Here is a 52,488-nt window from a genome sequence, read left to right on the forward strand (position 1 = left end):
CTCCGCCCCCTCCATCCGCACACGCAGTGACATCCGTACGAGAGGACCCGAATCCCATGGCCGATGCCCCCGCCGGCAAGGTGACCTTCGTCGGTGCCGGCCCCGGCGCCGCCGACCTGCTGACGTTCCGCGCCGCGCGCGCCATCGCCGACGCCGACGTGGTGATCTGGGCGGCCAGCCTGGTCCAGGCGGAGGTCCTGCAGCACGCCCGCCCGGACGCGGAGATCCTCGACTCGGCGACGATGCCGCTGGAGGACGTGGTGGCCGTGTACGAGCGGGCGCACCGGGAGGGCCTGAAGGTGGCCCGCATCCACTCGGGCGACCCGGCGCTGTGGGGCGGCACGCAGGAGCAGCTCGACCGGTGCCACGCGATCGGCATCGCCACCGAGGTCGTGCCGGGCGTCTCCTCCTTCTCCGCGGTCGCCGCCCTGGCCCAGCGGGAGCTGACCGTCCCCGAGGTCGCGCAGTCCGTGGTGCTGACCCGGCTCGGCGGCGGCAAGACGCCGATGCCGCCCGGGGAGGAGGTCCGCGAGTTCGCCCGGCACGGCACCACGATGGCGGTCTTCCTGTCGGCGGCCCGCAGCGGGCAGCTGGTGCGGGAGCTGCTGGAGGGCGGCTACCCCACGACCACCCCGGTCGTCGTCGCCCACCAGGCGACCTGGCCGGAGGAGCTGATCGTCAGGTGCACGATCGGCACGCTGGAGGAGACCGTCAAGGAGCACAAGCTGTGGAAGCACACGCTGTTCCTGGTCGGTCCGGCCCTCGACGCGCACGGCACCCGCTCGCACCTGTACCACCCCGGCCACTTCCACGGCTACCGCAAGGCCGACCCCGAGGCCCGCAGGGCGCTGCGCGAACGGGGTGCGAGCACATGATCACCGTCGTCGGCACGGGCACCGGCGCGCCCCTGGACGAGAGGGTCCTCGCCGGGGCGGAGCTGGTCGTCGGCGGGCGGCGCCACCTGGACGCCGTCCGGCTGCCCGCCGGGGCGCAGCGGGTCGTCCTCGGGGCGCTGGCGCCCGCCCTGGACACCGTCGCGGAGTACGTCGCGAGGGAGCGGCCGGTGGTCGTGCTGGCCTCCGGCGACCCCGGGTTCTTCGGGATCGTGCGGGCGCTGGCCGAGCGGTTCGGCACGGACCGGCTCGACGTCCGCCCGGGTGTCTCCTCCGTCGCCGCCGCCTTCGCCCGCGCCGGGCTGCCCTGGGACGACGCCGTGGTGGTCAGCGCGCACGGGCGGGAGCTGCGCACCGCGGTGAACGTGTGCCGGGCCCATCCGAAGGTCGCCGTGCTGACCGGGCCGGGGGCGGGCCCGGCGGAGCTCGGGGCCGCGCTCACCGGCCACGCCCGCGTCCTGGTCGTCGCCGCCGCGCTCGGCTCCGGGCAGGAGCGCCTGGAGCGGGTGACGCCCGCCGAGGCCGCCGCCCGCGACTGGGGCGCGGCGGTGAGCGTGGTGCTGTGCCTGGACGAGGCGCGGGCGCTCGGCCCGGCGCGCACGGTCGCCGGGCCGGCCGCGCACCCCGCCGGGTGGGCGCTGGCGGAGGACGCGTTCGCGCACCGCGACTCGATGATCACCAAGTTCGAGGTGCGGGCCCTGGCGCTGGCCCGGCTCGGGCCCCGCCCCGGCGACCTGGTCTGGGACGTCGGCGCGGGCTCCGGCTCCGTGGCCGTGGAGTGCGCGCGGCTGGGCGCCGCCGTCACCGCGGTGGAGAAGGCTCCGGACGGCGTCGGGCGGATCCGCTCCAACGCCGCCGCGCACGGCGTCGACGTGCACGTGGTGCACGGGACGGCGCCCGCGGCGCTGGCCGGCCTGGACGATCCCGACGCCGTGTTCGTCGGCGGCGGGGGCGCGGAGCTGCCCGCCGTCGTCGCGGCGTGCGCGCGGCGCGCCCGGCGGACCGTGGTGGTCGCCCTGGCCGCGCTGGACCGGGTGCCCGCGGCCCGCGCGGCCCTGGCCGGCGCCGGGTTCGACTGCGACGGGGTGCTGCTGCAGTCGTCCCGGCTGGCGCCGCTGCCGGGGGACGTGACCCGGCTCGCGGCCGCCAATCCCGTTTTCCTGCTGTGGGGCACCAGGCCCCGCACCCGTACCGAAGGAGTCGTCCAGTGATCGGTCTCGTTTCCGCCACCGCGGCGGGAGCGGCCGCGCGGGACCGGCTGGCCGCCGCCTGGCCGGACCGCACGCGCGTGTACGAGGGTCCCGCCGGGGACGCCGTGCGGGCCGCGTTCGCCGAGTGCGAGCAGCTCGTGTGCTTCCTGGCCACCGGGGCGGTGGTCCGGCTGATCGCCCCGCTGCTCGGGGACAAGCGGACCGATCCGGGGGTGGTGTGCGTCGACGAGGGCGGGCGGTTCGCCGTGTCGCTGGTGGGCGGGCACGGCGGCGGGGCCAACGCGCTCGCCGTCGAGGTCGGCGAGGTGCTGGGCGCCGAACCGGTGGTGACGACGGCGACGGACGCGGCGGGCCTGCCGGGCCTGGACACGCTGGGCCTGCCGGTGGAGGGCGACGTGGCCGGGGTGTCGCGGGCGCTGCTCGACGGCGAGCCGGTCGCCCTGGCGGCCGAGGTGGCCTGGCCGCTGCCGCCGCTGCCGGTCGCCGCCGAGGGGCGCCACGTGATCCGGGTGACGGACCGGCTGGTGGAGCCCGGCGAGCGGGAGGTGCTGCTGCGGCCGCCGACCCTGGTCGTGGGCGTCGGCGCCTCCCGGGGCGCGCCCGTGGCGGAGGTGCTCGGGCTGGTCGAGGACGCGCTGCGGGACGCCGGGCTGTCGGCGCGGTCGGTCGCCGAACTCGCCACCGTCGACGCCAAGGCCGACGAGCCGGGCATCGTCGGGGCCGCCGAACGGCTCGGGGTGCCCCTGGTGACGTACTCCGCCGAGGAGCTGGCGGGCGTGGCGGTGCCCAACCCGTCCGACGCGCCGCTGGCCGCCGTCGGCACCCCGTCCGTCGCGGAGGCGGCGGCCCTGCTGCGCGGCGGCGAACTCCTCGTCCCCAAGCGGAAGTCGGCCGCCTCCCCCGCCATGGCGACCTGCGCGGTCGTACGGCGGCCCGGGCGCGGGCGGCTCGCGGTGGTCGGGCTCGGCCCCGGCGCGCGGGACCTGCTCACGCCCCGCGCGAAGGCCGAACTGCGGCGCGCCTCCGTGCTCGTCGGGCTCGACCAGTACGTCGACCAGATCCGCGACCTGCTGCGGCCCGGCACCCGCGTGCTGGAGTCGGGGCTCGGCGCCGAGGAGGAGCGGGCCCGCACGGCCGTCGCGGAGGCCCGCAAGGGGCAGGCCGTCGCCCTGATCGGCAGCGGGGACGCCGGGGTGTACGCCATGGCCTCGCCCGCCCTCGCCGAGGCGTCCGACGACATCGACGTGGTCGGCGTGCCGGGGGTGACGGCCGCGCTCGCCGCCGCCGCGCTGCTCGGCGCGCCGCTCGGCCACGACCACGTGTCGATCAGCCTGTCCGACCTGCACACGCCGTGGGAGGTCATCGAGCGGCGGGTGCGGGCGGCGGCCGAGGCGGACCTGGTCGTGACGTTCTACAACCCGCGCAGCCGCGGCCGGGACTGGCAGCTGCCCGAGGCCCTGGCGATCCTCGCGGAGCACCGCGGGCCGGCGACGCCGGTCGGCGTGGTGCGCAACGCGTCGCGGCCGGACGAGTCCGCCCGGGTCACGACGCTGGCCGCGCTGGACGCGGCGACGGTCGACATGATGACGGTCGTGACGGTGGGCAACACCGCGACCCGCGAGATCGCGGGCCGCATGGTGACGCCGCGCGGCTACCGCTGGCAGGAGGAGACCCGGTGAGTCAGGCGAAGCAGGTGGATCCGGCGGCCCGCGTCGTGCACCCGATCGAGCAGGAGTCCTTCCGGCGGCTGCGCGCCCGCCTGGACACCTCGCGCTTCCCGCCGCTGACCCGGGCGGTGGTGGAGCGGGTCGTCCACTCCTCCGCCGACCTGGAGTACGCGGACGACCTCGTCATGGACGAGGGCGAGCTGACCGCGGCGCACGCGGCGCTGCACGCCGGGGCGCCGGTCGTCGTGGACGTGGAGATGGTGGCCGCCGGGATCACCCGGCGCGAGACCGTCTGCCGGCTGAGGGACGCGCGGTCCGGCCCCGGGCTGACGCGTTCGGCGCACGCCGTGCGGCTGGCGTACGAGCAGGTCGGCCCGGGCGCGCTGTGGGTGATCGGCTGCGCGCCGACCGCCCTGGAGGAGCTGCTGGCCCTGGACGCCTCCCCCGCGCTCGTCATCGGGCTGCCCGTCGGTTTCGTCGGCGCGGCCGAGTCCAAGGCGGCGCTGCGCGCCAGCGGGCTGCCCGCCGTGAGCAACGTGTCCGAGAAGGGCGGCTCGGCGGTCGCCGCCGCCGCGCTCAACGCCCTGCTGTACCACCCCCTTCCCGAGGAGACATCGTGACCACCCCGCCCGCCCTGCTGATCGCCGGCCACGGCACCCGCGACGACGCCGGAGCCGAGGCGTTCCGCGCCTTCGTGCGGGAGCTGGGGCGCCGCCACCCGGAGCTGCCCGTCGCGGGCGGCTTCATCGAGCTGTCCCCGCCGCCGCTGGGCGAGGCGGTCGCCGAGCTGGTGGAGCGGGGCGTACGCCGGTTCGCCGCCGTGCCGCTGATGCTGGTGTCCGCCGGGCACGCCAAGGGCGACATCCCGGCGGCGCTGGCCCGCGAGAAGGAACGCCACCCCGGCATCTCCTACACCTACGGCCGCCCGCTGGGCCCGCACCCGGCGCTGCTGTCCGTGCTGGAGCGGCGGCTGGACGAGGCGCTCGGCTCGACGGCGCGGATCCCGGAGGACCGGGCCGACGTGACCGTGCTGCTGGTCGGGCGCGGCTCGACCGACCCGGACGCCAACGCGGAGGTGTTCAAGGCGGCGCGGCTGCTGTGGGAGGGGCGCGGTTACGCGGCCGTGGAGACGGCGTTCGTGTCGCTGGCGGCGCCGGACGTGCCCAGCGGCCTGGACCGGTGCGCGAAGCTCGGCGCGCGGCGCATCGTCGTGCTCCCCTACTTCCTGTTCACCGGCGTCCTGCCGGACCGGGTGCGGCAGCAGGCCGAGGAGTGGGCCGCCGCGCACCCGGAGACCGAGGTGCGGTCGGCGGACGTGATCGGGCCGGAGCCGGAGCTGCTGGACCTGGTGATGGAGCGGTACCGGGAGGCCCTCGAGGGCGATCTGCGGATGAACTGCGACTCGTGCGTGTACCGCATCGCGCTGCCCGGCTTCGAGGACAAGGTGGGAGCGCCGCAGCAGCCGCACTTCCACCCCGACGACGACGGTCACCACCACCACGGGCACGGGCATCACCACCACGGCGCGCACACCCATGCGCACTGAGCACGGCACCGCGCACGGCACGGCGGGCGCCGCCACGGACGGGCACGATCTGCGGCACCACGGGGACGCCGAGGTCCGCGACGACGGCTCCGCGCTGGTCGACCTGGCCGTGAACGTGCGCGCGGACACCCCGCCCGCGTGGCTGCGGAAGGTCGTCGCCGGATCGCTGGACTCCCTCGCGGCCTATCCGGACGGCCGGGCCGCGCGGGCGGCGGTGGCGGCGCGGCACGGGCTGTCGGCGGACCGGGTGCTGCTGACGGCGGGCGCCGCGGAGGCGTTCGTGCTGCTGGCGCGCGCCCTGCGGCCCCGCCGGCCGGTGGTCGTGCACCCGCAGTTCACGGAGCCGGAGGCGGCGCTGCGGGACGCGGGGCACACCGTCGGCCGGGTGCTGCTGCGGGAGGAGGACGGCTTCCGGCTGGACGCGGCGGCCGTCCCCGAGGAGGCCGACCTGGTCGTGATCGGCAACCCGACGAACCCGACGTCGGTGCTGCACCCGGCCGCCGCGGTCGCCTCGCTCGCCCGCCCGGGGCGGACGCTGGTGGTGGACGAGGCCTTCATGGACGCGGTGCCGGGCGAGCGCGAGGCCCTGGCCGGGCGGACGGACGTGCCCGGCCTCGTCGTGCTGCGCAGCCTGACCAAGACGTGGGGGCTGGCGGGCCTGCGGATCGGCTACGTCCTGGCCGCCCCGGAGACCATCGCGGAACTGGAGCGGGCGCAGCCGCTGTGGCCGGTGTCCACGCCCGCGCTCGCGGCGGCCGAGGCGTGCGTGTCCCCGCGCGCGCTGGCGGAGGCGGCCCGCGCCGCCGACCGCATCGCCGCGGACCGGGCCCATCTCGTCGCCGGGCTGGCCCGGTTCGCCCCGCACGGTCTGCGGGTCGTCCGGCCCGCCGAGGGTCCGTTCGTGCTGGTGCGTCTCCCCGGGGCCGCCGCCGTCCGGCACCGCCTGCGCGGCCTCGGCTTCGCCGTCCGCCGCGGGGACACCTTCCCCGGCCTGGACGAACGGTGGCTGCGCCTGGCGGTACGGGACCGGCGGACGGTGGACGGGTTCCTCACGGCGCTGGAGCGGGCGGTGTCACCGGCGGCGCGATGAGCCCCGGGGCCGGCCCCGCCCCGGGGCGGGGCCGGCGGGACGCGCGCCGGGCGGCCGGGCCGGCTCAGCCCACCACCCGGCCGTTCAGCACCACCCGCAGCGGCGCCGCCAGCACCCGCACGTCGGCGCGCGGGTCCTGCTCGTACACCACGAGGTCCGCGGCCGCCCCCTCGTCCAGGCCGGGGCGGCCGAGCCAGTCGCGGGCCGCCCAGGCCGCCGCCGACAGCGCCTGGACCGGCGGGATCCCGGCCGTGACCAGTTCGGCGACCTCGGCCGCCACCAGGCCGTGCGGGAGGGAGCCGCCGGCGTCGGTGCCGACGTAGACCGGGACGCCGGCGTCGTAGGCGTTGCGCACCGTGTCGTAGCGGCGCTCGTGGAGCCGGCGCATGTGGGCCGCCCAGCGGGGGAACCTGGCCTCGCCGCCGTCGGCCAGCCGGGGGAAGGTCGCGATGTTGACGAGGGTGGGGACGATGGCGACGCCGCGCGCGGCGAAGAGCGGGATCAGCTCCTCCGTCAGGCCCGTGGCGTGCTCGACGCAGTCGATGCCCGCCTCCACCAGGTCCTGGAGGGAGTCCTCCGAGAAGCAGTGGGCGGTGACGCGTGCTCCCAGGCGGTGCGCCTCGCCGATCGCCGCCTCGGCCGCCTCGCGCGGCCAGCAGGCCGCCAGGTCGCCGAGGCCGCGGTCGATCCAGTCGCCGACCAGCTTGACCCAGCCGTCGCCGCGCCGGGCCTCCCGGGCGACGTACGCGACGAGTTCGTCCGGTTCGATCTCCCAGGCGTAGTTGCGGATGTAGCGGCGGGTGCGGGCGATGTGCCGGCCGGCCCGGATGACCTTCGGGAGGTCCCGGCGGTCGTCGATCCAGCGGGTGTCCGAGGGCGATCCGGCGTCGCGGAGCAGCAGCGCGCCCGCGTCACGCTCGGTCAGCGCCTGCTTCTCGGCCACGTCCTCGGGCACCGCGCCGTGCTGGTCCAGGCCGACGTGGCAGTGCGCGTCGACGAGGCCGGGCAGCGCCCAGCCCTCGACGGTGCGGACGTCCCGGGCCCCGGCGGGGCGGTCGTGGGAGATCCGGCCGTCGATGACCCACAGCTCGTCGCAGACGTCGTCGGGGCCGACGAGCACCCGCCCCTTCACGTGCAGCACCTCGCTCATGCACGGCACCCTAGCCGGGGACCGGCCCGCCTCCGCCCACCTGGTCCGAGGTCTCCTCCTCCACCTCGGCCATGGCGGGGTCGAGGAGGCGGGAGAGGAAGTGCCGGGTGCGTTCGTGCCGGGGGTCGCCGATGACCCGCTCGGGGGCGCCGTCCTCGACGATCACGCCGCCGTCCATGAAGACGACCCGGTCGGCGACCTCGCGGGCGAAGGTCATCTCGTGGGTGACGACCATCATCGTCATGCCCTCGTCCGCCAGCTTGCGCATCACGGCCAGCACGTCCCCGACGAGTTCGGGGTCGAGCGCCGAGGTCGGCTCGTCGAACAGCATCACCTCGGGGCCCATGGCGAGGGCGCGGGCGATGGCGACGCGCTGCTGCTGACCGCCGGAGAGGGAGGCGGGGTAGGCGTCCGCCTTCTCGGCCAGGCCCACCCGCCGCAGGTTCTCGGCGGCCACCTGCGCGGCCGTCGTCTTGTTCCGCCCGAGCACCCGGCGCTGCGGCAGCGTGAGGTTCTCGGTCACCGTCAGGTGCGGGAACAGGTTGAACTGCTGGAAGACCATGCCGATCCGGCGGCGCACGGCGTCGATGTCGACGTCCGGGTCGGTCAGTTCGGTGCCGCCGACGAAGACCCGGCCCGCGGTGGGCTCCTCCAGCAGGTTCACGCAGCGCAGCAGGGTCGACTTGCCGGAGCCGGACGGTCCGATGACGCAGACGACCTCGCCCCGGCCGATCTCCAGGTCGATGCCGCGCAGCACCTCGTTGGCGCCGAACGACTTGCGCAGGCCGCGCACCGCGATCTCCGGGGTCCCCGGGGGCTGGGGTCGGCTCATTTCACGGCCTCCTGGGCCTTCGCCTCCATGCGGCGTACGACGAAGCCGAGCGGGATGGTGACCAGCAGGTAGCACAGGCCGGCGACCAGGATCGGCGTGGAGTTGGCGGTCTGGCTGGCGAGGTCGCGGCCGTACTTGGACAGCTCGCGCTCCTCCAGGGTGACGCCGAGGAACAGCACCAGCGAGGAGTCCTTGAAGAGCAGGACCAGTTCGTTGGTGAGCGGCGGCAGGATGATCCGGAACGCCTGCGGGATGATGATCGAGACCATCGCCCGCGCGGGCGAGAAGCCCAGCGAACGGGCCGCCTCCATCTGCCCCTTGGGCACCGCCTGGATGCCCGCGCGGATCGTTTCCGCCATGTACGCGGCGGCCACCAGGCCGAGCGCGAGGGCGACCTTGCCGTAGGTGCCGCCGACGATCTCGGTGCCGGGGAAGGCCAGCGGCACGGCCACGCCGATGAAGATGAAGATCAGCAGGGCGGGCAGGCCGCGGAAGATCTCGATGTAGATCCCGGCGAGCCAGCGGTAGGGGCCCACGGACGACAGCCGCATCAGCGCGATCACCATGCCGAGGGCCAGCCCGACGGCGAAGCCGGTCACGGTGTAGAGCACGGTGTTCTTCAGCGCCAGCGTGATGACGTCCGGGAACATCCGCCCGGCGATGTCCTCCTGCGCGAACTGGTTGCGCAGCCGTCCCCAGTCGGCCGTGACCGCGAGGGCGGCCACGGCGGCGACGAAGACGGCGTACTGGATGCCGCGCGAGACGCCGCGCTTCTGGCGCCGCGTCAGGCCCTTGCGTTTCGGCTGGAGCGCGCTCTTCGGGTCGGTCATGAGGCGGCGGGCGACGCGGCGGACTCGTCGTACGGCCCGATCCACTGCTCGTACAGCTTCTTGTACGTGCCGTCGGCCTTGGCGTCCGCGAGCGCCTTGTCGATGGCCTCGCGCAGTTCGGTGTTGCCCTTCTTCACCGTGAAGCCGTACTGCTCGCCGGTGTCGACGTTGTCGGCGACCCGGAAGGCGTCGGCGTTGGCCTTGTCCTTCAGCCAGCCCTGGACGACCGGGTAGTCGATGACGACGGCCTCCACCTGGCCGGTGCGCAGGCCGTTGAGGACCGCGTCGGAGGACTCGAAGGAGACCGGGTCGAGGCCCTTGCTCTTGGCGTAGTCCTCGCCGGTGGTCTGCGCCTGCGCGCCGACCTTGCGGCCCTCGAGGTCGGTGAACGAGCCGACGCCGCTCTTCTTGCCGACCAGCACGGCCTGGGTGGCGTTGAAGTAGGGGTCGGAGAAGTCGACGTTCTTCTTCCGCTCCTCGGTGATGGTCATGCCGGCCGCGGCCAGGTCGCACTCGCCGGAGTTGAGGAACGCGCCGGTCTTGAAGTTCTCGAACGGCGTGTCGAGGATCTCCTGCCGGACGCCCAGGTCCTCGGCGACCAGGTCGATCAGGGCCACGTCGAAGCCCTGCACCTTGCCGTCGATCTCCGACTGGAAGGGCGGGTACGGCAGGTGGGTGCAGGTGGTGAGCCGACCGTCCTTGACCAGCTCGACGCCGCCGGCGGCGGTCTTCGTGCCGCCGCCGTCGCCGCTGGAGGTGCAGGCGGCCACGAGCACCAGCCCGGCCGTCGCGGTGATGGCGGCCAGGATGCGGGTCCGGCGCCCGGGGTGCGTCTTCACGTGGGCCTCCTGTGGGAAAACTGTGGCTTCGATTATAAGGAGAGCTTTGAGGCTCTCAAATCAAAGTGATGACTGTGGGGCGGTCCGGCCTGAGAATGTCGCCGGCCGGGCCGCGGGAGCACCGGCCGGAGAGGACCGCGGAAGTCCGGTTACCCTCGTTTTCGTCCGTGAGCCTTCATCTGCCGGCCGCCCCGCGAGCGAGGAGAGCACCGCCGTGACCCACCCCCTCCTGGACCTGCCCCCGCTGAGCGCCGAGCGTTTCGCGTCGATCGAGGAGCGCGTGGCACGCCTGCTCGGCACCAAGCAGGACGTCGTGATCATGCAGGGTGAGGCGCTGCTGCCGCTGGAGGGCGCGATCCGCGGGACGGCGGGCCCCGGGACGACCGCGCTGAACGTCGTCACCGGCCCCTACGGGCAGACCTTCGGCGACTGGCTGCGGGACTGCGGGGCGACGGTGCACGACCTCGCCGTCCCCTTCCACACGGCCGTGACCGCCGAGCAGGTCCGGCAGGCCTTCGTCGAGCACCCGGAGATCGACTTCGTGTCCCTGGTGCACGCGGAGGCGGCCACCGGGAACACCAACCCGGTCGCGGAGATCGGCGAGGTGGTGCGCGAGCGGGGCGCGCTGTTCTACCTGGACGCGGTCGCCTCCGTCGCCGCCGAGCCGGTGCTGCCGGACGCGTGGGGCGTGGACCTGTGCGTGATCGGGGCGCAGAAGGCGATGGGCGGGCCCGCCGGGGTGTCGGCGGTGTCGGTGAGCGAGCGGGCGTGGGCGCGGATGGCGGCCAACCCGCGGGCGCCGCGACGGTCGTACCTCTCCCTGCTGGACTGGAAGGAGCGGTGGATCGACGGCGGGCGCACGACGCTGCTGCACGCGCCGGCGCAGCTGGAGATGCTGGCGCTGGAGGCGTGCCTGGAGCGGATCGAGGCCGACGGGCTGGACGCGGTGATGGCCCGGCACGCCCGTGCCGCCGCGGCGACCCGGGCGGGCGCGTCGGCGCTGGGCGGGGGGCTGGAGCCGTACGTGCACGAGGCGCGGGAGGCGGCGCCGGTCGCCACCACGCTGCGGGCGCCGTCGGGGGTCGCGGCGTCGGACCTGGTGGCCCGGGCCCTGGCGGCCGGTCCGGCGCTGCCGCTGGCCGCCGGCGGGGGCGCGCTGGCCAAGGAGATGATCCGGGTCAACCACTACGGGCCGGACGCCACGCCGGACGTGGTGCGCGGCTGCCTGGCGGCGCTGGGCGCGGCACTCGCCGAGCAGGGGCGGGAGGTGGACGTGGACGGGGCGCTGCGGGCCGCCGAGGAAGCCTGGCGGTAAGCGCCGGGCGGACGGGCGGGGCCCCGTCCCGCGGCCTTCGGGCGGCCCGGAACACCCCGCGGCCGGCGGCGCGGAGCGGCCCCGTCGTGGGATGCTTCCCGCATGACCGATGACAGCGCCCCGGCGCTCCCCGACGGCCGCCCCGTCCCCCTCCTCATCGGCGACGAGCGCCCGACGCTGGAGGGCTGGCTCGACTTCCACCGCGCCACCCTGGAGTTGAAGTGCGCCGGGCTGGACGACGCGCAGGTGCGGCTCGCGCCCGTCACGCCGTCGTCGCTGACCCTGCTCGGGCTGGTGCAGCATCTCGCCGAGATCGAGCGGAACTGGTTCCAGCGGGTGGTCGGCGGGCTCGACGTGCCGCCGGTCTTCGAGGAGGAGACCGGGTACGTCCTGGATCCCGCGCGGGGACTCGACGAGGTGCTGGCGGTCTGGCGGCGGGAGATCGCGCGGGGGCGGCAGCTGTGCGCCGGGCGGTCGCCGGACGACGCCGTGCGGATCGTCGGCGGGCCGATGGCCGGGGTGGAGGTCAGCGTGCGCTGGGTGCTCATCCACGTGATCGAGGAGTACGCGCGGCACAACGGTCACGCCGACCTCCTGCGGGAGTCCATCGACGGAACGACCGGGGCCTGAATTCGGCGCGCTTTCCGGGAATTCCGGGGGTGTGAATTCAGGAATTTTTCCAGGGCAGCTCCCCGTTTTCTCCTGCCCGCCCCCTCCGGAAGTCAAACGCGAAGATTCCGCGAACACCGCCGGGGGCGTTCCGCGCAGATCCCGTGAGGGCCGTGCGCGTGTGATCCATTACACAGGACTGACGTTTTGTCCGGTATCTGCCGGACAAATCAGGGCATAAAGCCGCCCCTTCACGCGGGACCCCGCACCCGCGCGATAACACAGAAAACCCCTGCGCGTAACCCCGCACGGCGATGCGATCTCGCATTTCCCTGGGTAAGTTCAATTCGCATGACTGCCGCGCAAGCAGAACCGCAAGCAGCCCTGCGAATCGACCGTCCGACGGTGGCGGACGGACCCGCGTTGTGGCGGATGGCCCGGGACTCGAAGGTCCTCGACCTGAACTCGTCCTACAGCTATCTGCTGTGGTGCCGGGACTTCGCCGCCACGTCGGCCGTGGTGCGCGACGAACGCGGGGAACCGGTCGGCTTCCTGACCGGCTACCTGCGGCCGGACCGCCCCGGCACCCTGCTCGTCTGGCAGGTGGCGGTGGACGAGGCCCACCGCGGGCGCGGGCTCGCCGCCGCGCTGCTCGACGGGGTGGCCGCCCGCACCGCCGCGCAGCACGGGCCGATCGCCGTGGAGACCACCGTCACGCCGGGCAACACCGCCTCCGAGCGCCTGTTCACGTCGTTCGCCGAGCGCCACGGCGCCCGGCTGGAGCGCGAGGTGCTGTTCGGCACGGGCCTGTTCCCGGACGGGCCGCACGCCCCCGAGGTCCTCTACCGCATCGGCCCCCTCTCCCCGTGACCCCGCCCCTCCCGCCTTCCTGCCGGAACGATTCGCCGGTCCGGCCCCCGTCCGACCCCCTTGCTCTCCCACGCACCGAGGAGCGATCCGCCGTGACCCTCACCCGGCCCGACCTGAGCGTCTTCGAGACCCTGGAGTCCGAGGTGCGCAGCTACTGCCGCGGCTGGCCCACCGTCTTCGACCGCGCGCACGGCAGCCGTATGTACGACGAGGACGGCCACGAGTACCTGGACTTCTTCGCCGGCGCGGGATCGCTCAACTACGGGCACAACAACCCGGTCCTGAAACGGGCGTTGCTCGACTACCTGGAGCGGGACGGCGTCACGCACGGGCTCGACATGTCGACCACGGCCAAGCGCGCCTTCCTGGAGGCGTTCCGGGACCTGGTCCTGCGCCCGCGCGACCTGCCGTACAAGGTCATGTTCCCGGGCCCGACCGGCACCAACGCCGTGGAGTCCGCGCTGAAGCTGGCGCGGAAGGTGAAGGGGCGCGAGGCCGTCGTGTCCTTCACCAACGCCTTCCACGGCATGTCGCTGGGCTCGCTCGCCGTGACCGGCAACGCCTTCAAGCGGGCCGGCGCCGGCATCCCGCTGGTGCACGGCACGCCCATGCCGTTCGACCGCTACCTGGACGGCCGGGTGCCCGACTTCCTGTGGTTCGAGCGGCTGCTGGAGGACCAGGGCTCGGGGCTCGACCGCCCGGCGGCCGTGATCGTGGAGACCGTGCAGGGCGAGGGCGGCGTCAACGTCGCCCGGCCCGAGTGGCTGCGCGGACTCGCCGAGCTGTGCGAGCGGCGCGACATGCTGCTGATCGTCGACGACATCCAGATGGGGTGCGGCCGTACCGGCGCCTTCTTCTCCTTCGAGGAGGCCGGCATCGTGCCCGACGTCGTCACCGTGTCGAAGTCGATCAGCGGCTACGGCCTGCCGATGTCGCTGTGCCTGTTCAAGCCCGAGCTGGACGTCTGGGAGCCCGGCGAGCACAACGGCACCTTCCGCGGCAACAACCCGGCCTTCGTCACGGCGACGGCCGCGCTCCGGGCGTACTGGGCCGACGGGTCGGCGACGGAGAAGCGGACCCGCGCGCGCGGCGAGCAGGTCGAGCGGGGTCTCGTCTCCCCCGCCGAGGAGAACCCCGCCGACGTGAAGGAGTACCGGGGGCGCGGGCTGGTGTGGGGCCTGGAGTTCCACGACGGGCGGCGGGCGTCGCGGGTCGCGCGGCGGGCCTTCGAACTCGGTCTGCTCGTCGAGACGTCGGGCCCCGGGGGCGAGGTCGTCAAGCTGCTCCCGGCGCTCACCGTCACACCCGACGAGCTGGACGAGGGGCTGGAGATCCTGGCCCGCGCCGTCCGCGAGACCGCCTGAACCGCCCGGCCCGGCCGCACCCGTCCGCGCCGGAACCGCCCGGCCCGGCCCACCCGCACCGACCACCCGCACCGACCCCTTCGAGCCGGCCGCGCGCCGGCCGGGGGCACCACCGAGGAGGCATCGCAGCACCGTGATCGTCCGTTCCTTCAAGGAGATCGAGGGCACCGACCGGCATGTCAGGGCCGCGTCCGGGACCTGGGAGAGCAAACGCATCGTCCTCGCCGAGGAGAGGGTGGGCTTCTCCCTGCACGAGACGATCCTGTACGCGGGCACGGAGACGTCGATGTGGTACGCGAACCACGTCGAGGCCGTCGTCTGCGTGGAGGGCGAGGCCGAGCTGACCGACCACGAGACCGGGCGGACGTACACCGTCACCCCCGGCACCATGTACCTCCTGGACGGGCACGAGAGGCACACGCTGCGGGTCCGGCGGGACTTCCGCTGCTTCTGCGTGTTCAACCCGCCGGTGACCGGCCGGGAGGACCACGACGAGAACGGCGCCTACCCGCTGCTCACCGAGGACGAGGAGGTCTGATCACCATGACCGCGACCCCCACGGCCACCGTCGGCCTCTGCCCGGGCCGCGGCGCCACCGAGGTCTCCGTCCCGCGCCGGGACCCGGTCCTGTGGGGCGCGCCCGACGCGCCGGGGCCGATCCGCCGGCCGCCCTCCTGCCGTACGAGCGCGACGGCTTCCTCAGCGTCGGCCGGCTGATCACCGAGGACGAGGCGGAGGTCCGCCGGCGGGAGCTGCGGCGCCGACGACCGATCCGGCGGTCCGGGCCGACGAGCGCTCGGTCGACAACCACAGGAAGTCGCTGCGGACGCAGGCCGCGGGCACGCCGTCCGACGCGGCGCTGACCGAGACGGCCTCCCGGTACGGCATCAGGCGGTTCGCCGGCAAGGCCGGTTCGGCGACCTGGTCCGACGGCAACCGCATGCACGGCTTTGGCGACACCATCACGCCGTTCCCGCGCAGCAACGTGTTCATCGTGTTCGACAGCGTGGAGAACACGGCCGTCGAGCCGTTCGCGGCACCGGCGCGGCGGCCGGAGTTCATCGGTGCGCGGGACTCCGCACCGGTGGAGTGACCGCGGGAGCGCCGCGGCGGTGACCGCGAGCGCCCGACGCGGTGACCACCGGGCGGGCCCTCCCCCTGCGGGGCCGGAGGCCCGCCCGGGTCACCCGGAGAGGACGTCCAGCAGGCGGTCCACGTCCGCGGCGGTGTTGTACAGGTGGAAGGAGGCCCGCAGGTTGCCCGCGCGGGCGGAGAGCTCGATGCCGGCCTCGCTCAGCGCGGGCTGCCGGTGGCCGAGTCCGGGCACGGACACGATCGCCGAACCGGGCGCGGGCAGCGGCTCGTGGCCGAGTTCCGCGAGCCCCGCGCGGAAGCGGTCGGCGAGGGCGAGGTCGTGGGCGTGCACGGCGTCCACCCCGAGTTCCTCGATCAGGGCGAGGGAGTGGCGCAGTCCGGTGTACGTGAACAGGGCGGGCGACAGGTCGAACCGCCGCGCGGAGCGGGCGAGTTCGGCGACGGGTCCGTAGCAGCTGTCCCAGGGGTTCTCGCCCGCGACCCAGCCGGCCAGGATCGGGGTGAGTCCGCCGAAGTCCTCCGGCACGACGAGGAAGCCGGCTCCGTGCGGCCCGAGCAGCCACTTGTAGCAGACGCAGACGGTGTAGTCGTACGCGTCGGCCTCCACCGGCAGCCAGCCGGCGGCCTGGGAGAAGTCGACGTAGGTGCGCGCCCCGTGCTCCCGGGCCGCCTCGCGCAGCGCGGGCAGGTCGGCGATCCGCCCGTCGGCGGACTGGGCGGCGCTGACCGCGACGAGCGCGGTGCCCGGGCGGACGGACTCGGCGAGCCGCTCCAGCGGCACGGCGCGCACCTTGAGGTCGCCGCGGACGTGGAAGGCGTTCACCACGGAGGCGAAGTCGTTCTCGGCGGTGAGGACTTCGGCGCCCGCGGGCAAGGAGGCGGCGACCACCCCGGTGTACGCGGCGGCCGTGGCGCCGGCCGCCACCCGGGTGACCGGAACGCCGGCCAGCCGGGCGAAGGCGGCGCGGGCGGCCTCGACGTCCTCGAACAGCGAGTCCAGCGGGCGGCCCGCGGCCCGGAGCCGCACGGCCTCGTTCAGGGCGGTCACGGCGCGGGCGGGCAGGAGCCCGTTGCTCGCGGTGTTGAGGTAGGTGTTCTCCGGGGCGAATTCGGCGCGGACCAGGCTCTCGAAGGTCTCCATGGGACCACTGTGGGCCCTGGCGGACCCCGGGTCCACCGCGCGTCGCCGCGCGTCTCGTCGGGGAACGCTCATGCGTCCGCCCGGACCGGGGTTCCTCAGTGCCCCGGCACCGCGCACCCGTCGGGGCCGCACACGTCGGCGTCACCGCCCGGGACCGGCTCCAGCGGCGAGCGCTCGCCCCACGCCCGGGCCAGCGCCTGCGCGAAGACCTCGACGGGCTGGGCGCCGGAGACGCCGTAGGCGCGGTCGAGGACGAAGAACGGCACGCCCCGCGCGCCGAGTCCGGCGGCCTCGCGCTCGTCGGCGCGCACCTCGTCCGCGTACGCGGCCGGGTCGGCCAGCACCGCGCGGGCCTCGTCCGCGTCGAGGCCGGCGGCGACGGCCAGCTCCACCAGCCGCTCGTCGTCGCCGAAGACGGAGCGCTCCTCGGCGAAGTTCGCCCGGTACAGCAGGTCCAGCAGCGCCTCCTGCCTGCCCCGTTCCTTGGCCAGGTGCAGCAGGCGGTGCATGTCGAAGGTGCTGCCGTGGTCCCGGCCGCGGGTGCGGTACTCCAGCCCCTCGGCGGCGGCCTGCGCGCCGAGGCGGTCCTCGCCGGCCCGGGCCTGCTCCTCGCTCATGCCGTACTTCCGGGTGAGCATGGTGATCACCGGTTCGACGTCGCCCTTGGCGCGGCCCGGGTCGAGTTCGAAGGAGCGGTGCACCACCTCGACCCGGTCGCGGTGCGGGAAGTCCCGCAGCGCCCTCTCGAAGCGGGCCTTGCCCACGTAGCACCAGGGGCAGGCGATGTCGCTCCAGATCTCGACGCGCATGGTCTCGGGTCTCTCCAGGTCGTACCGGGGCGGAGGCGGTCTCCGCGAGTGAGTACGTGAACGTTCAAACAGGTACGTTCATTCCCCGGCGGGGCTTCCGGCCGGTCGCCCGGGCCGCGGCCGGGCGCGGGGGGACGGAAGTCCGGGAGGGCGCGTCCGCGCTCCGGGCTCTTCCGTTCCCCCGCGCCGCGTCCCGGTGGCGAATCAGCGCTCCAGCCGCCCGTTGAACCGCCGCGGCAGCCCCAGCGGGTTGTCGTCCCGCAGCTCCGGCGGCAGCAGCGCCTCCGGCGCGTTCTGGTACACGACCGGCCGCAGCCACCGCTCGATCGCCGTGCCGCCCACCGAGGTGGACGTCGAGGTGGTCGCCGGGTAGGGGCCGCCGTGGTGCTGGGCCGGGGCGACCGCGACCCCCGTCGGCCAGCCGTTCACCAGCACCCGCCCGGCCAGCGGCGTCAGCTCCTGCAGCAGCTGCGCGCCGCGGCCCTCGCCCGCCGCCTCCTGCTCCGACAGGTGCACGGTGGCGGTGAGGTTGCCGGGGAGCCGGGACAGGACGGCCTCGACCTCGGTCTCGTCCTCGTAGCGGGCCACCACGGTGACCGGCCCGAAGCACTCCTCCAGGAGCAGGTCGTGCTCGCCCTCCTCGGCCAGCCGGCTCGCCGGCACCGTCAGGAACCCGGCGCTGACCGTGTGCTCCCCGCCCGCGCCCGGCGTCACCGGCGACTCCACGTCCGGCAGCTGGGCGCGCTCGGCGACCCCGGCGACGAAGTTGTCCCGCATGCGGTGGTCGAGCAGGACGCCCGCGTCGGTGTCGCTGACCGCCTCCGTCAGCGACTTCACCAGGCGGTCGCCGGCCTCCCCGGACGGCGCCAGCACCAGGCCCGGCTTCACGCAGAACTGCCCGACGCCCAGCGTCATCGACCCGGCGAGACCGGTGCCGATCGCCTCGGCGCGCTCGGCGGCCGCGGCCTCGGTGACGACGACGGGGTTCAGGGAGCCCAGCTCGCCGTGGAACGGGATCGGCACGGGACGCGCGGCCGCCGCGTCGAACAGCGCGCGTCCGCCGCGCACCGACCCCGTGAAGCCGGCCGCGGCGATCAGCGGGTGCTTGATCAGTTCGATGCCCGCCTCGAAGCCGTGGACCAGGCCGAGCACGCCCTCGGGGATGTCGTGCCGGGCGGCGGCCCGGCGCAGCACCTTGGCGACCAGCTCGGACAGGGCCGGATGGTCGGGGTGGGCCTTGACGACGACCGGGCAGCCGGCCGCGAACGCGCTCGCGGTGTCGCCGCCGGCGACGGAGAAGGCGAAGGGGAAGTTGGAGGCCGAGTAGACGGCGACGACGCCCAGGGGGACCTTGTAGCGGCGCAGGTCGGGGACGGGCGGGGTCGCGGTGTCGTCGGGGTGGTTGATGACGACGTCGAGGAAGGCCCCCTCGTCGACGATGTCGGCGAAGGCCCGCAGCTGGTAGCAGGTGCGGGCGAGCTCGCCGGTCAGCCGGACCGGGCCGAGCGCGGTCTCGGCGTCGGCGGTCTCCACGAGCCCGTCCTTGGCCGCGTCCAGCTCGTCGGCGCAGGAGCGCAGGAAGGCCGCGCGGACGGTGCGGTCGGCGAGGGCGCCCCGGGCGGCGTGCGCGTCCCGGACCGCGGCGTCCACCTCCTGGGCCGTGGCCTCCACCGCGACCTGTTCACGCTGCTTCCCGGTACGGGGGTCGACACTCCAGACTGGTGCTGCTGCCACCGCGGGTTCCTCCACATTGATTGCCGCATGCGTTGCCGCAGATGTAGGTCGTCCACCAGGCGTGTTCGATATACTGAACACTGTTTCTGATGATGAACGTGCTGCTGGAGACTATATCTCCAGCTTCTCGTCGAACGAAGGGGTCGAGGGCGATGTCGGCAGGCGAGACAGGCGGCGGAGCGCAGGTCAAGTCCGCGGTGCGGACCGTCGAATTGCTGGAGTTCTTCGCCGGCAAGCCCGGGATGCACTCCCTCGCGGCGGTCCAGGAGGCCGTCGGCTACCCCAAGTCCAGCCTCTACATGCTGCTGCGCACCCTCGTCGAGCTCGGCTGGGTGGAGACCGACGCGACGGGCACCCGGTACGGCATCGGGGTGCGGGCGCTGCTGGTGGGCACCTCGTACATCGACGGCGACGAGGTGGTCGCGGCGGCCCGCCCGACGCTGGACCGGCTCTCGGACGACACGACGGAGACCATCCACCTCGCCCGCCTGGACGGCACCAACGTCGTCTACCTCGCCACCCGCCAGTCCCAGCACTACCTGCGCCCCTTCACCCGGGTCGGCCGCCGGCTGCCCGCGCACTCGACCTCCCTCGGCAAGGCGCTGCTGAGCACCTACACGGACGAGCAGGTGCGCAAGATGCTGCCGGAGACGCTGCCCGCGCTCACCGAGAACACCATCACCGACCGGGAGAAGCTCATCGAGGAGCTGCACCAGGTGCGCGAGCAGGGCTTCGCCGTGGACCGCGAGGAGAACACGCTGGGGCTGCGCTGCTTCGGCGTGGCGATCCCCTACCGCACCCCGGCGCGGGACGCGATCAGCTGCTCGGTGCCGGTGGCGCGGCTGACGCCGGCCCACGAACAGATGGTGAAGGACGCCCTGTTCGACGCCCGCGACCGGCTGACGCTCGCCACCCGGAGGCTCTGACCCGCCAAGGCCCGCGCACAGCGGTCCCCACCCCGCTCGTCCGGCCGGCCCGCCCCCGGCGGGCGGCCGGACCCGGGCGACGCGGTCACGACGATCGACCCGGACGTGCAGCAGGCGGCGTACGAGGCGGGCGCCGTGGCGGGCGTCGTCGAGCAGCCCGACGCGGCCCGCTCGGAGGTCGGCGGCAACGGCCCGGCGGCGCCGGTGGCCGGGGCCGCGGTGAAAGCCGCGCCGGAGGACTGAACCTCCGCGGCCGCGGAGCCGTCCTACTCCACGGGCCGCCCCCAACCCCCCGGGGGCGGCCCTTCCCGTCGGCCCGCGCCGGGCAGCCGCTCGGCCGGGCCGGTCGCGCGGTACGCCGGGAGCGGGGCGCGGGCGGACGGGCCGCCGGTCACCGGGGCGGGGAAACCGGCGCACGCGGAACGGCCGGATCCCTCCCCCGCTGAAGCCGTTTCAGGTCCTGTCGGGAGTGCGGAACCGGGGCCGGGCGGCCCCTCGTTGTTCGAAGCCCTGTGCGAACCAAGCGGTCGGCCACTGCTACGCTTCCGCATCTCGCCGGGGGTCTCCCCGGAACATCCCCCTGTCATTCACGTGACACGCACAGGTGCCCGTCCGCCGGGTGCCGCACCTGTCGTTGCAAGGAGAGGTCGCCCGTGGGCACAGTCGTCGACGACGCCGCCTCCGTGGAGTTCCATGCCTTCTTCGAGCGCCACTACGCCGAACTGTCCCGGCTCGCCCACCTGCTGACGGGTGAGCCGGACACCGCCGACGACCTGGCGGCGGACGCGCTGCTGGCGCTCTGGCACCGCTGGGACCGGGTCCGCGCGGCCGACCATCCGGCGGCGTACGCGCGCGGAGTCGTCGCCAACCTGGCCCGGACCCGTATCCGCAGCGCGGTGCGCGAGCGCCGGCGGATCACCCTGTTCTGGTCGCAGCGCGAGGAGAAGGCCGAGAACCCGGACGTGGCGGGCGTGGTCGACGTCCGGGAGGCGCTGCGCAGGCTGCCGTTCCGCAAGCGGGCCTGCGTGGTGCTGCGGCACGCGTTCGACCTGTCGGAGAAGGACACCGCGCTCGCCCTGGGCATCTCGGTGGGTACCGTGAAGAGTCAGACGTCGAAGGGAATGGCCGAACTGCAGCGGCTGCTCGGCACGCAGAAAGCTACGCAGAAGGTGCATGCCGTCATGGCCCGTACCGATGAGACCCGGGGAAGGAACCGATGATGCAGCGGGACGTGCACGAGGAGCTGCGCGCCCGGCTGCACGAGGCGGCAGCGGCGCACGAGCCGGACCGGGCGCGCATCCTGGCCCGGGTGGAGCGGGGCATGGCGGGTCGGGCCCGCCCGGACCACCGGGCGACGCGTCCGCCGGTGTTCGGCTGGGTGCGGGTGGTGAGCGCGACGGCCGCGGTGGCGGGCGTGTTCGCGGTCGGCGGCTACGCGGTCGCCTCGGCGGTGAAGGACGAGGCTCCCCCGCAGCGGCAGGTGGCCGTCTCCCCGACGCCCACGCCGTCGCCGGACGCGACGAGCCGCGCCCCCGTGCCGCCGGTGGACCCGGCGCCGTCCGCCACGCCGGAGTCCGGCCCGGGCAGCACGGCCCCCTCCCGGTCCGAGACGCCCACCGCGCCCGCCACCACCGCGCCGCCGGCCGCCGCCGGCGTGACGGACGGCCCGCTGTGGTCGGACGGCTCGGTGGACCCGCACAGCAACGAGTTCTGGGCGCAGAGCAACGTCACGCTGAAGACCAGCGAGCGACTGACCGCGCTCACCGTCGAGTTGAAGGTGGCGCAGACCGGCGGGGTGTCCTCGACGGGCGCCTGGCGGTCGCTGCCCGAGGACGACTTCACGCTCACGGTCGCCGAGGAGGACGGCTTCCTCGTCTACACCTGGGTGCTCGAGGAGGGCCGTACGGTCCCGGCGGGCGAGTGGGTGTTCGCGGGGCAGTACGACCACGAGCGCGGCGGCCGGGACGCGAAGGACGACAGGTACACCGCGACGGCCGTCGCGGAGTCCGGACAGCTCTCCGTGGGCGGCGACTTCGCGCCCCGGGACGGCGACGGCGCGGACGACGGGGACGACGGGGACGGCGGGGACGGCGGGGACGGCGGGGACTCGTAGAAGATTTTTTCCGCGGACGCGGCAACCCTTTCCTCGCGGGCGGCGACCAGGAGACGCAAGTATCCGCTCACCACGCAAGGAATGGGCATGACTGCACGAGCTGAACAGCGGGTCCGCCATCGCCGCCGGGTCACCGGACGACGGGCGGTGATCGCCGGGGCCGCTGCTTTCGGCATCACGGGTGCGGCCATCGTCACCACGACGATGCTCTCCACCGCCGGCGCCGCGACGGCCTGGCCGACCGCCAACGGCAGCAAGGCCGTCAAGTCGACGATCCCGGTGTCCGGCACCTACGACGGCAAGATGCAGAAGTTCTACGGCTCCGGGGCCCTGGGCGGCGACAGCCAGGACGAGGGCCAGGACCCGATCTTCGAGCTGGCCGACGGCGCCGTGCTGAAGAACGTCGTCATCGGCACCCCGGCCGCGGACGGCGTCCACTGCAAGGGCAGCTGCACGCTGCAGAACGTGTGGTGGCTGGACGTCGGCGAGGACGCCGCGAGCTTCAAGGGCAAGTCGTCCTCGGCGACGTACAAGGTGATCGGCGGCGGCGCGAAGAACGCCGACGACAAGGTGCTGCAGTTCAACGGCGCCGGCACGCTGACCGTGACCGACTTCCGGGTGGAGAACGCCGGCAAGCTGGTCCGCTCCTGCGGCAACTGCTCCACGCAGTACAAGCGCACGATCGTGCTCAGCGACATCGACGTGACCGCGCCGATGAAGTCGATCGTCGGCGTCAACGCCAACTACGGCGACACCGCCACGCTGTCGAAGATCCGCATCCACGGCGACAGCAAGAAGAAGATCAAGACGTGCGTCCGCTACCAGGGCAACAACACCGGCAAGGAGCCCACCGAGCTCGGAACCGGCGCGGACGGCAAGACCTGCAAGTTCTCCGGTTCCGACATCAGCTACGAGTGACGCCGGCCGCCAGCCGGCCACGCGTGGCCGAATGAGCGCCACCCCTGGTCGTCCGGCCTGAGAAACCCCCCATCAGGTCGGCGCGCGCCGGTCCGAGCCCCCCCCTCGGGCCGGCCACCGCCGGTCGGGCCCCCACCCGGCCGGCATCCCGGTGCCGGGCCGAGCCCCCTCGGCCCGGCGACCACGACGCCCCCCGCCGGTCGGTGACCGGCGGGGGGCGTTCGTCCGTGCGGGCCGGGCCACGATCGCGCCGACGTGGCCGGACCGGTGACCGGGAGCGTGGGGACCGCGCGGATCGCCGCGGCGGACGAAAGCCGCCGAAAACTTTCGTCCGGCCGTCCCCGGCGCCACCTGTTGACGCCCTGTCCCCCGCCGATGACACTCCGAAGGCCTACATCGAACAGAAACCCCCATACTCCGACAGGAAGTGTCATGCGCTCCCGCACCGCTCGCACCCTCCTGCTTCCGCTCCTCGCCCTGCCCGCCCTCCTGCTGGGCCTGCTCGCCGCACCGCCCGGCACCGCCCACCCGGGAGCACCCCCCGTGAGACACCCGCAGTACGCCGGCTACCTCTTCGCCTACTTCACCGGCGAGGGCACCGCCGACGGCGAGCAGATCCGCTACGCCCTCAGCCGCGGCAACGACCCGCTGCACTGGCGCGAGCTGAACGCCGGCCGGCCGGTGCTGACCTCCACCGTCGGCGAGAAGGGCCTGCGCGACCCGTTCGTGATCCGCTCCCCCGAGGGCGACCGGTTCTACCTGATCGCCACCGACCTGAGGATGTACCGCAACAGCAGCGGCAGCTGGGACGAGGTCCAGCGCCACGGCAGCAGGTCGATCATGGTCTGGGAGTCCGCCGACCTGGTCCACTGGACCGACCAGCGCCTGGTGGAGGTGGCCCCGGACAACGCGGGCAACGCCTGGGCGCCGGAGGCCTACTGGGACGAGAGCCTGGGCTCGTACGTCGTCTTCTGGGCGTCGAAGCTGTACGCCGACGACGATCCCGGCCACACCGGGTCGACGTACAACAGGATGCTGTACGCGACCACGAAGGACTTCCGCACCTTCAGCGAGCCCAGGGTCTGGCACGACCCCGGCTACTCGGTGATCGACTCGACGGTGGTCGAGCACCGGGGCACCTACCACCGCTACACCAAGGACGAGCGGGACCCCGGCTCCGCCGGCCCCTGCTCGAAGTTCATCACCGCGGAGAAGTCCACGTCCCTGACCTCCACGGCGTACGACTTCGTCGCCGACTGCATCGGCAGCGGCACCCTGGACCGCGGCGAGGGCCCGACGGTGTTCAAGTCCAACACCGAGGAGAAGTGGTACCTGTTCATCGACGAGTACGGCGGCCGCGGGTACGTCCCGTTCGAGACCACCGACCTCGACTCGGGCCGGTGGACCCCGTCCACGGACCACCAGCTCCCGGCGAGCCCCCGGCACGGCACGGTGCTCCCGGTGACGCAGCAGGAGTACGACCGGCTGCTGGCCGCCTACCCCGCCACGCCGGCGTCCGTGGTGGACGTGACGGCGAAGGGCCAGAAGGGGTACGCGATCGTCACGGAGTCCGCGTCGAAGGTCGTGCTGCCGATGCGGCCGGACGCGGACCTGGGCGGCCTCGCCCCGAAGCTGTGGGCCGGTGAGGGCGCCACGATCAGTCCCCGCTCCGGGACCCGCCGCGACTTCCGCACGCCGCGGACCTACACCGTGACGGCCGCGGACGGCACGCGGCGCACCTGGACGGTGGAGGCGGTGCGCACCCGCAGCCCCGTCCTGCCCGGCCTCACCGCCGACCCCGACGTGCACCATTTCGACGGCCGGTACTGGATCCACCCGACGACGGACGGCTTCCGGGGCTGGAGCGGGACGCGGTTCACCGCGTACTCGTCCAAGGACCTGGTGCACTGGGAGGACCACGGCGTCGCCCTCGACCTGGGGCCGGACGTGAGCTGGGCCGACCGGTACGCCTGGGCCCCGGCGGTCGCCGAGCGCGACGGCCGGTACTACCTGTACTTCTGCGCCGAGCAGCAGATCGGCGTGGCGGTGGCCGACTCCCCCGCCGGGCCCTTCCGGGACGCGCTCGGCAAGCCCCTGGTCGCCAAGGGCGGGTCCTTCGCCGGCCAGATGATCGACCCGGCGGTCTTCACGGACGACGACGGGCAGGCGTACCTGTACTGGGGCAACGGGCACGCCTACGTGGTCCCGCTGAACGACGACATGGTGTCGTTCGACGCGGCGAAGGTGCGGGACATCACCCCCGGGAACTTCCGCGAGGGCTCCTTCGTGATCAAGCGGAACGGCACGTACTACTTCATGTGGTCCGAGGACGACACCCGCAGCGAGGACTACCACGTGGCGTACGCGACGGGACCGTCCCCGCTGGGCCCGTGGACCGAGCGGGGCACCATCCTGTCCAAGCGCCCCGAGTACGGCATCCTCGGCACCGGCCACCACTCCGTGGTGAACGCCCCCGGCACCGACGACTGGTACGTCGTCTACCACCGGTTCGCCCTGAACGGCCCCGGCCGGCCCGGCGGCGACGGCACGCACCGGGAGACCACCGTCGACCGCCTGGAGTTCGCGGCCGACGGCACGATCGAGCCGGTGGTGCCGACGCTGGAGTCGATCCGCCCGGTGCGGCGGTAGGGCTCACAGGACGTCGTCGAGCCAGGCGAAGACCTCGTCCTGCATACGGCCGGTGAAGGCGTGGCCGAGGTCCGGCCACGTCTTCAGCCGCAGCCGCTCCTCGGCGCGGCGCGAGCGCCACACGGCCCGCAGCTTGTCGTACGCGACGCGCACGCCGTCGGCGGGGAACAGCGTGTCCTGCCCGCCGTGGAAGAACAGCATCGGCTTGGGGGCCGCGATGCTCGCCACGTCGGGGATGTCCAGGTACCGGGCGAGCCCGGGGTGGAGCATGTGGTACGCCGACTGCCCGCGCAGCGTGTTGTTGCCGGGCACCATCATCTCCTTCAGGCCGGTCATCCAGCACACGCTCGCGGCGGCGGCGACGTCGTCGCTGAGCGCGGCGGCCTGCCAGGCGCGGTAGGCGCCCATGGAGAACCCGACGGCCGCGACCCGGCGGGCGTCCACCCGGTCCAGGCCCGCCAGGAAGCCCGCGGCGCGGGCGTCCTCGCGGGCCATGAGCCCGGCGGGCGAGGAGCCGAGGTGGTAGAGGTTGGAGGCCAGGGCCTGCTGCTGGTCGTAGACGAGCGGCCCGCGGTCGCTCCAGCCGAGGGCGTCCAGGCACAGCACCACATGGCCGCGCCGGGCCAGCTCGTCGCCGACGAACCGGCCGTCGAAGTGCCGGTCCGCCCAGGCCTGCGCGGAGGCCAGGCGCGTGTCGTCGTACCAGGGCCGGACGAGCTTCTCCTTCCCGATGTCGAACTTCGCGCCGTGGTCGTGCAGCAGCAGGACCGCGGGGAAGGGCCCGGGGCCGTGCGGGGTGAGCAGGACCCCGCGGACGCGTTCGTAGCGGGTGAGGGAGACGGTGACCAGCTCCCGCCGGTAGCCGTCGCCCTCGGGTCCCTCGGTGTACTCGGGCGCGTACGGCGTCCCGTCCTGCCGGCCGACGAGGAGGTGCTCCTCGACGGTGGCCCGGGCGGCCCGCCGCCACGCCCGGAAGTCGCGGACGGGCGAGGTGCCCCAGGCGAGCGGGAAGGTCAGCTCGTCCTTCAGGGCCTGGTGGAAGTCCGGCAGGTTGCCGCCGATCAGCCCGGCGGCCCCGGCGGCCCCGGCGGGCTGCGCCCCCGTCCCGAGGAGGGCCATCGCCGCCGCTCCCGTCACGAAGGTCCGCCGTCCCAGCGCGTCAGCCCTGGACACGGGGCCTCCAGTCGCCGAGGTACGCCTGCCTGGTGTGCGCCGCGGCCTCCTCCTCGGTGAGCTGGGGCCGGTTCTCCGGGACGGTGATCGCGGCGCCCGGGCCGGTGTTGCGGTACTCCCGGAACCGCATGGACTGCCAGGGGTACGCGTCCCGCATGTTCGTGTAGGGCGCGGCCGCGTCGATGCCGGGGCCGAGCCGGGTCTCCCGGACGGTGAGCATCGGGCGGGCGGCCGGGTCGGAGCTGGGCACCCAGGGGCGGGCCAGCTTGTAGAAGCCGTCGGGGGCCTCGCTGCTGACCCGGCTGCGGATCACCAGGTAGCCGCGCGGGTTGGCGCCGGCCGTGGACGGCGCGAAGACGAAGCCGTACGGGGCGGACGCCAGGTCGGTGCGGTCCAGGGTGCGGAAGTGGCAGTGTTCGAAGACGGCGGTGGCCCGGCCGAAGACGAAGTCGACGTCGCCCTCGACGTAGCAGTGCGCGAAGAACTGGCGGGCGAAGACGCCGAGGTCCCGGGAGTCGGCGTACAGCGTGTCCTGGTGGCCGAGGAACCGGCAGTGGGTGAAGGCGCTGCGGTCGCCCTGCGCCTTGAGGGCGACGGCCTGGGTGCCGGTGATGCCGGGGTGGTCGGCGCGCAGCCAGTCGTTGGCGAAGGTGATCCAGCGGGCGGTGAAGCCGTCGGCCTGCGTCGTGACGGTGGCGGAGCCGGACGTGCCGTACGTGCCGCCGCCGGGCTTGGGGGTGCCGGCCGCGTTGTCGTGGACGATCACGACGTCGCGGGGGTCCTCCGAGGCGCCGATCCAGGTGGTGTCCGTGCGGGTGGCGTCGACGGTGACCGTCTCCCGGTAGGTGCCCGGTGCGACGACCAGGGTCCAGCCGCTGCCGGCGGCCGCGGCGACGGCGGCCCCGACGGTGGTGAAGTCGCCGCGGCCGTGCGGGTCGACGTACAGGGTCCTCGGGTCGCGGCGGGCGGCCGGTGAGCCGTACCGGCCGAACGGGCGCCGCCCGCCGCCGGCCCGCGCGGGGCCGGACGCCGCGCCGAGCGCCACGGCCGCGCCGGCGCCGGCCAGGAGCAGGTTCCGTCGGGACAGGGGGAGAGGGGGATGCGAGGGCATGGGGCTGTTCCTTCGCGGTGCGGGTCGGAGGGCGCGGGCCGGGACGCGGTGGCCCCGGTCCGTCCGTCGGAGCAGGTGCGGACGGGACGCGGCGGGCCGGGTCCGTCCGGGTGCGGGGGCGGGCCGGGCGGTCCGGGTGAGGGGGCGGGCCGGGTGCGGCCCCGCCCAGGTGAGGGGCGCGGGACGGGTGCGGCCCCGCCCGTCTCTTCGAGGCGGCGCGGCGGGGCGCGGTGGCCCCGCCCGCGCCGCCGGGAGGAGGTCAGCGCAGGCGGCCGGCGCCCGCGCCCCGGTCGACGATCGCGGGGACCGCCCTGGCCGGGTGGACCTGGGCGCGCAGGGCCGGCGTCCAGCCCGCGCCCGACCGGAGGGTCTCGCCGGGGATCTCCGCGTTGTGCACGGCGATCAGGTCGACGGGCCGGCCGTTGACGACGTTGTGGGCGGCGGTGACCGGGGCCTCGTTCCACTTCTTCAGCACCTTCGCCGGGCTGATCCCGGCCGGCAGCGTGAAGGCGTTGTGCTCGGCGACGAGCTGGGACTCCTTGCCGATGCCGAAGCTGTAGGAGTAGGTCCCGTCGGCCACGACGTGGTTGTTGTACGCGTCGACCTGCCCGAAGCGGACCCGGGGCGTGCGCTCGACCAGCCTGGCGAACAGGTTGTGGTGGAGGGTGACCTTCAGGTGCCCCCGGTCGCCCGCGGCGGTGGACTCGCTGTCGCTGTTGCCGATCAGGATCGTCTTGTCGTGCTCGGTGAAGACGTTCCAGGAGGCGGTGACGTAGTCGGAGCCCCGCACGACGTCCAGCTGGCCGTCGTGCTGCTGGTAGAGCATGCCGAAGTAGGCGGGCGCCGCGCTGTCGGGGTGGCTGCCGTCGGTGAAGGTGTTGTGGTCCAGCCACACGTGGGTGGAGCCGTGGACGACGGCGGTGTCGTACTCGGAGTTCCAGTTGCCCTGCGAGCCGTCGGTGGGATCCCACTGCGGGAAGCAGTCGACGGGGCTCTCCAGGGTCAGGTTGCGGACGATGACGTTGTCCACGCCCCTGATCTGCAGGCTGGCGCCCTTGAACCCGGCGTTGCGGCCCACCCCGATGATGGTGGTGTTGGACGGGACGGTGGCCTTGATGGCCTTGTCCTGGTTGGCGGCGGAGGCGCGGCGCAGCCCTTCGGGGCTGTCGGCGGGCTCGGCGGCCAGGTCCTGCTCCAGGCCCCACTTCTCGGGCGCGTACTTGTCCAGGTAGGCGGCGAAGTCGTACCCGGGCGCGGCGAAGGCCTCGCAGCCCTCGGCGACCGCGTCGATGGTGCCCTTCACCTTGATGATCTTCGGGGCGTCGCCGCCCGCGGCGAGCGCGGCCTTGAACTGGGCCCAGGTGGTGACGGTGTACACGTGCTCGGCGTCGGCCGCGGCGCCGCCCGTGGTGCCGGTGCCGTGGGCGGCCCAGCCGTCGTTCGCGCCCAGGGTCTGGCGGGCCGGGTCGCGGTGCCCGGCCTGCGCGGCGGGACCGGCCAGCGACAGCACGAGCGCCGTGCAGCCGGCCAGCACGGCACCTCTTCTTATGGCATGCCCATGCCGCTTCTGTGTGGTCATCGTGCGGCTCTCTCCTCGGTGGGGACGGGGTGGGTCACGCGCCGGCCTCCGGCCAGGTGATCCAGGACTCGGGGATCTCCTCGTCCAGCCGGCGCACGTCGCGCGGGGCGAGCACCCGGGTGCGCAGCAGCTCCCGCGCGACCAGTCGCGCCACGGCGATCGCGCCCGGCGGGTTGAAGTGCGTGTTGTCCTGTTCGGCGGCGGTCCAGTTGAAGTACGCCTTGGTCTCCTCCGGCCCCAGCTCCTGCCAGAGCGCGAGCGACAGCGCCTGGACGTCGAGCAGGGCCACCCGCTCCTCCTCGGCGAGCGCCCGCATGGCCGCCGGGTACTCGCCGTGGCTGGGCAGCGCGGTGCCGTCCGCGTCGAACCTGCGGCGCTCGACGGGGGTGGCCAGCACGGGGCGGGCCCCGCGGGCCCGGGCACCGTCGACGTACTGCCGCAGGTACTGCTGGTACGTCGTCCAGGGCTCGGTGTACCGGGCCGGATCGGTCGCCTTCTCGTCGTTGTGCGCGAACTGGATCAGCAGGAAGTCACCGGGCCGGATCACCGACAGGACGGCGTCCAGCCGCCCCTCGTCGACGAAGCTCTTCGAACTGCGCCCGTTGACCGCGTGGTTGGCGACCGGCCGGTCGCGGTGCAGGAAGAAGGGCAGGGCCATGCCCCACCCGGTCTCGGGGGCGGCGTCGGCGTACTTCTGCGCGGCGGTGGAGTCACCGGCGATGTGGAGGGTCCGCCGGCCGGGGGCGGCCTGCGCGGCGCCGGTGGCGGCCAGGGTCAGGGGAACGGCGGCGAGTGCCGCCGAGGTGACCTGCCTGCGGCTGAGCGACACGGGTTGTTCACCTTTCCGCTGAGGGAACCCCCGCGCCCCGGGAGGGCGCGGGGCTGTCTCGACGTCCGTCAGCCGTTCTGCTGCTTCCACTCGGCCTGGGCCTCGTTCAGCTGCTCGGCCAGCGTGTCCAGGAACTCCTTCGCGCTCAGCTTCCCGAGCAGCACCTTCTGGAAGTTCGGCTCGTTGTCGGCCTTGGAGATGGTGTTCCAGTCCGGCAGGTAGTACGGCAGCTGCACGATCGTCGTGGACCCGTCCGACAGGGCCTCGGCGGCCAGCTTCGTCGGCTCCGCCTCGGAGACCCACGCGTCCTGCGCGGCCCGGGTGTTGGCCGGCACCTGCCCCGCCGACTTGTTGAACTTCGAGTTCTCCTCGTGCGAGAGGGCGAACTCGATGAACTTCCAGGCGGCTTCCTTGTTCTTGGAGCTCTTGAACAGCCCCAGGCCGTCCACGGGGTTGGACACCTGCACGCGCTTCCCGGAGGGGCCGGTCGGCTGCGGGATGCCCCGGAACTTCTGCGGCCCCAGCGCCTTCACATGGTCCTGGTAGGAGCCCAGGTTGTGGTTGAGCATCCCGATCGTGCCGGAGTCCCACTGGGCGACCATCTTGGTGAAGTCGTTGTTGAGGTCGGCGGCCGGCGTGTACTTCTTGTACAGCCCGGCGTACTTCTCCAGCGCCTCGACGTTCTTCGGGTCGTTGACGGTGGTCTTCTCGCCGCTCTCGTCCCAGAAGGACGTGATGCCGGACTGCCCGTACATGGCGTCGAACGCCTGGGCGATCGAGCCCGCGCCGCCGCGGATGGTGTACCCGAACTGGTTCCTGCCCTTGTCGGTGAGCTTCTCGGCGGCCTCGAAGAACGCGTCCCAGCTCGCCGGCGCCTCCAGGCCCGCCTTGTCGAACAGGTCGGTGCGGTAGTACAGCACGCCGTTGTTGGCGGAGGTCGGGACCGAGTACAGCGTGCCGTCGCCGCCGCCGGCGGCCTTCATCGACTCGACCATGTCCTTGTTGAGCTCGCCGCTCAGCGGCGACTTGGCGAGCCGGTCGTCCAGCGGCTCCAGCGCGTTCTGCGCGGCGAACCCGGCGAGCATCGCCGCGCCGACGCCGCCGACGTCCGGCAGGCCGCCGCCCTGGATGGCGGTGTCGACCTTGGACTGGTACTCGGTGGCGGCGATCCCGACGTACTCGACGTCGATGTCCGGGTTGGCCTTCTCGAAGTCGGCGATGATCTCCTTCCAGATGTCGGTGCGCACACCGCCGTTGTTGTCCCAGAAGACGATCTCGCCCTTGCCGCTGCCCTCGGCACCCTCGTCGCCGCCCGCCCCGCTGCCGTCGTCGCCGCAGGCGGTGACGGTCAGCGCGAGCACGGCCCCCAGGGCGACGGCGGCCGGCATCCGGCGCCTTCCTGTGCTGCTGGTGCGAATGCTGATCTTCATTGGTCGGCTCTCTCTTCCAAATCCAGCAAAGGTGTGAGGTGGGGGGATCAGGGGCGGGTGTGGGGCGCCCAGCCGTCCGTGCCCTCGAGGTAGGCGGCGACGGTGTACGCCCGTGCCGCGTCCTCGCCCAGTTGCGGCCGGTCCGCGGTGACGGCCGCGCCCGGTCCGTGGTTGCGGTACTCGGCGAACCGCGCGTCCCGCCACGAGAAGCCGCTCATGTCGGTCCACGGCGAGGACTTGACCGCGGCCGGCAGCCCGGTGTCCCGGATCAGCACCTGGGCGACCGCGTCGGGTTCGCCGCCCGGGTGCCAGGGCCGCCCGAGGTGGACGGTCCCGGCGGGGGCGTCGCTGACGATCCTCGACCCGGTGATCAGGAACCCGTACGGGTTGCCCGTCCAGGTCGAGGCGGCGGTGACGTAGCCGTTGTTCGTGGCCGAACCCCGGCTGAGCGCGCGGACGACCGAGTGCTCGATCACCGTCGTCGCCCGTCCGTGGACGAAGTCGACGTCGCCCTCGATGTACGAGTCGCGGAGGTAGACCCTGCTGACGGTGGTCAGCTTCGGGCTGTCGGTCATCAGGGTGTCCTGGTTGCCCAGGAAGGCGGTGTCCTCGAAGACGATCCGGTCGCCGGTCGTCTTCATCGCCGGCGCCTGCTCGCCGTCGAGGTCGTGCGCGGCCTCGTCGAAGTCGTTGCTGAAGGTCAGGCGGCGCGCGGTGACGTCGTCCGCGGCGATCCGCACGGTCGCGCTCCCGGTGGAGCCGCCGTACGCGGCGGGCGTGTCGTAGACGATGACGGTGTCGGACCGGTCCTGTCCAGTCCCCTGCAGCACGATCTTCGGCTTGGCGGCGGGGACGACCACCTTCTCGCGGTACGTGCCCGGCGCGATCGCGATCGTCACCGGCACGTCGTTGCCGTCGGGCACGGCGGCCACGGCGGCCTGCACGGTCGGGTGGTCGGCCGGGACGCGCAGCGTCACCGAGTCGCCGATGCGCCGCTGCGGACCCGAGAACCGCTTCACCAGCGCCGGCACGGCGGCCGCCGGGTCCAGCCGGTAGGCGTAGAACTCCCGCGGGTCGAAGGCCTCGCCCCACTCGTCGTGCCGTCCGGTGGTGTCGCGCAGGATCGAACCGCGCTGCACCAGCTCGGCGGTGGCGTCGGCCTGGTAGGGGTGCTGCACATGGTCGTAGAAGCTGTTCTCGATGACCATCCGGGTCCGGCCGCGCGACCAGTTCCCGTAGGTCCACACGGGGTCGCCGGGATCCGCCTGCGCGCTCAGGTAGTTGTTGTACAGGTGCGCGTAGGCGGCGTTGTCGACCGAGGGGTTGCGCTGCTTGGTGTCGCGGAACCAGTTGTGGTCGACGGTGATCTGCGTCCTGACGTTCGTCGTCCAGCCCAGCCCGAACGTCTTGTTGTTGTTCTCGAACCGGTTGTAGGAGACGGTCACGTACTCGCTGTCCTTGCGGATGTCGAGCTGCCCGTCGCAGATGTGCGAGAAGCGGTTGTGGTCGATCCAGACGTGGTGGACGGTGTCCATCTGGATGCCGTCGAAGTCGGTCTCCTTGCAGTCCCAGTCGCCCTCGACCGCCGAGTCGCGGATCGTCATGTTGCGGATGATCACGTTGTGCGTGCCGGGGGCGAGACGGAACTCGCCCCGCACCAGCTCACCGCTGGTGCCGACCCCGACGATCGTCTTGTCCGAGGCGACCTCGATGCCCGCGCCGAACGGCTCGGCGGTGATCGCGCCCCGCACCCGGATGACGTACGGTTCGGGCGCCGCCGCGTACTCGGCCAGCGCGGCCTGGTCGGTGACGGTGACGACCCGGCCGCCCGCGCCGCCGGTGGTGCCGCCGGCGAGGGAGGCGAAGCCGTGCGGCCGGTCGCTCCAGCGGGACGCGTCCGGCGCGGGCCGCTCGGCGGGGGCGGCCCGCGCCTGGCCGACCGCGCCCAGGCCCAGCGCGGCGACGAGGCCGATCACGGCGGCCACGACCGTGCCGGGTCTGCCGTGCCCCGGTCTCGGCAAGCGCTTGCCACGGAAGTGCGTCATTGCGGCTCCCCACAGGCGTACGGATGGATCAAGAAGGCGTCACTCGGAACTGCGTGAAGGTCGCCGCGCCGGCGTGTCCCCGGCCGGCGGGCGCGAGGGCGAACAGGCCGAGCAGGGCGCCGACCCAGCGCCAGGGAGCGGCGGCGAAGACCTGGCCGGAGGGGCGGAACCCGTCCCCCGTGTCGGCGAGGAAGCGGCAGCGCGCGCCGGGGCCGATCTCGACGCGCAGCCGGGCCCGCCCCCCGGGCGCGAGCCGCGGATGACCGGCGTCCCGTTCCCGGTCCGCGACCGCCTCCGCGAACCGGTGCACCAGGTGCACCGTCCCGTCCGCGCCCCGCTGGAGCCCGATCCAGCTGTAGGCGTCCCCGAGCACCGCCAGCCCGGCCCGCGCGCCCGGCTCCTCGCTGTCCAGGCGCAGCTCCACCTCGGCGGCGGACGGGGTGCCGGGCAGCCGCTGGGTGAGCACGTTCGGCAGCCGGCGCAGGTCGTGCGCGTCCGGCGAGCGGACGCAGGCCAGCTTCAGCCCGTCCCCGGAGTGCTGGGTGGCCCAGCCGTCCCGGGGGTTGGCCGTCCACTGCCACTGGCGGCCGAACCGTCCGCCAGGGAAGTCGTCGTCGGTGGCGGGCGCGGCGGGCGGCTGCGGCGGCAGGCCGGGCCGCCGGTGCACGGTGACGGGGGCGCCGTCGTCCCCCATCACCGGCCAGCCGTCGTCGCCCCAGCGCATCGGCTGGAGGTGGACGACCCGGCCGTAGGCGCCGCGCTGCTGGAAGTGCAGGAACCAGTCCTCACCGGACGGCGTGCGCACCCAGCCGCCCTGGTGCGGCCCGTTGACGTCGGTGTCCTTCTGCTCCAGGACGACCCTCTCCTCGTACGGCCCGAAGAAGCCGCGCGAGCGGAAGGCGCCCTGCCAGCCGGTCTCCACTCCCCCGGCGGGCGCGAGGATCCAGAACCAGCCGTCGTGCCGGTAGAGCTTCGGGCCCTCCAGGGTGAACCAGCCGGGGATGCGGTCCGCGTCGACGATCACCTTGCCCTCGTCGAGCAGCGCGGTGCCGTCGGGGCGCATCCGGTGGCCGGTGAGGCGGTTCTTGATGCCGGAGCGGGACCTGGCCCAGGCGTGCACGAGGTAGGCCTCGCCGGTCTCCTCGTCCCACAGGGGGCACGGGTCGATCAGGCCCTTGCCCTCCTTCACCAGGTGCGGGCGGGTCCACGGGCCCCTGATCCCGGGGGCGTTGACCTGGAAGACGCCCTGGTCGGGGTCGCCCCAGAAGATCCAGAAGCGGTCGTCGTGGTACCTGAGCGACGGCGCCCACACCCCGCAGTCGTGGCGGGGCACGGCGAACCGGTCCTCCGGTTCCAGGCGTTCGAGGGCGTGGCCGACCAGCGTCCAGTTGACCAGGTCCCGGGAGTGCAGCAGCGGCAGGCCGGGGACGCGGCCGAAGCTGGAGGCGGTCAGGTAGAAGTCGTCGCCGACGCGGACGACGTCCGGGTCGGACCAGTCGGCGTCGAGGACCGGGTTGGTGTAGGTCGCGCCGGTCACGGGCTCACCGCCTTGCGCACCAGCACCGCGGCCGCGTCCCGGTCCAGGCGGCCGTCGGCGACGACGGTGACGACGCGGCGGACCACCGTGTCGCCGGGCGCGACCGTCAGCCGCTCCTCGGAGGCCAGCGAGGAACCCACGCCCGGGTACTCCTCGGCGCGCACGAACCACGGGTCCCGGCGGGTCCGTTCGGTGGCGCCGGCGAAGACCAGCGTCCAGGTGCGGCCGGCCAGGGCGAGCCAGTCGGCGCGGCGGCCGTGCACCCGCTCCTCGCCCTCGGCGTCGGCGGTGAAGACCGCCGGCGCCGCGTCCTCCTTGCGGGCCCGCCAGAAGAAACCGCCGTAGGCGGCGCCGGGGCGCCCGTTGGTGGCGGGGCTGCCGATCGACAGCGGCTCCGGCGTGACGTTGGTGAGGGAGAAGGTGAAGTCCAGCGCCCAGGCGGTGCCGGTGAGTTCGCCGGCCGCGACCGTGCGGCGCTCGCGCAGCAGCTCGGCTCCGGCCGCGACCCAGCGCAGCTCCTCCACGAAGCCGTCCGGGTCGCGCAGCTGGAAGGCGACGTGCCGCTGGGCGCCGTGGTTGTCCAGCTCGGTCGGGCCCCGGCCGCGGACGAAGGTGCGCCCGCCCCAGAAGTTGTGCCCCTCGACGTCGGGAACGGCGACACCGACGCCGAGGTGGTGCAGGTGGTCGGCGGGGCCGAGCTCGGTGACCGCCGTGCCGGCCAGGGTGGTGACGGGGTGCAGATACGGGCGCGGGGAGAGCCGGTCGGGCAGCTCGGGCCGGGTGACGTAGCGGCCGACCGGGCGGCCCGCCACCCGCAGGACCGGGGAGTCGCTGCCGGTCATCGGGCGCTCGCCTCCTTCGGCAGGTGCTCCGCGGCCGGCGCCCAGGGGGCGCCCAGCTCGGAGTAGAGGGACAGGGTGTCGGCGGCGGCCGCGACGAGCCCGTCGACGCCGGGCACGGCCCGGCGGTTCTCGGCGGGGATCCGGCGCCAGGCGGCGGGCGGCAGCGGGGCCGGGTCGGGGGCCCGCCGGATCGCCTCCACGACCTTCATGAAGGCGCCGGTCTCCTCCGGGGCTACGAGGAGGCCGGCTCCCCGGGTGAGGTGCGCGACGAGGTTCTCCAGCAGGTCGGTGCGGCCGTACTCGTACTCCTGCGGGCCGTGGCCGGCGCGCTGGAGCAGCACCCGGTCCTGCTTGTACCAGAAGGTGATCCGGCCGCGGCTGCCGTGCACCAGGACGTACGGCTCGCCGGCCCGCTCGGCGCACAGGGTCGCGGCGACGGTGACCCGGTGGCCCCGCCCCGTGGTGATCCGCACGCAGGAGGTGTCGTCGGACTCGATGTCGTTGGCGCGCAGCAGCTCGGTCTCGATGCCGGTGACGTCCTCGGCGCGGGGGGTGCCGCCGAGGGCGAGGGCGGTGGCGACGGCGTGCGCGAGCGGGTTGGTCAGCACGCCGTCGACCACGTCGGCGCCGTTCAGCCGCCGCCGGCCCGCCCAGGGCGCGCGCCGGAAGTACGCCTCGTCGCGCACCCAGGCGCCGGCCCCGCCGAGCCCGACGAGTTCGCCGATCGCGCCCTGGCCGATCAGCTCCCGGATCGCCGGCACGGCGTGCGAGCCCAGCGACTGGAAGCCGATCTGGCAGGCGACCCCCGCCTCGGCCACCCCGTCGGCCATGCGGCGGAACTCCGCGTAGGAGGGGGCGGGCGGCTTCTCCAGCAGGATGTGCACGCCCCGGCGGGCGGCGGCCAGTGCCAGGTCGGTGTGGGTGGGGATCGGCGTGCAGATCACGGCGATCTGCGCGCCGGTGGAGTCCAGGAGGGCGCCGAAGTCGGCGGACTGCTCGGGGAGGCGGCCGCCGAACTCCTCCTCGGTCAGCGGGGTCAGCTCGCAGATGCCCGCCAGCCGCACCAGGCCCTCGTCCTGGAGCCGGCGGATGTTGGCGACGTGCCAGCGGCCGTGGCCGCGGGCGCCCGCGAGGACGACGGACAGTGGTTCGTTCATGGCGTCCTCCCCGCGCCGTCCGGGTGGCAGGCGTGGTGGAACCGGCACGGTGTCATCCCTTCACCGCCCCCGCGCTGAACCCGGTGATCAGCCACTTCTGGATGAAGGCGAACACGATCACCACCGGCACGGCCGCGATGATGCCGCCCGCGGCGAGGGCGCCGAGGTCGACGCTGTCCGCGCTCATCAGGGTGTTGAGGCCGACCGGGATGGTCTGCATCTCCTGGTTGTTGAGGAACATCAGGGCGAACAGGAAGTGGTTCCAGGAGTGCACGAAGGCGAAGGAGCCGACGGCGATCAGACCGGGCCGCAGCAGCGGCAGCACGATCGTCCGGAAGGCGCGGAACCGGCCGCAGCCGTCGACCCAGGCGGCCTCCTCCAGCGAGTACGGCACGTTCTTGATGAAGTTGCTGATCAGGATCATCGACAGCGGCAGCTGGAAGACCGTCTCGGCGATGATGACGCTGCCCAGGGAGTTGATCATCCGCAGCTCGGCGAAGATCTCGAACAGCGGGACCAGCAGCAGCGCGCCCGGCACGAACTGGGAGCACAGCAGGGCGAGCATGAAGCCCCGCTTGATCCGGAAGTCGAACCGGGCCAGGGCGTAGCCGCCGGCCAGCGCGACGATCGTCGTCATCACCAGGGTGGCGACGCCGACGAGCACGCTGTTCTGGAAGTAGGTCCCGAACTGCCGCTCCGTCCACACCTTCTCGAAGTGCTCGAAGGTGACCGGCCAGGGCACCAGCGAGGTGGAGCCGGCCGGGCGCAGCGCGAACAGCAGGATCCAGTAGAAGGGGATGAGGGTGAAGACCAGGTAGACGCCCAGCGGCAGGTAGATCTGCCAGCGGGGGACCTCGTCCCAGGCGGGGCTCCGCTTCGCCGGCCGGGGCGGTTCGGGGGCGGTGCGCACGGGGGCGGGCGCGGCCTGGGTGGCTTCCTTGACGCTCACTTCTCGCCTCCGAACTTGCTCAGCCGCAGGTAGACGATCGAGCAGAAGAGCAGGATCACGAACGCGACCGTGGTCAGGGCCGACGCGTAGCCGAAGTCGTGGGACTCCACGGACGTGTTGGCGATGTACAGGGGCAGCGTCGTGGTCTCGCCCGCGGGCCCGCCGCCGGTCAGGGTGTAGAGCAGGTCGACGTTGTTGAACTCCCACACCGCGCGCAGCAGCGTGGACAGGATGATCGCGTCCTTCAGGTGCGGCAGCGTGATGTGCCAGAACTGCTTCAGCCGGCTCGCCCCGTCGACCTCGGCGGCCTCGTACAGGTCCTTCGAGACGGACTGGAGGTCGGCGAGGATGAGGATGGCGAAGAAGGGCACGCCGCGCCACAGGTCGGCGACGATCGCCGCGGGGAACACGGTCGAGGTGTCCGACAGCCAGCTGGTGCCGTAGTCGCCGATGCCCAGGTCCGCGAGGTAGCGGGTGATGCCGGTCTGGGAGTTGTAGAGCAGCACCCAGATCGCGGAGGTCAGCACGCCGGAGACGGCCCACGGGGAGAACACCAGGGCGCGTCCCAGCGCCCGGCCCACGAAGGTCTGGTTGACGATGAGGGCCAGGGCGAGTCCGAACAGCAGCTGCAGCCCGACCTCGACGAAGACCCACTTGGCGCTGAAGACGAGGGTGTCCCAGAACTGCGGGTCCTCGGTGAAGATGCGGACGAAGTTGTCGAAGCCCGCGTAGCCGTTCCGCCACGGCTTGGTGGGGTTGTACTCCTGCAGGCTGTAGTAGAAGACGCTGACGACCGGGTAGGCGATGAAGCCCAGCATCAGCAGGGCCGCCGGGGCGATCAGCAGGTACGGCAGCCTGCGCGGCGTGGCGGAGGCACGGCGCCGCCGGGGTGGCGCGGGCGGTTTCGCCACGGCTGCGGCTTGGGCCATGACTGTTCTCCGTTCTGGTACGTCGTGCGGTCTCGTGCGCGTGCTTCTCGGTCCGGCGTTTCCCGGGCCGGTGCCTCGTGCACTGGGGAAGCGCTTTCTATATGGGCGGCGTGCATCCGGGTGCGGTGCGGGAGATCAGCCCGCGTACGGGTCCTGCACCGCGCCCGGCCGGGCCAGGAACTCGAAGTCGCAGCCGGTGTCGGCCTGGGTGATCTGGTCGTTGTAGAGCGCGCCGTAGCCCCGCTCGTACCGGACGGGCGGCGGCGTCCACTCGGCCCTGCGCCGCCGCAGCTCCTCGTCGTCCACGTTGAGCCGGAGGGTGCGGGCCTCGACGTCGAGGGTGATGCTGTCGCCGGTGCGGACCAGGGCGAGCGGTCCGCCGACGTACGACTCGGGGGCCACGTGCAGCACGCACGCGCCGTAGCTGGTGCCGCTCATCCGGGCGTCGGAGATCCGCACCATGTCCCGCACGCCCTGCTTGAGCAGGTGGTCGGGGATGGGCAGCATCCCGTACTCGGGCATGCCCGGTCCGCCCTTGGGCCCGGCGTTGCGCAGCACCAGCACGCTGTCGGCGGTGATGCCCAGCGACGGGTCGTTGATGGTCCGCTGCATCGTCCTGTAGTCGTCGAAGACGACCGCGGGGCCGGTGTGCTTGAGCAGGTGCGGCTCGGCGGCGATGTGCTTGATGACGGCGCCGTCCGGGCAGAGGTTGCCGCGCAGCACGGCGACCCCGCCCTCGCTCGCGACCGGGTTGTCCCGGGGCCGGATCACGTCGTCGTCGTACACCTGGGCGCCGGCGATCTGCTCGCGCAGGGTGTCGTGGGCGACGGTGGGCCGCTCCAGGTGCAGCAGGTCCGGGATCCGGGAGAGGAACCCGGGCAGGCCGCCCGCGAAGTGGAAGTCCTCCATCAGGTACGTCCGCCCGCCCGGCCGCACGTTGGCCAGCACCGGGACCGTGCGGGCGATCCGGTCGAAGTCGTCGAGCGTGAGCTTCACGCCCGCGCGGCCCGCCATGGCGATCAGGTGGATCACGGCGTTGGTGGAGCCGCCGAGGCCGAGCACGGTGGTGACCGCGTCCTCGAACGCCTCCCGGGTGAGGAGCCGGGAGAGCCGGCGGTCCTTGTGCACCAGCTCGACGGCGATCATGCCGGCCTTCGCGGCCATCCGGTCGTGCCCCGAGTCCACGGCCGGGATGCTGGAGGCGCCGGGGACCGTGACGCCGAGCGCCTCGGCGGCGGCGGTGAGCGTGGAGGCCGTGCCCATCGTCATGCAGTGCCCGGGCGAGCGGGCCAGGCCGCTCTCCAGCTCCTGCATCTCGCAGTCGCCGATCAGGCCGGCCCGGTGGTCGTCCCAGTACTTCCACATGTCGGTGCCGGAGCCGAGGACCTCGTTGCGCCAGTGGCCCGGCAGCATGGGCCCGGCGGGCACGAACACGGCCGGCAGGTCGGCGGAGGCGGCGCCCATCAGCAGGGCCGGGGTGGACTTGTCGCAGCCGCCCATCAGCACGGCCCCGTCGACGGGGTAGGACCGCAGCAGCTCCTCGGTCTCCATCGCGAGCAGGTTGCGGTAGAGCATCGGGGTCGGCTTCTGGAAGGTCTCGCTGAGGGTGGAGACCGGGAACTCCAGCGGGAAGCCGCCCGCCTGCCACACCCCGCGCTTGACGGCCTGCGCGCGGTCGCGCAGGTGGACGTGGCAGGGGTTGATGTCGGACCAGGTGTTGAGGATCGCGATGACGGGCTTGCCGAGGTGCTCCTCGGGCAGGTAGCCGAGCTGGCGGGTGCGGGCGCGGTGGCTGAAGGAGCGCAGGCCCGACGAGACGCCGCTGCCGTACCACTGGTGGCTGCGCAGTTCCTCGGGGTTCTTCCTCGGCGTGTTCATATGGACCATCCGGCGGCGATGGCGGCGACCTCGGCGCGCTCGGGCTCGGGCAGCGGCTTGCTCGGCGGGCGGACCTCGCGGCGGCACAGCCCGAGCGAGGCCAGGGCCTCCTTGACGACGGTGACGTTGTTGGCGGAGCCGTCGGCGGCGCGCAGCTCCTCGAAGCGGCGGATCTGCTCCCAGACCTTCATGGCGGCCGGGTAGTCGCCCGACCGCAGCGCCTCGATCATGTTCCGCGAGACGGCCGGGGCGACGTTCACCAGTCCCGAGGTGAAGCCGGTGGCGCCCGCGGAGAAGTAGGAGGGGGCGTACGGCTCGGCGAGCCCGGCCACCCACACGAAGCGGTCCAGCCCGGCGTCGCGGGCGAAGGCGGCGAACCTGGCGGCGTCCGGCACGGCGTACTTCACGCCGATGACGTTGGGGCAGGCGTCGGCCAGTTCGGCCAGGAGGGCGCCGGTGAGCCGGTCGTTGCGGATGTACGGGACGACTCCCAGCTCGGGCACCGCCTCGGCGACGGCGCGGTGGTAGTCGACCCAGCCGGCCGGGGAGACGTACGGGTGGACGGGCTGGTGCACCATCACCATCTGCGCGCCGAGCTCACGGGCGTGCCGGGCGGAGGCGACGGCGGTGGGCACGTCGTGTCCCACGCCGACCAGGACGGCGGCCCGGTCGCCCGCCTCGTCGATCGTCAGTTCGGTGACCAGGCGGCGCTCCTCGGGGGTGAGGGCGTAGAACTCGCCGGTGTTGCCGTTGGGGGTGAGGGTGGTGATGCCGCCGTCGAGCAGCCGGCGCAGCAGGGCCCGGTAGGTGTCCCGGTCGACGGAGCCGTCCTCGGCGAACGGGGTCACCGGGATCGCCACCACGTCGGCCAGGGCCGCCCGCTGGGTCTCGAACGTCGTTGTCATGCCTGACCGTCCTCTCCCTGGGCCTCGGTCTCCGCTTCCGGGAAGGCCCGCTCGACGAACGACGCGATGTGCGCGTGGAGGGCGCCGGCCGCGCCGTCCGCGTCCCCGGCGAGGGCCAGCCGCAGGATCTCCCGGTGCTCGCTGGCCTCCCGCTCCCAGGAGGGTTCGGCGGCCCAGGCGACCGCGGAGACGAGGGCCGCCTGGTCGCGGACCTGGTCGAGCATCCGGCCGAGCAGCGGGTTGCCGCACGGCAGGTACAGGGCGCGGTGGAACTCGCGGTTGGCCAGGGACCGTTCGGCGGTGTCGGCGGCCTGGTCGGCGCGGGTCAGCGCGTCCCGGGCGGCCTCCAGGGAGGCCCCGCGGCGCACGGCGCGCCTGAGCGCCTCGGGCTCCAGCAGCAGCCGCACGTCGTAGACCTCGCGCGCCATGTCCGCGTCCACCATGCGCACCGTGACGCCCTTGTACTGGCTCATCATGACCAGTCCGGTGCCGGCCAGCGTCTTGAGCGCCTCGCGCACCGGGGTCTTGGAGACTCCGAACTGCGCGGCGAGCTCGGTCTCGACCAGAGCCTGGCCCGGCGTCAACTGCCCGGTGAGGATGCGGCGTTTGATCTCCTCCAGCACGAACTGCGTGCGGGAGGGGATCGGCGTGGGCACAGAGGTCATGCGCGCCTCTCGGATCTCGCGTATCGCGTCTCATATATGACGTACGAAGTACGACGCGTTGAAGGTAGGAGCGCCCCTGTGTTTCGTCAATGCTTCTGACAGAGGAAGTTGAGGTTGCCGAGAGGGCGAGGGGGGCCGGGCCGGGCCGGCGGAAACGGGCCCGAGGACCGGGACCGTGGGGGAAAGCGCAGGCCGGACGCCCGGACGCGCCGTACGCGGGGTCCGCGGCCCGCGGGCGGCGCGCCGAGCGGATCACGGCCGCCGGGAGCCGCCGCCCGGGCCGGGAGAGGGCGCCGGGCGGCGGGACGAATCCCCCGCGAGCAGACCGGGACCGGCACTCGGCCCGGAACGCGCGAAACAGGCCGGAGCGGGGTGTGTCCGGCGCCCCGCCCGGCGCCGGGACCCGGGCCGGGCGCACCGGTACGGCCCCCGGCCGGCCCCCGGTCCGCGCCGAGCGCGTCCGGCCCGGGTCACGCCGCCGGGAGCCGCCGCCCGGACCGGGGGGAGTGCCGGGCGGGACGGGGCGCCGGGGGCCGCGGACGCCGCCGCCCCGGCGCGGGCCCCGCGGCGGGTCAGAGCCCCGCGAGCGCCGAGCGCACCGCCGCCAGGTCGGCGTCCGAGGCCAGTCCGGCGTGGTACAGCCGCAGTTCGGTGGCGCCGAGGTCCCGGGCGGCCGCGGCGTCGGCCGCGAGCGTGCCGGGGCTGCCGCCCATGCCGGAGACGACGGTGAGGTTGGCGGCGAGGACGGCGCCCGCGCGGCCCTGCTCCGCGAACGGGGCGAGCAGGCCGGGGCCGCCCGTGCAGGGCACCACCACCCCGTCCGCCACGGACAGGATGTGCGCGGGGTCGACGCCGGCGTTGGCGCCGCAGTGGTACGACACCGGGTCGGCGTGCAGCAGCACCTGGAAGCCGTCCGGCGCGGCGGCGCGGACCGCCGCGACCGCCGCCTCCTGGAGCGTGCGGGCGGTTTCGTCCCGCCACGCGCGGGTGGCGTCCGCCGTCGTCTCGCCGAGCAGCTTCGCCACGCCCGCCCAGCCCCCGTCCGAGGGCGCCCCCCGCCACACCGGCTCCAGCGCGGTCCGTACCGCGTCCGCCAGTTCGTCGGCGTCCAGGCCCTTGGCGCCGTAGCCCGCCCGGCAGTCCGGGCAGAAGCACAGCGACATCAGGTACTGGCCGGCGTCCCCGAGGCCGACCCCGCCGGTCTTGTCGTGGGCGTGCAGGTGGGCGAGCCCGTACCAGCCGAGGGACTCCAGTTCCGTGCCGCGCGCCCCGGGCCGCACCGCGGCCTCGGCGGCCAGGTCGGTGAGGTACGCGCGGGTGGCGGGCCGGGCGATGCACGGCGCCCACGGGTAGCGGTCCCCGTAGGCGTTGACGACCGAGGTCTCGGGGTGTTCGGCGCCCAGCCGGGAGTTGTGCGCGAGCACCACCCAGGTGTGCACCTCCAGGCCCGCGTCCGCGAGCGCGGCGGCGGCCTCGCCGTAGGCGTCGCCGGGCGCCCAGTCGCCCGCCCGGTACGGGCGCAGCTCCCGGCCCTCCCAGCGGCCGTCCGGCGGGTAGAGCACGGCGGCGTGCTCGGCGGTGACCACGCGGTGGCGCGGGTGGCGCGGGGTGAGGGCGCGGGTGGAGTGGTAGGCGGCGGCGAGGGTCACCTGCCGCACACCGGTTCCCGCGATGAACTCCGCGGCCCGCGGGTCCCCGTTGACGTCCCAGGGGTAGACGAATGCCGACGCCTTCACATGTCCTCCTCGAGCAGCGCGTCACCGCGTTCGATCAGCCGGGCGAGCTGCTCGACATGATCCCCGGTCGGTTCGTGCAGCGGCGGCCGCACCTCCCCCACGTCGAGCCCGCGCAGCCGGACCCCGGCCTTGACCAGGGCGACGGCGTATCCGCGGCCCTGGGCGCGCAGTTCGGCGAAGGGCCGGTAGAAGCCGTCCAGCAGGCGGTGCGCGGTGGCCTCGTCGCCGGTGTGCAGGGCGCGGTGGAAGGCCAGGGCGAGGTCGGGGGCGAAGCAGAAGACGGCGGAGGAGTAGAGCGTGATGCCGATGCCGCGGTAGGCGAGCTGGGTCTGCTCGGCGGTCGGCAGCCCGTTGAAGTACAGGAAGTCGCCCGGGGCCTCGGTGCGCACGGCGCTCACGACGCGCTGCATGAGGTCCAGGTCGCCCAGTCCGTCCTTGAGCCCGATGATCCCGTCCGTGCGGGCCAGGCCGACGACGGTCCGGGGGGTGAACACGGCGTTGTCGCGCTGGTAGACGATCACCGGCAGCGAGGTCGCGGCGGCCACCTCCCGGTAGTGCCGCAGCAGCCCCTCCTGCCCGGCGAGCACGAGGTAGGGCGGCAGGGCGAGCAGCCCGTCCGCGCCGGCCGCCTCGGCGAGCCGCGCGTAGCGCACCGCGAGCGCGGTCCCGTACCCGGCGCCCGCGACCACCGGCACCCGGCCCTCGGCGGCCTCCACGGCCGCCCGGACGCACCGCTCGAACTCCTCGGGGGTCAGCGCGTGGAACTCCCCGGTGCCGCAGCACGCGAAGACCGCGGCGGCTCCCGCCTCGACCCCGCGGCGCACATGGGTGCGGTAGGTGTCGAGGTCGAGCGCGCCGTCGGGACCGTACGCCGTGACGGGGAAGAACAGCGGCCCGCTGGGGACGGTGAGTCGAGCGGCGAGAGGGGCTGTCGTCACGGGCTCTCCCATTTCTACATGTATGATCATTGTCTACATTTCTGAACGGTGTCACGCTAGAGGGCCCCCCGGAGGGCGGTCAAGCGCACCCACCCGCGACGTACTTGCGGATTCCCCGCCCGGCGGACCCTTGACGGGCGACGCCCTCGCTCCTTAGCGTGTCCACGCATGTGAATGTCGTACGCACATATGTACGGCTGCTGAATTCGAGGAGACCCGAGGATGCCCGCTCCCCGCACCGTCCTGCTCACCGGCGCCGCCGGCGGCCTCGGCACCCTGATGCGGGACCTGCTGCCCGCGTACGGCTACCGGCTGCGCCTGCTGGACCTGCGCCCGGTCGAGGGCGAGCCGGACGCGATCACCGCCGACCTCGCCGACCGGGAGGCCGTCCGCGAGGCCGTGCGCGGCGTCGACGCGATCATCCACCTCGCGGGCATCTCCCTGGAAGCCCCCTTCGAGAAGATCCTCAAATCGAACATCGAGGGCACCTACCACGTCTACGAGGCCGCCCGCGAGGAAGGGGTCAAGCGCATCGTCTTCGCCTCCTCCAACCACGCCGTCGGCTACACCCCGCGCCCCCGGGGCGACGACCCCCTCGTCCCGATCGACACCCCGCGCCGCCCGGACACCTTCTACGGCCTGTCCAAGTCCTTCGGCGAGGACCTCGCCCAGCTCTACTGGGACAAGCACGGCCTGGAGACCGTCTCGGTGCGCATCGGCTCCTGCTTCCCCGAGCCGACCAGCGTGCGCATGCTCTCGGTGTGGATGAGCCCCGCCGACGGCGCCCGCCTCTTCCACGCCGCGCTGACCGCCGAGAACGTCGGGCACACCGTCGTCTACGGCTCCTCCGCCAACACCCGGCTGTGGTGGGACCTGTCCACCGCGCGGGCGCTCGGTTACGAACCGCAGGACGACTCCGAGCCGTACGCCGAGAAGCTCATCGCCGAACAGGGCGAGCTGGACCCGGAGAACGAGGCGCACGCCCGCATCGGCGGCCACTTCGTCACCGACCCGCCGATCTGGCCGTACTGACGCCGGTCCGCACGGCGGAAAACCGACCCCCGCGGCGGGGGGGGGGGGCCCGGCCCCCCCCCCCGCCGCATTCGGGCACCGCCGCTGCCCGGTCCCACGTCCCGGTCGGCGGCGACGCAGGTACGCGCCGGGCGCACGCCGCGCCGAACGGGCACAAACGGGCATCATCGAACCCGCAACAGACCTGGTCAGCGCCGCCTCCCCGCTGTAGAACTTCCCCCGAGGGCCCCACCGGGCCCGAACGGGCAGGCCGGCGACGAGGCAGGTGGAGGCCATGGGCACGAGAACGGCGGAAGAGCGCCAGCGGGAGATCGTGCGGGTGGCGCGCGCCACCGGCTCGGTCGACGTCACCGCGCTCGCCGCCCGGCTGGGCGTGGCCAAGGAGACCGTCCGGCGGGATCTGCGCGCCCTGGAGGACCACGGCCTGGTCCGCCGCACCCACGGCGGGGCCTATCCCGTGGAGAGCGCCGGGTTCGAGACGACGCTCGCCTTCCGCGCCACCAGCCACGTCCCCGAGAAGCGCCGGATCGCCGCCGCCGCGGCCGAACTGCTCGGGGACGCCGAGACGGTCTTCGTCGACGAGGGCTTCACCCCGCAGCTCATCGCCGAGGCGCTGCCCCGGGACCGGCCGCTGACCGTGGTCACCGCGTCCCTGCCGGTCGCGGGCACCCTGGCCGGGGCGGAACACGCCACCGTGCTGCTGCTCGGCGGCCGGGTCCGCGCCGGCACCCTCGCCACCGTCGACCACTGGACGACGCGGATGCTGGCCGGCTTCGTCCTCGACCTGGCCTACATCGGCGCCAACGGCGTCTCCCGCGAACACGGCCTGACCACCCCCGACCCGGCGGTCGGCGAGGTCAAGGCCCAGGCGATCCGGGCCGCGCGCCGCACGGTGTTCGCGGGCGTGCACACCAAGTTCGGGGCGGTCAGCTTCTGCCGGTTCGCCGAGGTCGGCGCCCTGGAGGCGATCGTCACCAGCACCCTGCTCCCGGCGTCCGAGGCCCACCGCTACTCCCTGCTGGGGCCCCAGGTCATCCGGGTCTGACCGCCCGGCGCGCCGCCGGGCGCCCCCCCGCGCCCGCCCCCTGCCTTCCGGGCGCGGCACCCGAAACCCCCCGCACGTCCTCCCCGGGGCACCGCACGCCCCGCGGCGCCCCTTATCACCCCATACATCCAGTTCTCCCTACGTCCAGGAGCGATCCATGCGAACCCAGAGCCGACGGCGGCCAGCGCGAGCCACGCTCGCCATGGCCGCCGCAGGGACGCTGCTCGCCCCGCTGCTCTCCGGCTGCTGGGTCGGGGCGGGCGGGGCCGGATCGGGCGGCGACGCCATCAACGTCCTGATGGTCAACAACCCCCAGATGGTGACGCTGCAGAAGCTCACCGCCGCCCACTTCACCGAAGAGACCGGCATCCAGGTCAACTTCACGGTCCTGCCCGAGAACGACGTCCGCGACAAGATCAGCCAGGACTTCGCCAACCAGGCCGGCCAGTACGACGTCGCCACCCTGTCCAACTACGAGATACCGATCTACGCCCGCAACGGCTGGCTGCACGAGATGGACTCCTACGTCGCGCGGGACCCGGCGTACGACGAGCAGGACGTGCTGAAGCCGATGCGCCAGTCGCTCACCGGCGACGACGGCAGGCTCTACGGCCAGCCCTTCTACGGCGAGTCGTCCTTCCTGATGTACCGCAAGGACGTGTTCGCGCAGAAGGGGCTCACCATGCCCGCGCGCCCCACCTGGCGGCAGGTGGCCGACCTCGCCGCGAAGGCCGACGGCGCCGAGCCCGGCATGAAGGGCATCTGCCTGCGCGGGCTGCCCGGCTGGGGCGAGGTGATGGCGCCGCTGACGACGGTGGTGAACACCTTCGGCGGCACCTGGTTCGACCAGGACTGGAAGGCGCGGCTGGACTCCCCGGAGTTCGAGAAGGCGACGAAGTTCTACGTCGACCTGGTCCGGGAGCACGGCGAGTCGGGAGCGGCCCAGTCCGGTTTCGCCGAGTGCCTGAACAACATGACCCAGGGCAAGGTCGCCATGTGGTACGACGCCACCTCCGCCGCCGGCTCCCTGGAGTCGGCCGGCTCCCCCGTCAAGGGGAAGATCGGCTACGCCCCCGCCCCCGTGGAGAGGACCGAGTCCTCCGGCTGGCTCTACACCTGGGCCTGGGGCATCCAGAAGGCGTCCCGCAACGCGGACAAGGCGTGGAAGTTCGTCTCCTGGGCGTCCGGCAAGGAGTACGAGCAGCTCGTCGGCGACCGGATCGGCTGGTCCGACGTCCCGGCCGGCAAGCGCGCCTCGACGTACGCGAACCCCGCCTACCGCGCGGAGGCCGCCGCCTTCCAGGAGATGACGAAACGGGCCATCGAGGACGCCCGCCCGAACGACCCGGGGGTGCAGCCGCGGCCCGCGCCCGGCATCCAGTTCGTCGGCATCCCCGAGTTCACCGACCTCGGCACCAAGGTCTCCCGGGAGATCAGCGCGGCCATCGCCGGACGCCAGTCCGTCGAGTCGGCCCTGAGGAAGTCCCAGCAGCTCGCCGAGAAGATCTCCGAGGAGTACGAGGGACGATGACCGCCACGACCACGGCCCCCGTGGCCGCACCCGAGATCCGCGCCGTGGGACACCGGCCCTCCGCCCGGCTGCGCGCCTGGGCCACCCGGGCCCCGCTGCTCCCCGCCCTGATCTTCATGATCGTCGTCACCCAGCTGCCGTTCGTGGCCACGCTGGTGATCTCCTTCTTCGACTGGAACGCCCTCTACCCCGAGGCCCGGCGCTTCGCCGGCCTCGACAACTACCGCCAGGTGCTGACCGATCCGGACCTGCGCCACTCGGTGGGGACGACCGTGCTGCTGACCGCGGCGGTGGTCCTGGCCAGCCTGGTGCTCGGCCTGCTCCTCGCCCTGCTCCTGGACCGCAGGTTCCGCGGCCGGGGCGTCGTCCGCACGCTGCTGATCGCCCCGTTCCTCGTCGTCCCCGTGGCGGCGGCGCTGCTGTGGAAGCACGTCCTGTACAACCCCGAGTACGGCCTGCTCAACGGCCTGCTGCACTACGTCGGCGGCCCGCAGCCCGACTGGGTCTCCAGCACCCCGCTGCTCGCCGTCGAGGCCGCGCTGGTGTGGCAGTGGACGCCGTTCATGATGCTGATCCTGCTGGCCGGGCTGCAGAGCCGGGACCAGCAGCAGATCGAGGCCGCCCGGGTCGACGGGGCGAGCGACTGGCAGATCTTCCGCCATCTGACGCTGCCGCACCTGCGCCGCTACCTCGAACTCGGCGCCCTGCTGGGCTCGATCTACATCGTCCAGAACTTCGACGCGGTCTTCACGATCACGTCCGGCGGCCTGGGCACCGCCAACCTCCCCTACACCGTGTACCAGACCTTCTACCAGGCCCACGAGAACGGCCTCGCCTCGGCCGCGGGCGTCCTGGTGGTCATCGGCTCGATCGTCATCGCCACCTTCGCGCTGCGCGTGGTGTCGTCCCTGTTCCGCGAGGAGGTCTCCCGCGCATGAGCACCATCGCCGTACGGCGCGCCCGCCGCAAGGGTGCCGGGCTGGGGCTGGTGGCCTGGCTGGCCGGCGTCGTCTTCTTCCTGCCCGTCGCGTGGATGGCGCTGACCTCCTTCCACTCGGAGGAGGACGCCGCCACCAACCCGCCGTCCTTCACCGCCGCGCTGACCCTGGACGGCTACCGCGAGTTCTTCGGCGCCGACGGCGGCGCGAGCCCCTGGCCGGCGCTGGTCAACTCGGCGGTGGCGTCGGTGGCGTCGACGCTGCTCGTCCTGCTCCTCGCGCTGCCCGCGGCGTACGCGCTGTCGATCCGCCCGGTGCGGAAGTGGACGGACGTCCTGTTCTTCTTCCTGTCGACGAAGATGCTGCCGGCCGTCGCCGGCCTGCTGCCGATCTACCTGTTCGCCAAGAACGCCGGTCTGCTGGACAACATCTGGCTGCTGGTCGTGCTGTACACCTCCATGAACCTGCCGATCGCGGTGTGGATGATGCAGTCGTTCCTCGCCGAGGTGCCGGTGGCGGTGATCGAGGCGGCCCGGGTGGACGGCGCGCGCCTGCCGACGGTCCTGGCCCGGGTGGTCGCCCCGATCGCCCTGCCCGGCATCGCCGCGACGGCGCTGATCTGCTTCATCTTCAGCTGGAACGAACTGCTCTTCGCACGGGTGCTGACCGGCGTGGTCGCCGAGACCGCCCCCGTGTTCCTGACCGGCTTCATCACCAGCCAGGGCCTGTTCCTGGCGAAGGTGTGCGCCGCGTCGCTCGTCATCTCCCTGCCGGTGCTCGCCGCGGGGTTCGCCGCCCAGGACAAACTGGTCCAGGGCCTGTCGTTGGGAGCCGTGAAATGAAGGCCGCCGTCATCGAGTCCGTGGGCCGGGCCGTCGTCACCGAGGTCCCGGACCCGACGCCCGGGCCGCGGGACGTCGTCGTCGAGGTCGCGGCCTGCGGGCTGTGCGGTACGGACCTGCACATCCTGCAGGGGGAGTTCGCGCCGAAGCTGCCGATCGTGCCGGGCCACGAGTTCGCGGGCGAGGTGGTCGGGACCGGCAGCCAGGTCACCGAACTCGCGGTCGGCGACCGGGTGGCGGTGGACCCGTCCCTGTACTGCCACGAGTGCCGCTACTGCCGCACCGGCCACAACAACCTGTGCGAGCGCTGGGCGGCGATCGGGGTGACGACGGCGGGCGGCGCGGCCCGGTACGCGGTGGCGCCGGTGGCGAACTGCGTGAAGCTGCCCGAGCACGTCCGCACCGAGGACGCGGCGCTGGTGGAGCCCCTGTCGTGCGCGGTGCGGGGGTACGACATCCTGTCCTCCCGGCTCGGGGCGCACGTCCTGATCTACGGCTCGGGCACGATGGGCCTGATGATGCTGGAGCTGGCCAAGCGGACGGGCGCGGCGAGCGTGGACGTGGTCGACGTGAACCCGGCGCGGCTGGAGACGGCCCGGCGGCTCGGGGTGTCGGCCGGCGCCACCAGCGCCGACGAACTGGACCGGCCGCAGGGCTGGGACGTCGTCGTCGACGCGACGGGCAACGCGGCGGCGATCCAGGACGGCCTGGACCGGGTGGCCAAGGCGGGCACGTTCCTGCAGTTCGGGGTCGCCGACTACGCGACGCGGGTGACGATCGACCCGTACCGGATCTACAACCAGGAGATCACCATCACGGGTTCGATGGCCGTGCTGCACAGTTTCGAGCGCGCCGCCGAGCTGTTCGCGAACGGGGTGCTGGACCCGGAGGTCTTCATCAGCGACCGCATCCCGCTGGACCGCTACCCCGAGGCGCTGGACCAGTTCGCGGCGGGCGTGGGCCGCAAGATCGTGGTGGTCCCGCGGGGCTGACCGCCTCCGCCGCCGGGCGGGGGCGGGACGGGCCGTACGCTCCCGGCCCGCCTCCGCCCCCGCCCGGCGGCACCGCCCCGCGGTCCCACCGCCAGGAGCGCGCGAGCACCACCGCGCGCACCGCCCGCGTCCGCCCGCTCGCCCGGCGCCGAGCCGGCCGGGCGCCGAGCCGGTCGGACACCTGGTAAGGGAACGGTAAAACAGCCCCGCTCGTTCACCGGTCATGACAGCTATGACCCCCGGCTCGAACATCCCTCTCTCCGCCGCGCGCGTGACGGTGGACGTCGCCGCTCCGGTGCGGCTCGACGTATCGGGCCTGCTGCTCACCGCCGACGGCAAGGTGCGCTCCGACGACGACTTCATCTTCTACAACCAGCCCGCCGGCCCGGGTGTGACCTACCGCCCCGGCGGCGGCGCCGCCCCCGACGCGATCACCGTGGACACCGCGGCCGTCCCCCCGGGCATCGAGAAGATCGTCGTCACCGCCAGTCCCGACGCCCCGGGCCAGACCTTCCAGGGCATCGAACCGACGGCCACGATCCGGAACGCGGACGACGGCTCGGTGCTGGCCACCTTCACGCCCCCGCGGCTCGGCAGCGAGACGGCCCTGGTGGTCGTGGAGATCTACCTGCGGGGCGGCCAGTGGAAGGCCCGCGCGGTCGGCCAGGGGTACGCCGACGGCCTCGCCGGCATCGCCACCGACTTCGGCGTCACGGTCGAGGAGCCGGCCGCCGCGCCCCAGCCGGCCGCCGCGCCCCAGCCGGCCGCCGCGCCCCAGCCGGCCGCCGCGCCGCCGGCCGGGGC

At 73.7% G+C, this 52,488-nt stretch carries 47 protein-coding genes and 1 pseudogene; 25 read left to right on the forward strand and 23 right to left on the reverse strand.

Annotation, left to right across the window (positions count from 1 at the left end; genetic code table 11):
- Positions 1 to 56: 56 nt before the first annotated feature.
- Genes cobM through cobC form a run of 6 tightly spaced genes read left to right on the forward strand, consistent with a single transcriptional unit; the run spans position 57 to position 6,407 of the window.
- Complete coding sequence (gene cobM / locus ABD363_RS26420) at positions 57 to 875, forward strand: precorrin-4 C(11)-methyltransferase (RefSeq protein WP_344607879.1); 819 nt, start codon at positions 57 to 59, stop codon at positions 873 to 875.
- Positions 872 to 2,104 carry a precorrin-6y C5,15-methyltransferase (decarboxylating) subunit CbiE gene (cbiE, locus tag ABD363_RS26425; RefSeq protein WP_344607881.1) on the forward strand — a complete coding sequence of 411 codons (1,233 nt, stop codon included), beginning with the start codon at positions 872 to 874 and terminating at the stop codon, positions 2,102 to 2,104. Before cobM ends, cbiE begins: the two co-directional genes overlap by 4 nt.
- Complete coding sequence (cobJ, locus tag ABD363_RS26430) at positions 2,101 to 3,783, forward strand: precorrin-3B C(17)-methyltransferase (RefSeq protein ID WP_344607883.1); 1,683 nt, start codon at positions 2,101 to 2,103, stop codon at positions 3,781 to 3,783. The genes cbiE and cobJ overlap by 4 nt, the downstream gene beginning before the upstream one ends.
- Positions 3,780 to 4,391 carry a precorrin-8X methylmutase gene (locus tag ABD363_RS26435; RefSeq protein WP_344607885.1) on the forward strand — a complete coding sequence of 204 codons (612 nt, stop codon included), beginning with the start codon at positions 3,780 to 3,782 and terminating at the stop codon, positions 4,389 to 4,391. The genes cobJ and ABD363_RS26435 overlap by 4 nt, the downstream gene beginning before the upstream one ends.
- On the forward strand, positions 4,385 to 5,317 hold the full coding sequence (locus ABD363_RS26440; protein ID WP_344607961.1) for a sirohydrochlorin chelatase: 933 nt from the start codon (positions 4,385 to 4,387) through the stop codon (positions 5,315 to 5,317). The genes ABD363_RS26435 and ABD363_RS26440 overlap by 7 nt, the downstream gene beginning before the upstream one ends.
- Positions 5,307 to 6,407, forward strand: a complete 1,101-nt coding sequence (gene cobC / locus ABD363_RS26445) for an Rv2231c family histidinol phosphate aminotransferase CobC (RefSeq protein ID WP_344607887.1) — start codon at positions 5,307 to 5,309, stop codon at positions 6,405 to 6,407. The genes ABD363_RS26440 and cobC overlap by 11 nt, the downstream gene beginning before the upstream one ends.
- 64 nt (positions 6,408 to 6,471) lie before the next feature.
- Here cobC and ABD363_RS26450 read toward each other — a convergent pair whose 3' ends face one another.
- The 4 genes from ABD363_RS26450 to ABD363_RS26465 are packed head-to-tail and all read right to left on the reverse strand — an operon-like array spanning position 6,472 to position 10,058.
- Positions 6,472 to 7,557, reverse strand: a complete 1,086-nt coding sequence (locus ABD363_RS26450; RefSeq protein ID WP_344607889.1) for an amidohydrolase family protein — start codon at positions 7,555 to 7,557, stop codon at positions 6,472 to 6,474.
- A gap of 10 nt (positions 7,558 to 7,567) precedes the next feature.
- Entirely contained in the window at positions 7,568 to 8,389 is an 822-nt protein-coding gene (locus ABD363_RS26455; RefSeq protein ID WP_344607891.1) for an amino acid ABC transporter ATP-binding protein, read from the reverse strand.
- Positions 8,386 to 9,219 (reverse strand): amino acid ABC transporter permease, encoded by an 834-nt coding sequence (locus ABD363_RS26460; RefSeq protein WP_344607893.1) that lies wholly within the window; start codon positions 9,217 to 9,219, stop codon positions 8,386 to 8,388. Before ABD363_RS26460 ends, ABD363_RS26455 begins: the two co-directional genes overlap by 4 nt.
- Positions 9,216 to 10,058 carry a transporter substrate-binding domain-containing protein gene (locus tag ABD363_RS26465; protein ID WP_344607895.1) on the reverse strand — a complete coding sequence of 281 codons (843 nt, stop codon included), beginning with the start codon at positions 10,056 to 10,058 and terminating at the stop codon, positions 9,216 to 9,218. The genes ABD363_RS26460 and ABD363_RS26465 overlap by 4 nt, the downstream gene beginning before the upstream one ends.
- 214 nt (positions 10,059 to 10,272) lie before the next feature.
- On the opposite strand from ABD363_RS26465, the gene ABD363_RS26470 reads away from it, so the two are divergent.
- From ABD363_RS26470 to ABD363_RS32710, 6 genes and pseudogenes are all read left to right on the forward strand, one after another.
- Positions 10,273 to 11,373: a pyridoxal-phosphate-dependent aminotransferase family protein gene (locus ABD363_RS26470; protein WP_344607897.1), complete on the forward strand. Its 1,101-nt coding sequence runs from the start codon at positions 10,273 to 10,275 to the stop codon at positions 11,371 to 11,373.
- Between the two features lie 102 nt (positions 11,374 to 11,475).
- Positions 11,476 to 12,003, forward strand: a complete 528-nt coding sequence (locus ABD363_RS26475) for a DinB family protein (RefSeq protein ID WP_344607899.1) — start codon at positions 11,476 to 11,478, stop codon at positions 12,001 to 12,003.
- A 330-nt stretch (positions 12,004 to 12,333) separates the two neighbouring features.
- A complete protein-coding gene (gene ectA, locus ABD363_RS26480) occupies positions 12,334 to 12,852 on the forward strand; it encodes a diaminobutyrate acetyltransferase (protein WP_344607901.1) in 519 nt (172 codons plus the stop codon).
- A 92-nt stretch (positions 12,853 to 12,944) separates the two neighbouring features.
- Complete coding sequence (ectB, locus tag ABD363_RS26485) at positions 12,945 to 14,216, forward strand: diaminobutyrate--2-oxoglutarate transaminase (protein ID WP_344607903.1); 1,272 nt, start codon at positions 12,945 to 12,947, stop codon at positions 14,214 to 14,216.
- Between the two features lie 133 nt (positions 14,217 to 14,349).
- On the forward strand, positions 14,350 to 14,754 hold the full coding sequence (locus tag ABD363_RS26490) for an ectoine synthase (RefSeq protein WP_344607905.1): 405 nt from the start codon (positions 14,350 to 14,352) through the stop codon (positions 14,752 to 14,754).
- A 5-nt stretch (positions 14,755 to 14,759) separates the two neighbouring features.
- Positions 14,760 to 15,309 (forward strand): annotated as a pseudogene (locus tag ABD363_RS32710) (hypothetical protein).
- A gap of 90 nt (positions 15,310 to 15,399) precedes the next feature.
- On the opposite strand, the gene ABD363_RS26505 reads toward ABD363_RS32710, so the two are convergent.
- The 3 genes from ABD363_RS26505 to ABD363_RS26515 all read right to left on the reverse strand — a co-directional run bounded on the left by ABD363_RS26505 (position 15,400) and on the right by ABD363_RS26515 (position 18,995).
- Positions 15,400 to 16,452, reverse strand: coding sequence for an aminotransferase class V-fold PLP-dependent enzyme (locus tag ABD363_RS26505; protein ID WP_344607907.1), 1,053 nt, complete (start codon positions 16,450 to 16,452; stop codon positions 15,400 to 15,402).
- A 95-nt stretch (positions 16,453 to 16,547) separates the two neighbouring features.
- Positions 16,548 to 17,261: a DsbA family oxidoreductase gene (locus ABD363_RS26510; protein ID WP_344607909.1), complete on the reverse strand. Its 714-nt coding sequence runs from the start codon at positions 17,259 to 17,261 to the stop codon at positions 16,548 to 16,550.
- Positions 17,262 to 17,465: 204 nt separating this feature from the next.
- Complete coding sequence (locus tag ABD363_RS26515; protein WP_344607911.1) at positions 17,466 to 18,995, reverse strand: aldehyde dehydrogenase (NADP(+)); 1,530 nt, start codon at positions 18,993 to 18,995, stop codon at positions 17,466 to 17,468.
- 152 nt (positions 18,996 to 19,147) lie between these two features.
- Here ABD363_RS26515 and ABD363_RS26520 point away from each other — a divergent pair, with 152 nt between their 5' ends.
- The 6 genes from ABD363_RS26520 to ABD363_RS26545 all read left to right on the forward strand — a co-directional run bounded on the left by ABD363_RS26520 (position 19,148) and on the right by ABD363_RS26545 (position 25,601).
- The gene (locus ABD363_RS26520) at positions 19,148 to 19,921 is read left to right on the forward strand and encodes an IclR family transcriptional regulator (protein WP_344607913.1); all 774 of its coding nucleotides are present in this window, start codon (positions 19,148 to 19,150) and stop codon (positions 19,919 to 19,921) included.
- Positions 19,922 to 20,026: 105 nt separating this feature from the next.
- Positions 20,027 to 20,164, forward strand: a complete 138-nt coding sequence (locus ABD363_RS26525) for a hypothetical protein (protein ID WP_344607964.1) — start codon at positions 20,027 to 20,029, stop codon at positions 20,162 to 20,164.
- A gap of 410 nt (positions 20,165 to 20,574) precedes the next feature.
- Positions 20,575 to 21,141, forward strand: a complete 567-nt coding sequence (locus tag ABD363_RS26530; protein WP_344607915.1) for a SigE family RNA polymerase sigma factor — start codon at positions 20,575 to 20,577, stop codon at positions 21,139 to 21,141.
- Positions 21,138 to 22,034, forward strand: a complete 897-nt coding sequence (locus ABD363_RS26535) for a hypothetical protein (protein ID WP_344607916.1) — start codon at positions 21,138 to 21,140, stop codon at positions 22,032 to 22,034. The genes ABD363_RS26530 and ABD363_RS26535 overlap by 4 nt, the downstream gene beginning before the upstream one ends.
- 87 nt (positions 22,035 to 22,121) lie before the next feature.
- Positions 22,122 to 22,952, forward strand: coding sequence for a pectate lyase (locus tag ABD363_RS26540; RefSeq protein ID WP_344607917.1), 831 nt, complete (start codon positions 22,122 to 22,124; stop codon positions 22,950 to 22,952).
- Positions 22,953 to 23,384: 432 nt separating this feature from the next.
- The gene (locus ABD363_RS26545; protein WP_344607918.1) at positions 23,385 to 25,601 is read left to right on the forward strand and encodes a glycoside hydrolase family 43 protein; all 2,217 of its coding nucleotides are present in this window, start codon (positions 23,385 to 23,387) and stop codon (positions 25,599 to 25,601) included.
- 3 nt (positions 25,602 to 25,604) lie between these two features.
- Here the strand turns inward: ABD363_RS26545 and ABD363_RS26550 are convergent, their stop codons facing one another.
- From ABD363_RS26550 to ABD363_RS26625, 16 genes are all read right to left on the reverse strand, one after another.
- Positions 25,605 to 26,720 carry a dienelactone hydrolase family protein gene (locus ABD363_RS26550; RefSeq protein WP_425578028.1) on the reverse strand — a complete coding sequence of 372 codons (1,116 nt, stop codon included), beginning with the start codon at positions 26,718 to 26,720 and terminating at the stop codon, positions 25,605 to 25,607.
- A 40-nt stretch (positions 26,721 to 26,760) separates the two neighbouring features.
- Positions 26,761 to 27,885 (reverse strand): pectinesterase family protein, encoded by a 1,125-nt coding sequence (locus tag ABD363_RS26555; protein ID WP_344607921.1) that lies wholly within the window; start codon positions 27,883 to 27,885, stop codon positions 26,761 to 26,763.
- 259 nt (positions 27,886 to 28,144) lie between these two features.
- Entirely contained in the window at positions 28,145 to 29,464 is a 1,320-nt protein-coding gene (locus ABD363_RS26560) for a pectate lyase family protein (protein ID WP_344607923.1), read from the reverse strand.
- A 34-nt stretch (positions 29,465 to 29,498) separates the two neighbouring features.
- Positions 29,499 to 30,293: a rhamnogalacturonan acetylesterase gene (locus ABD363_RS26565; RefSeq protein ID WP_344607925.1), complete on the reverse strand. Its 795-nt coding sequence runs from the start codon at positions 30,291 to 30,293 to the stop codon at positions 29,499 to 29,501.
- A gap of 68 nt (positions 30,294 to 30,361) precedes the next feature.
- Positions 30,362 to 31,723 carry an ABC transporter substrate-binding protein gene (locus ABD363_RS26570; protein ID WP_344607927.1) on the reverse strand — a complete coding sequence of 454 codons (1,362 nt, stop codon included), beginning with the start codon at positions 31,721 to 31,723 and terminating at the stop codon, positions 30,362 to 30,364.
- Positions 31,724 to 31,770: 47 nt separating this feature from the next.
- Positions 31,771 to 33,768: a pectinesterase family protein gene (locus tag ABD363_RS26575; protein WP_344607929.1), complete on the reverse strand. Its 1,998-nt coding sequence runs from the start codon at positions 33,766 to 33,768 to the stop codon at positions 31,771 to 31,773.
- A 28-nt stretch (positions 33,769 to 33,796) separates the two neighbouring features.
- Positions 33,797 to 35,305 (reverse strand): glycoside hydrolase family 43 protein, encoded by a 1,509-nt coding sequence (locus ABD363_RS26580; protein WP_344607931.1) that lies wholly within the window; start codon positions 35,303 to 35,305, stop codon positions 33,797 to 33,799.
- Entirely contained in the window at positions 35,302 to 36,147 is an 846-nt protein-coding gene (locus tag ABD363_RS26585) for a DUF6807 domain-containing protein (RefSeq protein WP_344607932.1), read from the reverse strand. The genes ABD363_RS26580 and ABD363_RS26585 overlap by 4 nt, the downstream gene beginning before the upstream one ends.
- Positions 36,144 to 37,304, reverse strand: a complete 1,161-nt coding sequence (locus tag ABD363_RS26590; protein WP_344607934.1) for a Gfo/Idh/MocA family protein — start codon at positions 37,302 to 37,304, stop codon at positions 36,144 to 36,146. The genes ABD363_RS26585 and ABD363_RS26590 overlap by 4 nt, the downstream gene beginning before the upstream one ends.
- A gap of 52 nt (positions 37,305 to 37,356) precedes the next feature.
- Positions 37,357 to 38,253, reverse strand: a complete 897-nt coding sequence (locus tag ABD363_RS26595) for a carbohydrate ABC transporter permease (protein ID WP_344607935.1) — start codon at positions 38,251 to 38,253, stop codon at positions 37,357 to 37,359.
- Positions 38,250 to 39,182: a carbohydrate ABC transporter permease gene (locus ABD363_RS26600; protein WP_344607937.1), complete on the reverse strand. Its 933-nt coding sequence runs from the start codon at positions 39,180 to 39,182 to the stop codon at positions 38,250 to 38,252. Before ABD363_RS26600 ends, ABD363_RS26595 begins: the two co-directional genes overlap by 4 nt.
- Before the next feature lie 135 nt (positions 39,183 to 39,317).
- On the reverse strand, positions 39,318 to 41,060 hold the full coding sequence (gene araD / locus ABD363_RS26605; RefSeq protein ID WP_344607939.1) for an L-arabinonate dehydratase: 1,743 nt from the start codon (positions 41,058 to 41,060) through the stop codon (positions 39,318 to 39,320).
- The gene (locus tag ABD363_RS26610) at positions 41,057 to 41,965 is read right to left on the reverse strand and encodes a dihydrodipicolinate synthase family protein (protein WP_344607941.1); all 909 of its coding nucleotides are present in this window, start codon (positions 41,963 to 41,965) and stop codon (positions 41,057 to 41,059) included. Before ABD363_RS26610 ends, araD begins: the two co-directional genes overlap by 4 nt.
- On the reverse strand, positions 41,962 to 42,630 hold the full coding sequence (locus ABD363_RS26615; protein WP_344607943.1) for a GntR family transcriptional regulator: 669 nt from the start codon (positions 42,628 to 42,630) through the stop codon (positions 41,962 to 41,964). Before ABD363_RS26615 ends, ABD363_RS26610 begins: the two co-directional genes overlap by 4 nt.
- Positions 42,631 to 43,202: 572 nt before the next feature.
- Positions 43,203 to 44,366: a hypothetical protein gene (locus tag ABD363_RS26620; protein WP_344607945.1), complete on the reverse strand. Its 1,164-nt coding sequence runs from the start codon at positions 44,364 to 44,366 to the stop codon at positions 43,203 to 43,205.
- Positions 44,363 to 45,304: a 5-dehydro-4-deoxyglucarate dehydratase gene (locus ABD363_RS26625; RefSeq protein ID WP_344607947.1), complete on the reverse strand. Its 942-nt coding sequence runs from the start codon at positions 45,302 to 45,304 to the stop codon at positions 44,363 to 44,365. Before ABD363_RS26625 ends, ABD363_RS26620 begins: the two co-directional genes overlap by 4 nt.
- 222 nt (positions 45,305 to 45,526) lie before the next feature.
- On the opposite strand from ABD363_RS26625, the gene ABD363_RS26630 reads away from it, so the two are divergent.
- From ABD363_RS26630 to ABD363_RS26660, 7 genes are all read left to right on the forward strand, one after another.
- Positions 45,527 to 46,336: an NAD-dependent epimerase/dehydratase family protein gene (locus tag ABD363_RS26630; protein WP_344607949.1), complete on the forward strand. Its 810-nt coding sequence runs from the start codon at positions 45,527 to 45,529 to the stop codon at positions 46,334 to 46,336.
- A gap of 274 nt (positions 46,337 to 46,610) precedes the next feature.
- Positions 46,611 to 47,381, forward strand: coding sequence for a DeoR/GlpR family DNA-binding transcription regulator (locus ABD363_RS26635; protein ID WP_344607951.1), 771 nt, complete (start codon positions 46,611 to 46,613; stop codon positions 47,379 to 47,381).
- Positions 47,382 to 47,538: 157 nt separating this feature from the next.
- The gene (locus tag ABD363_RS26640) at positions 47,539 to 48,912 is read left to right on the forward strand and encodes an ABC transporter substrate-binding protein (protein ID WP_344607953.1); all 1,374 of its coding nucleotides are present in this window, start codon (positions 47,539 to 47,541) and stop codon (positions 48,910 to 48,912) included.
- Positions 48,909 to 49,850 (forward strand): carbohydrate ABC transporter permease, encoded by a 942-nt coding sequence (locus ABD363_RS26645; protein WP_344607955.1) that lies wholly within the window; start codon positions 48,909 to 48,911, stop codon positions 49,848 to 49,850. Before ABD363_RS26640 ends, ABD363_RS26645 begins: the two co-directional genes overlap by 4 nt.
- Complete coding sequence (locus ABD363_RS26650) at positions 49,847 to 50,692, forward strand: carbohydrate ABC transporter permease (protein WP_344607957.1); 846 nt, start codon at positions 49,847 to 49,849, stop codon at positions 50,690 to 50,692. The genes ABD363_RS26645 and ABD363_RS26650 overlap by 4 nt, the downstream gene beginning before the upstream one ends.
- A complete protein-coding gene (locus tag ABD363_RS26655; RefSeq protein ID WP_344607959.1) occupies positions 50,689 to 51,684 on the forward strand; it encodes a zinc-dependent alcohol dehydrogenase family protein in 996 nt (331 codons plus the stop codon). Before ABD363_RS26650 ends, ABD363_RS26655 begins: the two co-directional genes overlap by 4 nt.
- A gap of 232 nt (positions 51,685 to 51,916) precedes the next feature.
- A partial coding sequence (locus ABD363_RS26660; protein ID WP_344607962.1) for a TerD family protein occupies positions 51,917 to 52,488 on the forward strand: 572 nt, incomplete at its 3' end.

It is taken from the genome of Streptomyces glaucus (assembly GCF_039533365.1).
GTDB lineage: Bacteria > Actinomycetota > Actinomycetes > Streptomycetales > Streptomycetaceae > Streptomyces > Streptomyces glaucus.

What these genes read in the sequence shown, in the direction of transcription:
- cobM (WP_344607879.1), top strand. Translation starts at nt 57, where the DNA reads ATGGCCGATGCCCCCGCCGGCAAGGTGACCTTCGTCGGTGCCGGCCCC.
- cbiE (WP_344607881.1), top strand. Translation starts at nt 872, where the DNA reads ATGATCACCGTCGTCGGCACGGGCACCGGCGCGCCCCTGGACGAGAGG.
- cobC (WP_344607887.1), top strand. Translation starts at nt 5,307, where the DNA reads ATGCGCACTGAGCACGGCACCGCGCACGGCACGGCGGGCGCCGCCACG.
- ABD363_RS26450 (WP_344607889.1), bottom strand. Translation starts at nt 7,557, where the DNA reads ATGAGCGAGGTGCTGCACGTGAAGGGGCGGGTGCTCGTCGGCCCCGAC.
- ABD363_RS26455 (WP_344607891.1), bottom strand. Translation starts at nt 8,389, where the DNA reads ATGAGCCGACCCCAGCCCCCGGGGACCCCGGAGATCGCGGTGCGCGGC.
- ABD363_RS26460 (WP_344607893.1), bottom strand. Translation starts at nt 9,219, where the DNA reads ATGACCGACCCGAAGAGCGCGCTCCAGCCGAAACGCAAGGGCCTGACG.
- ABD363_RS26475 (WP_344607899.1), top strand. Translation starts at nt 11,476, where the DNA reads ATGACCGATGACAGCGCCCCGGCGCTCCCCGACGGCCGCCCCGTCCCC.
- ectA (WP_344607901.1), top strand. Translation starts at nt 12,334, where the DNA reads ATGACTGCCGCGCAAGCAGAACCGCAAGCAGCCCTGCGAATCGACCGT.
- ABD363_RS26505 (WP_344607907.1), bottom strand. Translation starts at nt 16,452, where the DNA reads ATGGAGACCTTCGAGAGCCTGGTCCGCGCCGAATTCGCCCCGGAGAAC.
- ABD363_RS26510 (WP_344607909.1), bottom strand. Translation starts at nt 17,261, where the DNA reads ATGCGCGTCGAGATCTGGAGCGACATCGCCTGCCCCTGGTGCTACGTG.
- ABD363_RS26520 (WP_344607913.1), top strand. Translation starts at nt 19,148, where the DNA reads ATGTCGGCAGGCGAGACAGGCGGCGGAGCGCAGGTCAAGTCCGCGGTG.
- ABD363_RS26535 (WP_344607916.1), top strand. Translation starts at nt 21,138, where the DNA reads ATGATGCAGCGGGACGTGCACGAGGAGCTGCGCGCCCGGCTGCACGAG.
- ABD363_RS26540 (WP_344607917.1), top strand. Translation starts at nt 22,122, where the DNA reads ATGACTGCACGAGCTGAACAGCGGGTCCGCCATCGCCGCCGGGTCACC.
- ABD363_RS26545 (WP_344607918.1), top strand. Translation starts at nt 23,385, where the DNA reads ATGCGCTCCCGCACCGCTCGCACCCTCCTGCTTCCGCTCCTCGCCCTG.
- ABD363_RS26550 (WP_425578028.1), bottom strand. Translation starts at nt 26,720, where the DNA reads ATGGCCCTCCTCGGGACGGGGGCGCAGCCCGCCGGGGCCGCCGGGGCC.
- ABD363_RS26555 (WP_344607921.1), bottom strand. Translation starts at nt 27,885, where the DNA reads ATGCCCTCGCATCCCCCTCTCCCCCTGTCCCGACGGAACCTGCTCCTG.
- ABD363_RS26560 (WP_344607923.1), bottom strand. Translation starts at nt 29,464, where the DNA reads ATGACCACACAGAAGCGGCATGGGCATGCCATAAGAAGAGGTGCCGTG.
- ABD363_RS26570 (WP_344607927.1), bottom strand. Translation starts at nt 31,723, where the DNA reads ATGAAGATCAGCATTCGCACCAGCAGCACAGGAAGGCGCCGGATGCCG.
- ABD363_RS26575 (WP_344607929.1), bottom strand. Translation starts at nt 33,768, where the DNA reads ATGACGCACTTCCGTGGCAAGCGCTTGCCGAGACCGGGGCACGGCAGA.
- ABD363_RS26585 (WP_344607932.1), bottom strand. Translation starts at nt 36,147, where the DNA reads ATGACCGGCAGCGACTCCCCGGTCCTGCGGGTGGCGGGCCGCCCGGTC.
- ABD363_RS26590 (WP_344607934.1), bottom strand. Translation starts at nt 37,304, where the DNA reads ATGAACGAACCACTGTCCGTCGTCCTCGCGGGCGCCCGCGGCCACGGC.
- ABD363_RS26600 (WP_344607937.1), bottom strand. Translation starts at nt 39,182, where the DNA reads ATGGCCCAAGCCGCAGCCGTGGCGAAACCGCCCGCGCCACCCCGGCGG.
- araD (WP_344607939.1), bottom strand. Translation starts at nt 41,060, where the DNA reads ATGAACACGCCGAGGAAGAACCCCGAGGAACTGCGCAGCCACCAGTGG.
- ABD363_RS26610 (WP_344607941.1), bottom strand. Translation starts at nt 41,965, where the DNA reads ATGACAACGACGTTCGAGACCCAGCGGGCGGCCCTGGCCGACGTGGTG.
- ABD363_RS26615 (WP_344607943.1), bottom strand. Translation starts at nt 42,630, where the DNA reads ATGACCTCTGTGCCCACGCCGATCCCCTCCCGCACGCAGTTCGTGCTG.
- ABD363_RS26630 (WP_344607949.1), top strand. Translation starts at nt 45,527, where the DNA reads ATGCCCGCTCCCCGCACCGTCCTGCTCACCGGCGCCGCCGGCGGCCTC.
- ABD363_RS26635 (WP_344607951.1), top strand. Translation starts at nt 46,611, where the DNA reads ATGGGCACGAGAACGGCGGAAGAGCGCCAGCGGGAGATCGTGCGGGTG.
- ABD363_RS26640 (WP_344607953.1), top strand. Translation starts at nt 47,539, where the DNA reads ATGCGAACCCAGAGCCGACGGCGGCCAGCGCGAGCCACGCTCGCCATG.
- ABD363_RS26645 (WP_344607955.1), top strand. Translation starts at nt 48,909, where the DNA reads ATGACCGCCACGACCACGGCCCCCGTGGCCGCACCCGAGATCCGCGCC.
- ABD363_RS26650 (WP_344607957.1), top strand. Translation starts at nt 49,847, where the DNA reads ATGAGCACCATCGCCGTACGGCGCGCCCGCCGCAAGGGTGCCGGGCTG.
- ABD363_RS26655 (WP_344607959.1), top strand. Translation starts at nt 50,689, where the DNA reads ATGAAGGCCGCCGTCATCGAGTCCGTGGGCCGGGCCGTCGTCACCGAG.